This window comes from Duncaniella freteri (assembly GCF_004766125.1).
GTDB lineage: Bacteria > Bacteroidota > Bacteroidia > Bacteroidales > Muribaculaceae > Duncaniella > Duncaniella freteri.
In genome coordinates this window covers 168777-226447 of record NZ_SJSA01000001.1, presented here as the reverse complement: position 1 = coordinate 226447, position 57671 = coordinate 168777, and the positions used below count along the sequence as shown (strand labels likewise).

47 protein-coding genes (2 of these 47 cut by a window edge) are annotated in these 57671 nt (G+C 46.9%); 23 read left to right on the top strand and 24 right to left on the bottom strand.

What is annotated here, in order from left to right:
• Together recQ and EZ315_RS01120 are read left to right on the top strand one after the other, a co-directional pair.
• Nucleotides 1–1739, top strand: the 3' portion of a protein-coding gene (recQ, locus tag EZ315_RS01125) for a DNA helicase RecQ (RefSeq protein WP_135469895.1). The gene continues 409 nt to the left of window position 1, outside the view; only the last 1739 of its 2148 coding nucleotides appear in the window; its start codon lies off the left edge, out of view; it ends in the stop codon at nucleotides 1737–1739.
• A gap of 14 nt (nucleotides 1740–1753) precedes the next feature.
• Nucleotides 1754–2329 carry an NUDIX hydrolase gene (locus EZ315_RS01120; RefSeq protein WP_242452461.1) on the top strand — a complete coding sequence of 192 codons (576 nt, stop codon included), beginning with the start codon at nucleotides 1754–1756 and terminating at the stop codon, nucleotides 2327–2329.
• 3 nt (nucleotides 2330–2332) lie between these two features.
• Here EZ315_RS01120 and EZ315_RS01115 read toward each other — a convergent pair whose 3' ends face one another.
• The 5 genes from EZ315_RS01115 to purB are packed head-to-tail and all read right to left on the bottom strand — an operon-like array spanning nucleotide 2333 to nucleotide 8643.
• Nucleotides 2333–3829 carry a TrkH family potassium uptake protein gene (locus EZ315_RS01115; protein ID WP_135469893.1) on the bottom strand — a complete coding sequence of 499 codons (1497 nt, stop codon included), beginning with the start codon at nucleotides 3827–3829 and terminating at the stop codon, nucleotides 2333–2335.
• Nucleotides 3830–3845: 16 nt separating this feature from the next.
• Nucleotides 3846–5180, bottom strand: a complete 1335-nt coding sequence (gene trkA / locus EZ315_RS01110) for a Trk system potassium transporter TrkA (protein ID WP_135469891.1) — start codon at nucleotides 5178–5180, stop codon at nucleotides 3846–3848.
• On the bottom strand, nucleotides 5177–7114 hold the full coding sequence (gene dxs / locus EZ315_RS01105) for a 1-deoxy-D-xylulose-5-phosphate synthase (RefSeq protein WP_135469889.1): 1938 nt from the start codon (nucleotides 7112–7114) through the stop codon (nucleotides 5177–5179). Before dxs ends, trkA begins: the two co-directional genes overlap by 4 nt.
• Nucleotides 7089–7277, bottom strand: coding sequence for a hypothetical protein (locus EZ315_RS01100; RefSeq protein ID WP_135469888.1), 189 nt, complete (start codon nucleotides 7275–7277; stop codon nucleotides 7089–7091). Before EZ315_RS01100 ends, dxs begins: the two co-directional genes overlap by 26 nt.
• A gap of 22 nt (nucleotides 7278–7299) precedes the next feature.
• Nucleotides 7300–8643, bottom strand: coding sequence for an adenylosuccinate lyase (gene purB, locus EZ315_RS01095; RefSeq protein ID WP_135469886.1), 1344 nt, complete (start codon nucleotides 8641–8643; stop codon nucleotides 7300–7302).
• A gap of 309 nt (nucleotides 8644–8952) precedes the next feature.
• Here purB and EZ315_RS01090 point away from each other — a divergent pair, with 309 nt between their 5' ends.
• From EZ315_RS01090 to EZ315_RS01065, 6 genes are all read left to right on the top strand, one after another.
• Nucleotides 8953–10104, top strand: a complete 1152-nt coding sequence (locus tag EZ315_RS01090; protein ID WP_135469884.1) for an aldose epimerase family protein — start codon at nucleotides 8953–8955, stop codon at nucleotides 10102–10104.
• A 38-nt stretch (nucleotides 10105–10142) separates the two neighbouring features.
• The gene (locus EZ315_RS01085) at nucleotides 10143–11846 is read left to right on the top strand and encodes a sodium:solute symporter (RefSeq protein WP_135469882.1); all 1704 of its coding nucleotides are present in this window, start codon (nucleotides 10143–10145) and stop codon (nucleotides 11844–11846) included.
• Nucleotides 11847–11921: 75 nt separating this feature from the next.
• On the top strand, nucleotides 11922–12593 hold the full coding sequence (locus tag EZ315_RS01080) for an NUDIX hydrolase (RefSeq protein ID WP_135469880.1): 672 nt from the start codon (nucleotides 11922–11924) through the stop codon (nucleotides 12591–12593).
• 8 nt (nucleotides 12594–12601) lie between these two features.
• Complete coding sequence (locus EZ315_RS01075) at nucleotides 12602–13288, top strand: L-ribulose-5-phosphate 4-epimerase (RefSeq protein ID WP_135469878.1); 687 nt, start codon at nucleotides 12602–12604, stop codon at nucleotides 13286–13288.
• A 63-nt stretch (nucleotides 13289–13351) separates the two neighbouring features.
• The gene (araA, locus tag EZ315_RS01070; protein ID WP_161903497.1) at nucleotides 13352–14887 is read left to right on the top strand and encodes an L-arabinose isomerase; all 1536 of its coding nucleotides are present in this window, start codon (nucleotides 13352–13354) and stop codon (nucleotides 14885–14887) included.
• On the top strand, nucleotides 14887–16476 hold the full coding sequence (locus EZ315_RS01065) for a xylulokinase (protein WP_135469875.1): 1590 nt from the start codon (nucleotides 14887–14889) through the stop codon (nucleotides 16474–16476). Before araA ends, EZ315_RS01065 begins: the two co-directional genes overlap by 1 nt.
• A 90-nt stretch (nucleotides 16477–16566) precedes the next feature.
• Here the strand turns inward: EZ315_RS01065 and EZ315_RS01060 are convergent, their stop codons facing one another.
• Complete coding sequence (locus EZ315_RS01060; protein WP_135469873.1) at nucleotides 16567–17118, bottom strand: HdeD family acid-resistance protein; 552 nt, start codon at nucleotides 17116–17118, stop codon at nucleotides 16567–16569.
• Between the two features lie 230 nt (nucleotides 17119–17348).
• The gene (locus EZ315_RS01055) at nucleotides 17349–17933 is read right to left on the bottom strand and encodes a sigma-70 family RNA polymerase sigma factor (protein WP_135469871.1); all 585 of its coding nucleotides are present in this window, start codon (nucleotides 17931–17933) and stop codon (nucleotides 17349–17351) included.
• A 117-nt stretch (nucleotides 17934–18050) separates the two neighbouring features.
• On the opposite strand from EZ315_RS01055, the gene EZ315_RS01050 reads away from it, so the two are divergent.
• The 3 genes from EZ315_RS01050 to EZ315_RS01040 are packed head-to-tail and all read left to right on the top strand — an operon-like array spanning nucleotide 18051 to nucleotide 24323.
• On the top strand, nucleotides 18051–19235 hold the full coding sequence (locus EZ315_RS01050) for a FecR family protein (protein WP_135469869.1): 1185 nt from the start codon (nucleotides 18051–18053) through the stop codon (nucleotides 19233–19235).
• A 40-nt stretch (nucleotides 19236–19275) separates the two neighbouring features.
• Nucleotides 19276–22869 carry a SusC/RagA family TonB-linked outer membrane protein gene (locus EZ315_RS01045; RefSeq protein WP_135469868.1) on the top strand — a complete coding sequence of 1198 codons (3594 nt, stop codon included), beginning with the start codon at nucleotides 19276–19278 and terminating at the stop codon, nucleotides 22867–22869.
• Nucleotides 22870–22889: 20 nt separating this feature from the next.
• The gene (locus EZ315_RS01040; protein ID WP_135469866.1) at nucleotides 22890–24323 is read left to right on the top strand and encodes a RagB/SusD family nutrient uptake outer membrane protein; all 1434 of its coding nucleotides are present in this window, start codon (nucleotides 22890–22892) and stop codon (nucleotides 24321–24323) included.
• An 88-nt stretch (nucleotides 24324–24411) separates the two neighbouring features.
• Here the strand turns inward: EZ315_RS01040 and EZ315_RS01035 are convergent, their stop codons facing one another.
• Nucleotides 24412–27102 carry a 4-alpha-glucanotransferase gene (locus tag EZ315_RS01035; protein WP_135469864.1) on the bottom strand — a complete coding sequence of 897 codons (2691 nt, stop codon included), beginning with the start codon at nucleotides 27100–27102 and terminating at the stop codon, nucleotides 24412–24414.
• 135 nt (nucleotides 27103–27237) lie between these two features.
• Between EZ315_RS01035 and EZ315_RS01030 the strand changes: the two genes are divergently transcribed.
• From EZ315_RS01030 to EZ315_RS01000, 7 genes are read left to right on the top strand one after another with little or no spacing between them, the layout of a single operon-like run.
• On the top strand, nucleotides 27238–28389 hold the full coding sequence (locus tag EZ315_RS01030) for a glycosyltransferase family 4 protein (protein ID WP_135469863.1): 1152 nt from the start codon (nucleotides 27238–27240) through the stop codon (nucleotides 28387–28389).
• Between the two features lie 25 nt (nucleotides 28390–28414).
• Complete coding sequence (locus EZ315_RS01025; RefSeq protein ID WP_135469861.1) at nucleotides 28415–29383, top strand: GDP-mannose 4,6-dehydratase; 969 nt, start codon at nucleotides 28415–28417, stop codon at nucleotides 29381–29383.
• Nucleotides 29356–30183, top strand: a complete 828-nt coding sequence (locus EZ315_RS01020; protein WP_135469859.1) for a glycosyltransferase family 2 protein — start codon at nucleotides 29356–29358, stop codon at nucleotides 30181–30183. Before EZ315_RS01025 ends, EZ315_RS01020 begins: the two co-directional genes overlap by 28 nt.
• Before the next feature lie 4 nt (nucleotides 30184–30187).
• Nucleotides 30188–31213, top strand: coding sequence for a homoserine O-acetyltransferase family protein (locus EZ315_RS01015; RefSeq protein WP_242452460.1), 1026 nt, complete (start codon nucleotides 30188–30190; stop codon nucleotides 31211–31213).
• 43 nt (nucleotides 31214–31256) lie between these two features.
• Entirely contained in the window at nucleotides 31257–32186 is a 930-nt protein-coding gene (locus EZ315_RS01010) for a DMT family transporter (RefSeq protein WP_135469858.1), read from the top strand.
• Nucleotides 32140–32487 carry a CidA/LrgA family protein gene (locus EZ315_RS01005; RefSeq protein ID WP_135469856.1) on the top strand — a complete coding sequence of 116 codons (348 nt, stop codon included), beginning with the start codon at nucleotides 32140–32142 and terminating at the stop codon, nucleotides 32485–32487. Before EZ315_RS01010 ends, EZ315_RS01005 begins: the two co-directional genes overlap by 47 nt.
• Before the next feature lie 9 nt (nucleotides 32488–32496).
• A complete protein-coding gene (locus EZ315_RS01000) occupies nucleotides 32497–33189 on the top strand; it encodes an LrgB family protein (RefSeq protein ID WP_135469854.1) in 693 nt (230 codons plus the stop codon).
• On the opposite strand, the gene EZ315_RS00995 is transcribed toward EZ315_RS01000, so the two are convergent.
• Entirely contained in the window at nucleotides 33143–34495 is a 1353-nt protein-coding gene (locus EZ315_RS00995; protein WP_135469852.1) for a mechanosensitive ion channel family protein, read from the bottom strand. The two genes, EZ315_RS01000 and EZ315_RS00995, sit on opposite strands and share 47 nt — an antisense overlap.
• 81 nt (nucleotides 34496–34576) lie before the next feature.
• Between EZ315_RS00995 and EZ315_RS00990 the strand changes: the two genes are divergently transcribed.
• The gene (locus tag EZ315_RS00990; RefSeq protein ID WP_135469850.1) at nucleotides 34577–35089 is read left to right on the top strand and encodes a hypothetical protein; all 513 of its coding nucleotides are present in this window, start codon (nucleotides 34577–34579) and stop codon (nucleotides 35087–35089) included.
• Between the two features lie 118 nt (nucleotides 35090–35207).
• On the opposite strand, the gene EZ315_RS00985 is transcribed toward EZ315_RS00990, so the two are convergent.
• From EZ315_RS00985 to EZ315_RS00935, 11 genes are all read right to left on the bottom strand, one after another.
• On the bottom strand, nucleotides 35208–36785 hold the full coding sequence (locus EZ315_RS00985) for a PKD-like family lipoprotein (RefSeq protein ID WP_135469849.1): 1578 nt from the start codon (nucleotides 36783–36785) through the stop codon (nucleotides 35208–35210).
• A gap of 22 nt (nucleotides 36786–36807) precedes the next feature.
• A complete protein-coding gene (locus tag EZ315_RS00980; RefSeq protein ID WP_135469847.1) occupies nucleotides 36808–37701 on the bottom strand; it encodes a DUF4843 domain-containing protein in 894 nt (297 codons plus the stop codon).
• 27 nt (nucleotides 37702–37728) lie between these two features.
• On the bottom strand, nucleotides 37729–39276 hold the full coding sequence (locus EZ315_RS00975; protein ID WP_170957417.1) for a RagB/SusD family nutrient uptake outer membrane protein: 1548 nt from the start codon (nucleotides 39274–39276) through the stop codon (nucleotides 37729–37731).
• Nucleotides 39277–39310: 34 nt separating this feature from the next.
• Nucleotides 39311–42280: a SusC/RagA family TonB-linked outer membrane protein gene (locus tag EZ315_RS00970; RefSeq protein ID WP_170957416.1), complete on the bottom strand. Its 2970-nt coding sequence runs from the start codon at nucleotides 42278–42280 to the stop codon at nucleotides 39311–39313.
• A gap of 449 nt (nucleotides 42281–42729) precedes the next feature.
• Nucleotides 42730–43419, bottom strand: coding sequence for a SprT-like domain-containing protein (locus EZ315_RS00965; RefSeq protein WP_135469842.1), 690 nt, complete (start codon nucleotides 43417–43419; stop codon nucleotides 42730–42732).
• Nucleotides 43420–43537: 118 nt separating this feature from the next.
• The gene (locus EZ315_RS00960; RefSeq protein WP_135469839.1) at nucleotides 43538–44983 is read right to left on the bottom strand and encodes a glycoside hydrolase family 57 protein; all 1446 of its coding nucleotides are present in this window, start codon (nucleotides 44981–44983) and stop codon (nucleotides 43538–43540) included.
• Nucleotides 44984–45027: 44 nt separating this feature from the next.
• Nucleotides 45028–46287, bottom strand: coding sequence for a glycosyltransferase (locus tag EZ315_RS00955; protein ID WP_135469836.1), 1260 nt, complete (start codon nucleotides 46285–46287; stop codon nucleotides 45028–45030).
• Nucleotides 46288–46302: 15 nt separating this feature from the next.
• On the bottom strand, nucleotides 46303–48237 hold the full coding sequence (locus tag EZ315_RS00950) for a glycogen debranching enzyme N-terminal domain-containing protein (RefSeq protein WP_135469834.1): 1935 nt from the start codon (nucleotides 48235–48237) through the stop codon (nucleotides 46303–46305).
• 241 nt (nucleotides 48238–48478) lie between these two features.
• Nucleotides 48479–48907 carry a DUF5024 domain-containing protein gene (locus EZ315_RS00945; protein ID WP_135469831.1) on the bottom strand — a complete coding sequence of 143 codons (429 nt, stop codon included), beginning with the start codon at nucleotides 48905–48907 and terminating at the stop codon, nucleotides 48479–48481.
• A 7-nt stretch (nucleotides 48908–48914) separates the two neighbouring features.
• Nucleotides 48915–49463, bottom strand: coding sequence for a hypothetical protein (locus EZ315_RS00940; RefSeq protein WP_135469829.1), 549 nt, complete (start codon nucleotides 49461–49463; stop codon nucleotides 48915–48917).
• A 6-nt stretch (nucleotides 49464–49469) separates the two neighbouring features.
• The gene (locus tag EZ315_RS00935) at nucleotides 49470–49979 is read right to left on the bottom strand and encodes an RNA polymerase sigma factor (protein WP_170957415.1); all 510 of its coding nucleotides are present in this window, start codon (nucleotides 49977–49979) and stop codon (nucleotides 49470–49472) included.
• A 147-nt stretch (nucleotides 49980–50126) separates the two neighbouring features.
• On the opposite strand from EZ315_RS00935, the gene EZ315_RS00930 reads away from it, so the two are divergent.
• A complete protein-coding gene (locus tag EZ315_RS00930) occupies nucleotides 50127–51443 on the top strand; it encodes a hypothetical protein (protein ID WP_135469826.1) in 1317 nt (438 codons plus the stop codon).
• Here EZ315_RS00930 and EZ315_RS00925 read toward each other — a convergent pair.
• The 4 genes from EZ315_RS00925 to fmt form a co-directional block, all read right to left on the bottom strand.
• A complete protein-coding gene (locus EZ315_RS00925) occupies nucleotides 51435–51974 on the bottom strand; it encodes a metal ABC transporter ATP-binding protein (RefSeq protein ID WP_242452554.1) in 540 nt (179 codons plus the stop codon). The genes EZ315_RS00930 and EZ315_RS00925 overlap by 9 nt on opposite strands.
• Nucleotides 51877–52146, bottom strand: coding sequence for an ATP-binding cassette domain-containing protein (locus EZ315_RS16580; protein ID WP_242452575.1), 270 nt, complete (start codon nucleotides 52144–52146; stop codon nucleotides 51877–51879). Before EZ315_RS16580 ends, EZ315_RS00925 begins: the two co-directional genes overlap by 98 nt.
• A 5-nt stretch (nucleotides 52147–52151) precedes the next feature.
• On the bottom strand, nucleotides 52152–53060 hold the full coding sequence (locus EZ315_RS00920) for a metal ABC transporter solute-binding protein, Zn/Mn family (RefSeq protein WP_135469822.1): 909 nt from the start codon (nucleotides 53058–53060) through the stop codon (nucleotides 52152–52154).
• Between the two features lie 414 nt (nucleotides 53061–53474).
• Complete coding sequence (gene fmt / locus EZ315_RS00915) at nucleotides 53475–54437, bottom strand: methionyl-tRNA formyltransferase (RefSeq protein ID WP_135469820.1); 963 nt, start codon at nucleotides 54435–54437, stop codon at nucleotides 53475–53477.
• A 745-nt stretch (nucleotides 54438–55182) separates the two neighbouring features.
• Here fmt and mtgA point away from each other — a divergent pair.
• The 3 genes in view from mtgA to EZ315_RS00900 are tightly spaced (at most 11 nt apart) and all read left to right on the top strand, a layout consistent with a single transcriptional unit that may run on beyond the window.
• A complete protein-coding gene (gene mtgA, locus EZ315_RS00910) occupies nucleotides 55183–55851 on the top strand; it encodes a monofunctional biosynthetic peptidoglycan transglycosylase (protein ID WP_135469818.1) in 669 nt (222 codons plus the stop codon).
• An 11-nt stretch (nucleotides 55852–55862) separates the two neighbouring features.
• The gene (locus EZ315_RS00905) at nucleotides 55863–57371 is read left to right on the top strand and encodes a Y-family DNA polymerase (RefSeq protein WP_135469816.1); all 1509 of its coding nucleotides are present in this window, start codon (nucleotides 55863–55865) and stop codon (nucleotides 57369–57371) included.
• On the top strand, nucleotides 57364–57671 hold the 5' portion of the coding sequence (locus tag EZ315_RS00900; protein WP_135469814.1) for a YolD-like family protein. 145 nt of this gene lie beyond the right edge of the window; the window shows 308 of its 453 coding nt (coding positions 1–308); the start codon lies at nucleotides 57364–57366; its stop codon lies off the right edge, out of view. Before EZ315_RS00905 ends, EZ315_RS00900 begins: the two co-directional genes overlap by 8 nt.

The window sequence follows — 57671 nt, the reverse complement described above, 5'->3', positions numbered from 1 at the left end:
TCAAAATTTCGCTTTTTGCTATAGACGAGGCTCACTGCATATCGCAATGGGGGCATGATTTTCGTCCTGGGTACACGCAGTTGTCGCGTATCAAAGCCCTGTATCCTCATGTGCCTGTCATGGCTCTCACAGCTACAGCCGACAGGTTGACGCGTGATGATATCGCACTCCAGCTTAGGCTTGACAATCCGCAACTCTTCATCGGTTCGTTCGACCGTCCCAATATATCGCTGCGAGTCATGACCAATCCGGGTAAGACACAACGAGTCAATTATATATGTTCGATGATCGACCGATATCGAAGTGATTCAGGCATAGTGTATTGTCTTAGCCGTAAAAGTGCTGAGGAGATGGATAAGCAATTGTCAGGGCGTGGATACCGTTCGGTGGTATATCATGCAGGGCTCTCGGTGACAGAGCGCAATCAGGCTCAGGACAGGTTTATCAACGGAGAGGTTCAGGTGGTGTGTGCCACAGTTGCTTTCGGTATGGGAATCGATAAGAGCAATATCAGATGGGTGGTCCACAACAATATGCCTCGCAATATCGAGAGCTATTATCAGGAGATAGGGCGTGCTGGACGTGATGGCGCAAAGGCTGAAACAGTAATGTTCTATTCATATGCTGACATAGCTACTCTACAGAGTTTTGTGGATGAAAGCGGTCAGCAGGCTCTCAATGCCGAGAAGCTTACCAGAATGAAGGAGTATGCTGAGGCATCATTATGCCGCCGTCGCATTCTGCTCAGCTATTTCAATGAGACTGTCGACCATGACTGCGGTAACTGTGACGTGTGTCTCAACCCTCCTGAACGAATAGACGGCACAGTGATTGTGCTAAAGGCATTGAGTGCCATAGTCCGCATCAACGGTTCGGCTGGTATCACAATGCTTATAGATATATTGCGTGGAGCCACGCGTCAGGAGCTGATACAGAGGGGATATGATAAAATAAAGACATATGGGGCAGGGCGTGATCTTAGTTTCGGCGAATGGAATGCATATATTTCTCAGATGATCCAGCTCGGGCTGATAGACATTGCCTACAATGAGAACAATCATTTGAAAATTACTGCTTACGGTTGCAGAATTCTTGATAGCCGAGGACCGGTAATCTTGGCCAAATACATTCCGATAGAGCGTCGTAGCTCACGCCGTAAGGTTGTGGCTGAGTCTGAAAACATACAGCTGTCACCAGCCGAACGTCTGCTCGAACTTCTTAAGGATGTACGTGAGAAGCTTGCCAAGAAAGAGCAGGTGCCCCCCTATATTATATTTTCTGATAAGGCATTACTTGAAATGGTGCGTACTGAGCCTCTTGACATGGAGGAATTCTCAAGAGTTGAGGGTGTAGGTGAACGTAAGACCGTAAAATACTGGAAGCCATTTGTGACCGCGATACGTAAATTCAAGGGTATCAATGAGAATCTTGGTGCAGGGATGTCACAGGAAGAGACTCTTCTGCTTCTTAATGCCGGATATGATGTAAACGCTATTGCCGAAGCTAAAGGTATCAAGCCCCAGACTGTATATAGTCATCTCTCCGAGCTGATCAATAACGATAAGCTATCGGATTTTTCTTCCATTATCACTCGTGAACAGTATCTGCGCGTGATGGATGTCGCCAAAAAACATCCTGACGATTTCTATGTTCTCCTCGCAGATGAAATGCCTGTTGGATTGCCGCGTGTAGCTGTGGCAATCAGTGATTTTCTTCTTAGAAAGAAAGGTAATTCTTAAAATAAAAGATAGAAATGAAATATACTGACAATCCTGCTGATGACTCCATGAAGTGGCGTGTGATTGATACTGAGTATCTGTCGCGTCGACCGTGGCTTACAGTGCGTCGCGACACTGTAGAATTGCCGAATGGCACTGTCCATCCGGAATATTATGTGATAGAATATCCGAAGTGGATTAATGTCATAGCCATAACTCCTGAAGGAAAATATGTGATGGTGAAACAATATCGTCACGGTCTCGGAGTTGTCGCTACGGAGTTGTGTGCAGGTGTGGTCGAGGAGAATGAGGACCCTTTGGATGGTGCCAGGCGAGAACTTCTTGAGGAGACAGGTTTCGGAGGTGGAGAATGGGAACTCTCAATGGTGATTTCTGCCAATCCTGGCAGTCAGAATAATCTGACGTATTGTTACACGGCCCGAAATGTTGTCCCGGTTGATTCTCAGCACCTCGATAATACCGAGGATATAACCGTATGTCTTTTGAGTGAGGATGAAGTGCGTGAAATGCTTGTTACCGACGATATCAGGCAGTCGCTTATGGCTGCACCATTGTGGAAGCACTTTGCTATGATGAAATCCGGTATATGATGTCTATTTCTTCCAGAAAGTAGGGGTGAACAGGAGCAGTACGGTGAATAGTTCGAGTCGACCTATTAGCATTATAATAGCAAGCACCCACTTTCCTGCATCCGGAATGATTGAGAATGTGCTGCCGTAGCCTGTCACTCCCGCACTCAGCCCTGTGTTGCTTATGCATGTGAAAGCTGAAAAGAACGCATCGATGAGCGGCAATCCCATTGCTGTAAGAATTATGCCCCCGATGAGGATTATGAGCACGTAAAGGCACAGGAATGCGATTACTTTCGACACCGTCTCGTGAGGTATCACCTTACCGTTAACCCTGACAGTAAGTATGTTGTTTGGATGTATGCACCTTTCTACTTCGTTACGGCAATTCTGGAGCATATATATGAGACGGTCGAGTTTCGCACCTCCGCTCGTGGAGCCTGCGCAGGCTCCGAAAAACATTAGCAGGAAAACTATGGATAGTACGAATGTGCCCCATGTGCCGAATTCAGGCACCTCGAAGCCTGTAGAGGAAATCATTGAGACTATCTGGAACAGAGGGTCAAGTGTTATGGACTTCCAGGAGGTTATCTGACCGTTATACCATATTGACAGGGCGAATATCACATAGCAGGCAGCTATGACCCCAAGATAAGTGCGAAATACGTCATTGCCCCATACTGTGCGGAAATCTCTGTGCACGGCTCGGTATATCAATGAGAAACTTACGCCTCCTATAAACATGAAGAATGTTGCAACCACTTCGATATAATCGCTCTTCCATAGACCGAGCCCCTCATCAGAAGTTGCAAAACCTCCTGTTGACATGATGGAGAATGAATAGCACAGGGCATCAAACCCCTCCATCGGACCGATTATAAGAAGAATAAAAAGAATGACTGTCAGTGTTATATATATAAGCCACAGGCTTTTGGCTGTCTGGGATATACGTGGGCGAAGTTTGTCGTGAGTGATGCCCGTGACCTCGGCATTGAACATCTGCATTCCTCCAGAGTGGTTGAGCATTGGTATCACTGCCAAAGTGAAGAGTATGATTCCCATGCCTCCGATCCATTGCATGACTGATCGCCATATGACAGCTCCGTGGCTCAAGTGGGATATGGACTTCATGATTGTGGCTCCTGTGGTGGTGAATCCCGACATAGCCTCGAAGAATGCGTCAGACACGCTCAATGGCTGATTTTCCATAAACATGAAAGGGAGCATTCCAAATGCGGAAAAGAACACCCACACCAATGCTGTGAGAAGGAAGCCTTCACGTTTGCCCATTGATGGTGTGGAAGGATGTATGGTGAAAGCCATAGCCCCTCCTGTAATGGCTGTCACGCCGAATGCTATCAGAAAACATCTCCAGTCATTTTCTCCGTATATCAGACATGTAGTGAGTGGTATCAGTAGAAACACTGATTCTATTATGAGGAGAAGCCCGATGATGCGGAGCAACACCGGGAAGTTGATTGTAGTAAAATACTGATTAAGCTGCCGGACGCGACGACCCATGGGATTTTCAGGTTGATTATGAGAAGAGTTTCTCTACTTTGTGGATTACACCGTCGAGTGTAAAGACTACTACACGGTCGCCGGCTTGAATGGTGGTGTTTCCGCTCACGAGCTGACCTTTGCCGTCGCGTATGAGTCCGGCAATTGTCATATAGCTCGACAGGCGCAGGTCCTTGATGGGTGCGCGAGTGATTTTTGAGCCTTCTTTGGCTACAATTTCCGCAACTTCGGCATCTGCAAGGGCGAGACACTTTGATGTGGATGTGTCTCGGTCGAGAAGCATCTGGAATATTCGTGATGAAGCCAGAAGCTTTTTATTGACTACAGTACCAATATTCAAGCCCTCAGCCTCGGATATGAACTGTAGATTCTCAACTTCAGCAATGGTTTTTTTTACTCCGAACTCCTTGGCTGCCAGACAGGTGAGGATATTGGACTCGCTGCTGTCCGAGATGGCTATGAATGCATCGGCATCAGTGATTCCTGCATCGCTCAGGACATCTGTGTCGCGGGCGTCGGCGTTTATCACCAAGGCATTATGGCATTGCTCCGACAGTTTGAGGCATTTTTCGCGGTCAGGATCAAGTATCTTGAAATTGAATTTGTCGCCTGCCATCTGGCATAGCTGACGTGCTATGCGACTGCCTCCCATTATGATTACGTCATGTATTCGTCGTTCGATCTTGCCACATAAGGGTATGAGATTGTCGACGTGCTCACGGGTAGTCATGAAGTATACTATATCATTGGATAGCAGTTTGTCGTCACCGCGAGGGATGATGGTCTCATGGTTGCGTTTTATTGCTGCTACATGGAAATCGTGTATGGTACGTCCCAGGTCCTTGAGTAGCTTGCCTATCAGCGGGGCACCGTCGCGAAGCTTCACTCCGACAAGTATCAGTTCGCCGTCGTGAAGTTCAAACCAGTGTCTAACCCAGTTGTGCTTTAGAGCTGTGATAATCTCAAGTGCGGCAAGATATTCCGGATATATAAGGTCATCGGTGCCGATAGATGCGAAGAAATTCCGGTTATCGGGATCTTTGAACTCAAAATTATCCACTCGTGCCACAGTCTTTTCTGCACCAAGGCTTCGGGCTATGGCACATGCCACGATATTGCGTGTCTCGAATGGAGTAACGGCTATGAACAGGTCGCATCCTTCCACACCTGCCTGTCGAAGTGTCTTGAATGATGTGGGGCGACCCTGCACTGTGAGCAGATTATAGTTGGAATCGAGTATCGCAAGTTTAGTGCTGTCCTCGTCCACTACAGTTATGTCCTGTTCCTCACGCGAAAGGAGTTTGGCAAGATGTGAGCCCACCTCTCCGCAGCCGGCGATGATTATTTTCATTTAAGGATGCTCTTAATGGTTTTGTAGATACCTTCGGCATCGAATCCGCACAGGTGGTGCAGTTGGTCAGGTGTGCCTTGCGATATGAAACGGTCTGGTACACCCATGCGTATAAGGCGTGGCATAGCTGTCTCTTCGCGTTCTGAGGAATTAAAATAGTCGGCGAGCCATTCGAGTACGGCTGATCCCATGCCTCCGTTGACTGTGCCGTCCTCAATTGTTATGATAGGGCATCTCTTGCGGGCTACTTCGGTGAGTATATCTGAGTCAAGAGGTTTGACGAAACGCATGTCGTAGTGGGCGATGCTCTTTCCTGTATCGTGTTCGGCTTGCTTGATAGCATCGGTTGTGTCATCGGCTACCGTTCCGATAGTGAGGATTGCAAGGTCATTGCCGTCTTTTATTCTCACCCCTTTGCCTATGGTTACGTGTTCGATTGTGCCTGAGAGTTTGTTTTTCGCTCTTCCTCTCGGATATCGGATTGCTATAGGTCCGTCGAGGGTTAGTGATGTGTGCATCAGTCTGCGCAGCTCATCACCGTTGCGCGGCGCAGCTATTGTCATGCCAGGTATTGAGCGAAGATATGCGAGGTCAAAGACTCCATGGTGGGTAGGTCCGTCCTCACCAACGAGTCCAGCACGGTCGATACAGAATGTCACAGGCAATCCTTCTATTGCCACATCATGGATTATATGGCTGTAAGCACGTTGCAGGAATGAGCTATAGATGGCGACAAACGGCTTCATGCCATCTTTGGCGAGTCCGCCTGAGAATGTCACTGCATGTCCCTCAGAGATACCAACATCGAATGTTCTTTCAGGATATTTTTCAGCCAGTTTGTTCATTGATGTTCCTGATGGCATAGCGGCTGTGATGCCTACCACTTCAGGATGCGAGTCGGCGATCTCGACCAGAGTTGAGCCGAAGATGTCCTGATATTTGGGCGGTTTTTCAGGCGACTCCTGGGGGCGTTCTCCGGTGGCGGGGTCGAATATCCCTGGAGCGTGCCATGTGGCAGGGTCCTTTTCAGCAGGCAGAAATCCTTTACCCTTTGTGGTGCGCAGATGAAGAATTCTGGGCCCCTTGAAGTCCTTGATGTCGTTTAGCACTTTCACCACAGTGGCGACATCGTTGCCGTCAAACGGTCCGAAATAACGTATGTTCAGTCCCTCGAATATGTTTTGCTCATGGTTGATAAGCGACTTGAGGCTATTGTTGAAACGCGTGATGCGGCCTTTGCCGATGTCTGTTATAAGATTGTATTTCCTTAGGATACCTGCCAGGCTGTAGCGCAGGTCGTTATATCCTTTCGATGATGTGAGATGCGCCAGGTATGAGTTGAGTGAGCCTACATTCCTGTCAATCGACATGTCATTATCGTTGAGGATTATAAGCAGATCGGAATTGGAATTGGCTGCGTTGTTGAGCCCTTCGAATGCCAGTCCGCCGCTTATTGAGGCATCACCTATCACGGCAACGACATTGCGGTGAGGCTCATCCTTGTGTACAGATGCTGCGACTGCCATGCCGAGCCCTGCTGATATTGAGTTGGAGGCATGACCTGCTGTGAATGTGTCATACTCACTTTCTTTGGGAGAGGGGAAGCCTGACAGTCCGCCGAGTGTGCGGTTGGTGCTGAATGCATCTCTGCGTCCTGTCAGGAGCTTATGGCAATAAGCTTGGTGTCCGACATCCCATACGATCCGGTCATAAGGGGTGTTGAACACGTAATGGAGAGCCACGGTCAGTTCCACAGCTCCCATTGATGAGGCAAAATGCCCAGGGTGAGAAGAGAGTGAATTTATGAGGAACGAGCGTAACTCGGCGCACACCTGTGGTAGCCTTTCGGCAGGCAGCTTGCGCAGATCCGCAGGGGAGTCGATTGTGTCGAGCAGTGGGGTGGTGGCGTCAACGTTCGTCTTTTCCTTTTCCATTCTTAATATATTTCTTATACAATGGTGCCCACACGACTGTACCTGATGCCACTATTACGAAGAGCACCCACAGAGTGAAAGGCTGTGACGCTATCACCATATAGCAAAGCAACAGCCATAGGGCAGCAAGGAATATGAAGCGGATTTTATGTTGTGTGGACATTTTGTTTTATATTGGAAGAATCTCAATATCCTGTGTAGGAATGCGGGGAAAGTTTGCGAAGTTCGTCTTTAATTTCGGGGCTCACGTTCAGGGTCTCGATGAATTCGGCAATGCTTTCGGCTGTTACGTGGGTGTTGGTGCGGGTGAGTGCCTTTAGGGTCTCATATGGTTTGGGATAGCCTTCGCGACGCAGCACAGTCTGTATTGCTTCTGCAACGACACTCCATGTGTTGTCAAGATCGGTATCTATGGCTTCACGGTTGAGAAGGAGCTTCCCGAGTCCTTTCATGGTGGAAGCTATGGCTATAAGTGTATTAGCCAAAGGCACTCCGATATTGCGCAGCACTGTGGAGTCAGTAAGGTCGCGTTGCAGACGTGACACTGGCAGTTTGCCTGCAAGGTGCTTGAACAGTGCGTTGGCTATGCCGATATTGCCCTCGGAGTTCTCGAAATCAATGGGATTGACCTTGTGAGGCATTGCTGATGAACCAACTTCGCCTTCCTTGATTTTCTGCTTGAAGTACTCCATTGAGATGTACATCCACATGTCGCGGTCAAGGTCGAGTATGATATCGTTGATACGTGCAAGTGCATCGAAAAGTGCTGCGAGATTATCGTAGTTTGATATCTGTGTGGTGTATTCTTCACGCTCTATTCCGAGTCGTTCGCTTAGGAATCTTGCGCCGAAATCTCTCCAGTCGATACCTGGGAATGCACATAGATGGGCATTGAAGTTACCTGTGGCTCCTCCGAATTTGCCGCTGATTTTCACGGCGTCGAGCATTTCCAACTGACGGCGCAGACGGTAGCTGAACACGCGTATTTCTTTGCCAAGTCGGGTAGGTGAGGCCGGCTGTCCGTGGGTTTTGGCAAGCATGGGGATCTCATACCACTCGTCGGCGCGAGCTTCAAGATGGTTGATCATTTCGATGAGTTGCGGACGGTATGTGTCGCGTATGGCATCGGCAATCGACATCGGCACTGCGGTATTGTTGATATCCTGCGATGTGAGTCCGAAATGAATGAATTCCTTGTAGGACTCCAAGCCGAGCGCATCGAAACGTTCTTTCAGGAAATATTCTACTGCTTTGACGTCATGATTGGTTACGCTTTCGATCTCCTTGATGCGAGCGGCGTCATTGACTGTGAAATTCTTATAGATATCTCGCAGCGATACGAACACGTCATGATTCACTGTAGCGAGCGGGCCCAAAGGTATCTCGCAGAGGGCTATAAAATATTCTATCTCTACCTTTACGCGATAACGTATCAGGGCATATTCCGAAAAGTATTCATCAAGGCGTTCGCATTTGTTGCGATAGCGACCGTCGACAGGGGAAATGGCTGTAAGCTCGGTAAGATTCATTGTGTGCTGCGTGTTATTTTATGAATATTTTTTGCAAAGTTAATAAAAAGTAGTGACATAGAGCGAGTCGGAAAACAAATGTTGGGTTATATGGACTGTTTTTGTCTTGCTAATGCTGTATAATTTGGAAAAATATAATGTATATGTTATAAAACATATGAATTGTTTTGTGGACTCAGGCAATAAGTCGTAACTTTGGTGCGTCCAATAAGTGTAGCTTTTACACTTATTGTTTTGGGGTTGCTCCCGGAATGATAAAGATCAGAATCTAATCACATTATATATCAATAAAAAACAGACAACTTGACCATGAAGAAGCATAGTCTTATGGCAATTGCAACTGTCGCAACAATGGCGATGGTATCCTGCACGGGTAAGCAGAAGGTATCCGAAACTCTGATTGCAGGTCTTAGTCCTGAAAAGTTTGCTGCTGAGGTTGACGGCAAGCCCACTGCTCTGTACTCCGTAAAGAGCAGTGACGGAATGGAAGCGGCGATTACTAATTATGGTGGCCGTATAGTGGCACTTCAGGTGCCTGACAGAAATGGAGAGATGCGCGATGTAGTGCTCGGCTTCGATAGCATACAGGCTTATCTGCCCGAGAATAACCAGACTGATTTCGGAGCAGCGATCGGGCGTTACGCCAATCGTATAGACCATGGTCGTATAGTAATCGACGGAGATTCGATCCAGCTTCCGGTAAATAATTTCGGGCATACACTCCATGGTGGTCCCACTGGATGGCAGTATCAGGTGTATTCCGCAGAGCAGCCCAATGATTCAACTCTTGTTCTCTCGATCGATTCACCTGACGGGGACAATGGTTTCCCTGGAAACGTGAAGGCTACTGTGACTTATACAGCTCTTCCTGGAAACAAACTTGATATAGCATATTCAGCCACTACCGATAGGGCTACGGTCATAAATATGACCAATCATTCTTATTTCAATCTGTCGGGCGATCCTATGAAACCTATTACGGATCATACATTGTATGTGTATGCATCCAATTTCACACCTGTTGACTCTACCTATATGACCACTGGTGAGATTCTGCCTGTTGAGGGTACCCCCATGGATTTCACCACTCCGCGTTCAGTCGGTGAGCAGATCGACAACTTCGAGTTTGTGCAGCTTAAGAACGGTAATGGATATGACCACAACTGGGTGCTCGATTCCAAAGGTGATATGGACAAGATCGCTGCCACACTTTATTCTCCTGAAAGCGGTATCGGACTGAGCATCTACACTGACGAACCCGGCATACAGGTGTATTCAGGCAACTTCCTCGACGGCACAGTGACCGGCAAGGGTGGAAAGGTGTACAATCAGCGCACCGGTATTGCTCTTGAGACTCAGCATTACCCCGATTCACCCAATAAGGCTGAATGGCCTTCGGTGCTCCTTCGTCCGGGTGACACATATAAGAGCAACACAACATTGTCATTTTTTGCATTATAATTCATTTATCTTTTAATTAACCTTAATACTATAAAGTAATGACCTCACTTGACTGGATTGTCATTGCTATCTTCTTCCTCGCCCTTATCGGTATAATTGTATGGGTGATGAAGCAGAAGCAAAACAACGCCGCCGACTATTTTCTTGGTGGCAAGGACGCTACATGGATTGCCATAGGTGCGTCAATATTCGCTTCCAATATTGGTTCAGAACATCTCATCGGACTTGCCGGCTCAGGAGCTTCATCCGGTATGGCGATGGCTCACTGGGAGATCCAGGGCTGGATGATTCTTCTTCTCGGATGGGTGTTCGTTCCTTTCTATACCCGCTCGATGGTGTATACAATGCCTGAGTTCCTTGAACGTCGTTTCAATCCTCAGTCACGTACCATTCTTGCTACGATCTCGCTTATCAGCTATGTGCTCACCAAGGTGGCTGTCACTGTTTACGCCGGAGGTCTCGTGTTCCAGCAGGTGTTCGGAATCGAGGAACTTTGGGGTATTGACTTCTTCTGGATCGCAGCTATAGGTCTGGTGCTTCTTACCGCGCTCTATACTATATTCGGTGGCATGAAATCGGTGCTGTACACCTCTGTGTTGCAGACTCCCATTCTGTTGCTCGGTTCACTTATCATTCTTGTTCTCGGACTCAAGGAACTTGGCGGCTGGGACGAGATGATGCGTATATGCTCAAGTGTCAAGGTTAATGAGTATGGCGACACTATGGTCAACCTCATACGTGACAACAATGACTCCCAGTATCCTTGGCTCGGTGCTCTCATCGGCTCTGCCGTGATCGGTTTCTGGTACTGGTGTACCGACCAGTTCATCGTGCAGCGTGTTCTGTCGGGCAAGGATGAAAAGGAAGCTCGCCGCGGTACCATTTTCGGTGCTTATCTTAAGCTCCTTCCTGTGTTCCTGTTCCTTATTCCAGGCATGATCGCTTTTGCAATACATCAGAATGCTATTGCAGCCGGCGGTGAGGGTTTCCTTCCGATGCTTGCTAATGGAAATGTCAACTCTGACGCTGCTTTCCCCACCCTTGTTGCCAAACTTCTTCCGGCAGGAGTCAAAGGTCTTATAGTCTGTGGTATCCTTGCTGCCCTCATGTCATCTTTGGCATCACTTTTCAACTCATCGGCGGCTCTGTTCACTATCGACTTCTATCAGCGTTATCGTCCTGATACCGACCCGAAGAAACTCGTTCGCATCGGTCAGATCGCTACTGTGGTCATCGTTATTCTCGGCATCCTCTGGATACCTGTGATGCGTTCGGTTGGCGATGTGCTCTATCTGTATCTTCAGGATGTTCAGTCGGTGCTCGCTCCCGGTATCGCAGCAGCATTCCTCATTGGCATTCTGTGGAAGCGTGCTTCCGCCCAGGGTGGTATGTGGGCGTTGCTTTCAGGCCTTATCATCGGACTTACACGTCTTGGATCAAAGGTATATTACAGCAATGCAGGTGTTGAGCCCGGTGTTGACGGAAGCCTATTCCAGTACGTATTCTATGATTGCAACTGGCTGTTCTTCTGTGGATGGATGCTCGTGTTCTGCCTCGCGGTCGGAGTGATTGTATCCCTCTTCACCAAAGCTCCGGAACCTGAGAAGATTCAGGGTCTGGTGTTTGGGACCTCTACTCCTGAGCAGATTGCCGCTACTCGTGCCAGCTGGAACAAGTGGGATGTCGTTCATACAATGATTATCCTTGGTATCACAGTGGCGTTCTATATTTACTTCTGGTAATACACTATCATAAGCATGCGCGATTCTGAGGCTGATTTGATAGCCTCAGAATCGGGTTTGCGAGAATTGAGAGATATGTACTATAGCGAAAATCCTCGGTTCTTTGTGGCCGTAGATTGCATAATATTCGGTCTGGTTGAGGGTAAGCTCTGTCTGCTTCTGACCAAACGAAAGTTCGAGCCTGAAAAGGGCAAATGGTCTGTCATGGGCGGATTTGTGCAGGAAATGGAGAGTGCCGATGATGCTGCACGGCGAGTGCTAAATCAGCTTACGGGCCTACAGGACGTGTATATGGAGCAAGTCCGGGCTTTCGGAGACGTTGATCGAGATCCGGGTGAACGAGTGATTTCACTTGCATACTTTGCGATGCTTGGTCCGGAAGAGTTTGACGTCGATCTCCTTGCTGAGCACAATGCCGTGTGGGTTCCTATTGATGAGATACCACCTCTTGGTTTTGACCATCCACAGATGGTGCAATGTACTCTCCAATTGTTGAGGCGTAAGTTCTCTACAGAACCTATAGGTTTCAATCTTCTGCCGGAATACTTTACTTTGTCGCAGCTTCAGACTCTGTATGAAACAATCTTAGGCTCTCCGATTGACAAACGTAACTTCCGGAAAAAGGTTGCAGAGATTGATTGCATTACAAAGACTGACATGATTGACAAGACCGGGTCTCGCAGAGGGGCTTCGTTGTATCGTTTTGACTTGGCGAAGTTCAGCTCCGAATCAAAATTTAAAATCTGATAATAACTATGCTTGAAGAACTTAAAGAAAAAGTATATCGTGCCAATATTGACCTTGTGAAGCATGGACTTGTGATCTTCACTTGGGGAAATGTATCCGGTATTGACCGTGAGAAAGGACTTATGGTCATAAAGCCCAGCGGGGTTGACTATGATGTCATGACTCCCGATGATATGGTTGTGATTGATATTAGGACAGGTGAAAAGGTCGAGGGCAAATTAAAGCCTTCGTCCGACACTCCTACCCATCTTGCGCTCTACCGTGCATGGCCCGAAATCGGCGGTGTTGTCCACACTCATTCTACTTATGCCACAGCATGGTCACAGGCTGGCATTGATCTGCCGAATATAGGCACCACTCATGCCGACTATTTCCATAAGGCTATCCCTTGCACTCCAGATATGACAGAGCCGGAGGTGACCAACGATTATGAGCTGGAGACAGGCAATGTGATCATAAAGCGTTTCGAGGATATGAACCCTATGCACACTCCTGGGGTGCTTGTCAAGAATCATGGACCGTTTTCATGGGGCAAGGACCCTCACGATGCGGTGCATAATGCAGTTGTGATGGAGCAGGTTGCAAAAATGGCGTTCATTGCATACCAGGTAAATCCGGGATTGACAATGAATCCTCTTCTCATTGAGAAGCACTATCTTCGCAAGCATGGTCCCGGTGCTTACTACGGACAGTGATAACAGCGTCCTTTACTCAGAAAAATTTTTAGAAATCAAATTACCGAATAAATAATTAAAACTATGTACGAAAATTACGAAATATGGTGGGTCACAGGTGCCCAGCTCCTCTATGGTGGCGATGCTGTCGTTGCCGTTGATTCTCACTCAAAAGAAATGGTGGATGGTCTTAACAATTCAGGCAACCTACCTATAAAGGTTGTCTATAAGGGCACCGCCAATTCTTCTCGTGAGGTAGAGGACATCATGAAGGCTGCAAATAACGATTCTCGTTGTGTAGGTATCATCACATGGATGCACACTTTCTCTCCTGCCAAGATGTGGATTCATGGTCTGAAGGTGCTTTCCAAGCCTCTGCTCCATCTCCATACCCAGTACAATGCCGAGATACCATGGGATACCATGGATATGGATTTCATGAATCTGAATCAGAGTGCTCACGGCGACCGTGAGTTCGGACATATATGTGCACGTATGCGTGTGCGCCGCAAAGTCGTCACAGGTTATTGGAAGGATGCCGACACTCAGAAACGCATTGCCGTATGGCAGCGCGTGTGTGCAGCGTGGGCTGATTCCCAGGACATGCTCATTCTCCGATTCGGCGATCAGATGAACAATGTCGCTGTTACTGACGGTGACAAGGTTGAGGCCGAGGTACGTATGGGCTATCATGTCGACTATATGCCTTTCAGCGAAGTGATGCCTTATTTCGATGCTGTAAAGGATGAGGATGTGGATGCTCTTGTGGCTGAATATTTCAGACTTTATACTCACGATGAGAAACTTGAGGACAAGTCGACTGTTGAGTACAAGAAAGTATGGAACTCAGCTAAGGCGGAACTTACCCTCCGTGCAGTGCTTAAGGCTAAGGGTGCGAAGGGATTCACCACTAACTTTGATGACCTCGGTGATGCTGATGTAGAGAACACCGGTCGTGGCTTCGATCAGATACCCGGCCTTGCATCACAGCGTCTTATGGCTGAGGGTTACGGATTCGGCGCAGAGGGTGACTGGAAGTCGGCTGCTCTCTATCGTACTCTTTGGGTTATGGGACAGGGTATGCCCGGCGGCTGTTCTTTCCTTGAGGACTATACACTTAATTTTGACGGTAAGCAGAGCTCTATTCTTCAGGCTCATATGCTTGAGGTATGTCCGCTTATTGCAGAGGAGAAACCGCGTCTTGAGGTTCACTTCCTTGGAATCGGATATCGCAAGAGCCTTACCGCGCGTCTTGTGTTCACTTCCAAGCCTGAAAAGGGTGTGACAGCTACTGTCGTAGATATGGGTAACCGTTTCCGTCTCATTGTCAACGATGTTGAATGCATCAAATCCAAGCCTCTTCCCAAGCTTCCCGTAGCATCGGCTCTTTGGATTCCTATGCCCAGTTTTGAGGTTGGTGCTACAGCATGGATTCTCGCCGGCGGCACTCACCATTCATGCTTCTCCTACGACATCACTCCCGAATATTGGGAGGATTATGCTGAGATCGCAGGCATTGAGATGGTGCATATTGACAAGGACACCACTATCGAAGGTTTCAAGCAGACTCTCCGCATGGGTGAAGTATACTATATGCTCAACAAATCCCTCTATCTCTAATGGACGCAAAGACCACTATAGAGCATGGCAAAGCCATATTGGGTATAGAGTTCGGCTCTACCCGAATCAAGGCTGTGCTCGTCGATGAGGACAACCGTCCGATAGCCCAGGGTGTCCATGACTGGGAGAACCAGCTCGTTGACGGCCTGTGGACCTACAGCACTGAGGCAATATGGTATGGACTTCAGGACTGTTATGCACATCTGCGTGAGAACGTACGTGCAGAGTACGATGTGGAGATTGAGTCGCTTGCTGCTATCGGTATAAGTGCTATGATGCACGGTTACATGCCTTTCAACGAGCGTGCCGAGATACTTGTACCGTTCCGCACATGGCGTAACACCAATACCGGGCGAGCAGCCGAGGAGTTATCCAAACTGTTTGTGTTCAATGTGCCCCTGCGTTGGAGCATCTCCCATCTTTATCAGGCGATTCTTGATAAGGAGACACATGTCAAGGACATAACTTATCTCACCACTCTTGCCGGATATATACATTGGCAGCTTACAGGAGAGAAAGTGCTCGGCATAGGAGATGCATCCGGCATGCTGCCGATAGACTCCGAAACTATGAATTATTCAGCAGGAATGATCAGTAAGTTCGATGCTCTTGTGGCTCCTGAATCGTTCCCATGGAAGCTTGAGGACATTCTTCCCAGAGTGCTCGTGGCTGGTGCCGATGCCGGTTACCTAACCGCGGAGGGTGCTCGCCGGCTGGATGTGTCGGGTCATCTCAAGTCTGGGGCACCCTTCTGCCCGCCTGAAGGGGATGCGGGTACGGGAATGGTTGCTACCAATGCTGTGCTTAAGCGCACGGGCAACGTTTCGGCCGGGACATCTTCATTCTCGATGATTGTCCTTGAGAAAGAGCTGTCCAAACCATACGAGGTTATTGATATGGTGACCACACCTGACGGATATCCTGTGGCGATGGTACATTGCAACAATTGCACATCAGATCTCAATGCTTGGGTCAATCTTTTCAAGGAGTATCAGCAGTTGCTCGGTGTGCCTGTGGATATGAACGAGGTGTTCGGCAAGCTTTACAATAACGCTCTCACAGGTGATCCTGATTGCGGAGGTCTGCTCTCGTATAATTATTTCTCGGGAGAGCCTGTCACCGGACTTAACGAAGGTCGTCCATTGTTTGTCCGTTCTGCCACTGATAAATTCTCTCTTGCCAACTTTATGCGTGCCAACCTTTATGCATCGGTTGCCGTATTGAAGATAGGTAATGATATCCTCTTCAATGAGGAGCATGTGCAAGTGGACCGTATCACCGGCCATGGTGGTCTTTTCAAGACTCCCGGTGTGGGGCAGAGGGTTCTTGCTGCGGCACTTAATTCACCGATATCCGTTATGGAGACTGCCGGCGAAGGTGGTGCCTGGGGCATAGCCCTGCTTGCGGCATTCGTTGTAAACAATCGTAAAGGTCAATCACTTCCCGAATGGCTTAACGATTGTGTGTTCCTTGGTAATGCAGGCACAGAGATCGCCCCGTTGCGTGAGGATGTTGAAGGATTCAACAAGTATATCGAGACTTATAAGCGCGGTCTTGCCATAGAAAAGGCTGCTGTCGAAGCAAAATAACCATCGGTAAAAGACTGTCAAATAGATAAGGTGTATCAAATTTCATAGATTTGATACACCTTATTGTTTATTATATTAATCGGAATAGGTTTATCTCTGATCGGGTTTTATGTCGTATGACAGCATTGCGAGAGAGAATCCCCAGTATATGAATGCGAGTGATGTGAGGAAGCTTGTCATTGCCATGTCCTGTACCCAGCCTGCTTCAATGAAGAAGAAGCCTATGAGCATTAGCAACATACCGTTGATGAGCTGTAGCCACCAGTATCGGCGACCGCTCTGTTTGACTGCTGCACATAGAGCGCTGATACCCCAGAATATAAATATGAATGCAAGGAAATAGGGGAACACAGCCTCGGAAATCACAACGCTTCGTACCATCATAAAGCCTATGAACATGTCAATGATACCGCCGGCGAGCCACCATCCCCAGCCTCGTCCCGCATGTGGACCTGATGCCTGTAAAAGTTGAACGACACCTATCACAATGAGAAGCCAACCAAAGAGCTGGGATGCTACGGCATATCCTACGACTGGCCAGAACCAATAGGCAAAGCCACAAATTACCATAAGTATACCTGCCAGGAGAACAACCCACCAATATCGGGATTCTCCCATGAATTTTGAGAATAATGCTTTCATAACTGCTTGTATTATAGTTGAAATTTTTAGAGATAGTGTTATTTCCGAATTCGGAATAATCCGTTTCTGATTGATATGGGATTGATTCCGTTTTCAGAATTATAACACTTGAATTGCTAAATTTGTTGAAAATCTTCTACTTAAATTTGAGCAAGTTTCATAAGAGGCTTGTCCGGATTGAAATTGTGGTTGACAGCCTTGAGGTGATATTACAAGCAGTCGGATATGTTTTATCCTGCGATGTTGGCGATATTAGTCGATATGAGAAGCAGTATGGACTTTTCGTCAAAGATGCCTCCGAGCCGATTATGAAGATGGGTTATAAGTGCGGCCTTTCGCTTCTTTACAGTGATTTCGGCAATTCCGAGTATTTTTGCTATCTCAGCATTTTTCAGGCCGGCATCAAAGCTCAGTTCAAATATCTTGCGGAACTTCTCAGGCAGAGACTCTATTGCATCGAAGAGCATCTCATGTATCTCATGCTCTATCAAGGCGTATGAGCAGTCGTCCTGGATGTCTGCTTTCTCAGATTTTGCAATATATGTGAGGTGTCGGCTGCTTTTGCGAAGTATGGCTATGGCATTGTTGCGTATGCATGTAAGCAGGAATGCTCTCCACGTGCTCCCCGACTCAAATTCTTCTCTTTTCATATAGGCAGTGATCACACTTTCCTGCACACAGTCCTCAGCCATATATGCAAACTCATCGCCGAGTATATGCATTGCATACAGCATCATGCCCGGGTACATCATGTCATAAAAAGGTGTGATGTTGCCCGATGCGAAGTCGTGGAATATATTATCGTAATCAGCCATTATTTGTTGACAAAGTTATACTTTTTTTGTCGCAGAGGCAATTTTTATTAAAAAAACGTATAAATATCGTATACTTTTTTCAGTTGAACGCTATCTTATAGTAGAATTAATATAAACATGGAGCGAATAAGTATACTGATATACCGTCACATCATAGGGGCACTTACTCCTGAGGAGAAAGCGGAATTGGATGAATGGACGGCTCGCAGTCGCGAGAATGAAAAATTTGTAAAGCGGGTGACATCTCCAGATGAGCTGCAACGCTGGCGTGAACGCCGGAACGTCATAAACACTGAGCGTCCGGCACATGATATGCGTCTGCGTATTGATAGCCTTATGGCAGATGACCGTCGCTACAGGATGCGCCGCAAGCTTACATCTTATATAACAGGTGTTGCTGCATCTTTGTTATTGATAACAGGAGTGTCGTTATTCCTCCTGCTGGATGACACTCCATCCCAGGATTCTTCTTCAATGAATATATCGGGAGTGAAGCAGTCCAGGCTTGATGATATACATTACGGCTCAACGAAGGCTGTGCTGACTCTCTCAAACGGCAGCACTGTATCATTCTCGGATACCACACTTAGTTATCCTGATGCTTCGGATTCCGGATTGCACCGGTATGTATCGGAAAACAATGCAGTGGAGGAACTTAATCTGAGCGTGCCCAAGGGCGGAGAATTCAAGATTACTCTTGAGGATTCTACGGAGGTATGGCTCAACGCTGACAGTAGGCTTATATATCCGTCTGTATTCGGTGTCTGTGAGCGTCGTGTAAAGGTGTCGGGGGAAGCTTATTTTTCTGTGCATCATGAGGAAGACCGACCATTCTATGTGGATACTAACGATCAGACGATCAGAGTGTATGGCACAACGTTCAATGTGCGCAATTATCCTGACGACAATCTTGCTTATATCACGCTTGAGACAGGTTCTATAGCTTTGTCTCGTCCCGGAGTGGTCCATGGCGGAGAGGTGGTGATGTCACCGGGGCATCATGCCACTTACGACAAGGATTCCGAACGGATGTCGATGACAGTGGTCGACCCTGCGGTGATATCAAGTTGGAGACATGGAAAATTTGTGTTTGAGAATCAGCCGTTGAGATGCATTATGCGCGATCTCAGCCGATGGTACGATTTCGATTATGAATTTGCGGATAGTGATATTGAGGAAATAATCTTTCTTGGAAGCATACCTCGTTATTCGGATTTCACAATAGCTGTATCTATAATAGAGAAGTGTTCCGACTTGCGTATATCCATACGTGATGGCAAGGTATATATTCAGAGAAAATAACAATAGAAAAATCATATAAATCAAAATCAATTTTTACACAATGAAAAAAGTACTATTAGTCCTATTTTTAGCCATTATGCTGCTTGTGCCGCTTGATGGTTATGCACGAACGTACAGTGCTGTCTTTGAGAAGGCTTCTCCCGAAGAGGTGATCAATACGCTCAAACGTGAGACCGGCCTTGACTTTGTGTGCACCAAGGAGCTGCTTAACAGTGCCAAGTCGCCAGTCACATGTAACTTTACCGGCTTGACTCTCGATCAGTTGCTCAATCGTGTGCTGTCGGTGAATATGCTTCTCGGTTACGAGGTTGTAGACAATACTGTTGTGGTCAAACGCCCTGATGCCGGTGCTGACTATGTGCAGGGTGAGATCAAGGGTGTCGTATACGATGAAGATGAGAACGAGCCCCTTGCAGGAGCTACAATCATCATTGACGGCACTGACAATATTGCTGTCACAGATATCGATGGCCGTTTCTCATTCAAGGATATCCGGGCTCTGAATCCTGTGGTGTCAGCTTCGTTTGTAGGAATGAAGCCGGCTTCAATCAAGGTCACGCCCAAGAATCAGAATGCCTTGAGATTCGAGTTAAAGACCCATGTCACTATGATGAGCGAGGTGGTCGTGACCGGCTATCAGGAGGTCAGAAAGGAGAAGATGACAGGAGCCGCCACCACAATATCTGCTGATAAGCTTGACCAGCGTTTCTCTACCAATGTTCTTGACAATCTTGAGGGGCGTGTGGCAGGTCTGTCTACTTATGGAGGCAAGCCTATTATCAGAGGTATGGGCACGTTCCAGGGTGCCACTTCACCTTTGCTTGTTGTTGACGGTGTGCCTGTCGAGTCATCATTGTCGTCGTTTGATCCGTTCTCATCTTCCGACCTGTCAGCGACAGATGCAGCTGCGGGTGCGCTTGCCGATCTCAATCCTTATGATATTGAAAGTGTCAACGTGCTGAAGGATGCTGCCGCGGCTGCTATTTACGGAGCACGTGCCGCCAACGGTATCATAGTCATTACCACTAAGAATGCTAAGAAAAAGGATAAGATCGACATTGATTTTTCAGCTAATCTTACGGTATATGAGAATCGCAATGTAGATTATGCCGATAATTTCTACATGACTCCTGAACAGCAGGTAGATGCAGAAAGCAATTTCTATGAGTATTATCTCATGAGCGGTCAGGATCCAAATGCTCAGAACACCATATGGAACCGTATAAATCGTGGCGATTCAGGTGTGTCGCCTATCCGTTATGGATATTATCAGCTCTCCAAGGGAGAGATCACTCGTGAAGAGCTTGACTCACGTCTTTCTGAGCTTAAGAAGAATAATTTTGCCAAGGAATATGCCGATGATGTGTACAGCCGTCAGGTGGTGCAGCAGTACAATCTGGCACTGCGCAGCAGTTCTGACAAGGCACGCAATAATGTCACTGTGAATTATAAGCATGACAATGCAGGCATGATAGAGCATGACACCGATTGGTTCAATCTTGCCTACAAAGGGAACTTCGATCTTGCCAAGTGGATTACTGCCACTGTCAGCTTCAACGGCATATACACAACCAAGAAGGAGGCGGGTATGGATCTTTCTGCCGATTATACCAATATATGGTCACTTCCTGCATATATGCCTTACAGGAACAGTGACGGCTCATATCGTCCTCTCTATTACTCATATTCAGGTAATGAATACTGGAATGAGAAGGGCACTGAGGGCTTCCATGATCTCGGGGTGATTGTAAGTGACGAGCTGCGCAACAACTCACGCCTCACCAAGCGCACACACATGCGTTATCATGCTGACCTTCTCTTCCGTGTGATTGAAGGGCTTACGCTGAACACTCAGTTTGTCTACGAGGTGGAGAGCCAGAATGCTTCATGGCATGCCACAGAGCAGAGCCATGCATCGCGCACGATCCGTAATGCATATACGATATATGAAGACAATGGGAAGATCGCTTATCTGACACCTCGTTCCGGCGGTATGCTCCGTACCACACAGACCGATGGAAATTACTGGACTGCACGAGGTCAGGCTAATTTTTCACGCACATTCTTTGATAAGCATGACATTGCTGCTATAGCAGGTCTTGAATTCCGACAGACTAAGCTTAAAGGCACAAAATCTCTTGCTCTCGGTTATGATGACCAGCTTCAGAGCAGTGCGACAAACACTGTCGATTTCAATGTCCTTGCCAATGACTGGCGTGAGAACCCTTACTATATGACTGAGTTGTGGGGTTTCCCTTCGGCTTCTGCGGCACTTCCCTATATCTATGACGGTATGGGAGTCATCGTCGAGCAGCGTCACCGTTACGCTTCAGGCTATGCCAACCTCACTTACACCTACGATGAGCGTTACAACGTGTTCGGTTCATATCGAAAGGATTATGCTGATGTCTATGGACTGAATGCCAAGTTCCGCGGTCAGCCTTTGTGGTCGGTAGGAGCAGGATGGAATATTCATCGTGAGAATTTCATGTATGATCTCACCTGGGTAAATTTCCTGAAATTCCGTTTCAGTTATGGTGCTACAGGCAACATTTATCAGGGTGCCACAAGCTATATGACAGCAACCTCGACCGATCTTAACGACTATACCGGTCTGCCGATGGGAGTCGTGACAAGTCCTGCCAATCCAAATCTCCGATGGGAAGAGAACCGTACCACCAACGTGGGTCTTGACTACAGTTTCCTGAACTATCGTATGCGCGGATCGCTTGATTTCTATAATAAGGATGGAAAAAACATATTCAACAACCGTGTGCTTGATCCGACTACAGGATTTACATCAATGGTAGCAAATGTGGCATCCATACGCAACCGTGGTGTCGAGCTAAGCCTTGCCTATGACTGGTTTGTGCCCGGTAAACGCAATAATTTCTCCTGGACAACTGAAATGACATTCTCCTACAATCAGAACGAGGTGATGAAGGTTCACAATCCGGCTGCTACGGCATCGGCATTATTGTCTACACCATATCGTGAAGGGTATCCGGTGAATGCTCTTTGGTCATATAGGTTTGCCGGTATCAGTGACCAGGAAGGGCAGGAGGGCTACACAATGTGGTATGATGAGAATGGCGAGGCCCAGCGCAGTGTCAGCAGCCGTTCAACTGATGTGCTTGAATTCTCCGGTCAGACCGATCCTAAGACCATCATAGGTCTCAACAACTCATTGCGATGGAACGGTCTGAGTCTTAACGTGCTTATGACTTATTGCGGAGGACATATGATGAGGGCTCTTCCTGAGTATGAACAGACCTATTCACTCCTGATGGGCTATGCGCCGGTAAGGTCCTATTTCCTTGATGCCTGGACTCCGGAGAACCCTACCTCTCATCCCGGCTTCGGACAATATGCTGCTGAGAGTCCCGCAAGCGAGGCGGCTGATTCTGATATATCAGTGCATCACGCCGATTTCATCAAGATACGTAATGTGGTGTTGGGTTATGATTTCCCGGTTTCGTTAGTGCGCCGTCTCGGTGTCAATCATCTTGCTCTCCGATTCCAGGTCGACAATCCGGGCGCACTGTGGACACGCAATAATATCGGTGTGGACCCGGAGACACTCGGTGTGCGTAACCGTACGTCCTACGTGTTCGGTCTTAATATCAACCTTTAAAAATACAGGCTATATTACATATGAAAAAGATTATATATTCTCTCTTCATCGGTACACTCGGGCTGACCTCATGTTCCGATTTTACCGACATCAAGCCCAAGGGGTCCAATCTTCTGCAAAGCGTCACTGATCTTGAGATGCTTCTCAATTACGAATTTCAGGGTATAAAGGCCACTCAGCAACAGCTCCTATGCGGAGACCTTTACCCACAGGAGATGATACCTACGGTGATCAACCGTCCCAATATGACTCTTACCAAGATATTCACCACATGGGATGAGTCAGCCCATGCCAAGGAGCAGTTGGATCTGACAGCCAGCGACGCTCACTACACCAAGTTCTATGAGGTGATAGGCAAGATAGCTAATCCAGTACTGCTCAATATAGATAAAGCCGATGGTGACGATGCCTTGCGTCAACAGGTCAAATGTGAGGCTCTTGTGTTGCGGGCATATTTTCATTATCTGGTGGTACAGAAGTTTGCCAAGGCTTATGATCCTGCCTATGCATCCACCACTATGGCAATACCTTATCTCAAAGAGACCCAGGATCTTTTGGCGACCATACCTCAGCTTACTCTTGAGCAGGTATATACCAATATCCTTACCGATATTTATGAGGCTATCAGCCTGGGAGGTCTCACTGAGGAGCCTGTCAATCAGATGAGAGTGGGGCTTCCTTTCGCCTATGCGGTAAAGGCTATGGCACTGATGTCAATGCAGCGTTATGATGATGCTGCTGATGCCGCCAATGCCTCTCTCGCTCTTAAGTCAACTATCAGCAATTACAATGATTATGTGAGGGACACCCCGAGCCCGGTTATGCCAAGTTTTGTGAATCAGGCTATACATCGTCCGTTTATGGATTGCGAGGAGGATATTTTTGTCACTCGTGATATTCTGGGGCAGATGGGTATTTCGGATGAGGCATGGGCTCGTTTTGAAGACGGTCACATCTGTCGTGACCGACTTTTCAGCGGTGATATGCTGATACCGGGGCGTAAGCTCGGAGAAGCATATTTCGGGATGGATATAAATTTCTCCTATGATAATGATTCAAAATGGAATACATTCGGACTCAAGACCTCTCAGATGCGTCTGATACTTGCGGAGTGCGAACTTCTGAAAGGTAATATCGACAATGCCATGGAGCAGCTCGACATGATACGCATCAACCGTATAATACCGGAGAAGTATGTGTCGCTCAAGGGGACTGTGACTTCTCGTGAAGAGGCTGTCAGACATCTGAAACAGACCTCGCACGGAGAGAATATCTATACTTACTTCAACTTTGTAACACGCAAGCGTTGGAACCGCATGGATGATTTCAAAGAGACACTTACGCGTACTGTGGGCGATAAGACTTTTACACTTTCGCCTGAATCAGATATGTGGATCTTCCCATTCCCCCAGAATGTTATTTCGCTCAATCCGTCATTACAGCAGAACTATTGACCGGTAAGTGATTAAAAACAGGAGAACCATAGCGCGATATCTTATGTGCGCTATGGTTCTCTTGTCTTTTTAGCTGCTATTGGAGTTGTTATCTTCCTGAAGAATGGATCATGTCACGGATACGGTTGTTTAACTCTTTCTCGGCGTTGAGTTGTTCGAGAGTGAGATGCATGCGGTATCGCCAGTAATGTCGTGGATTTGCCGGGATATTTATGAGCTCCTCGCGAGGATCTTGACGGCGCACCAGTCCGTCGGTCGACAGCCAGTCCTGTAAAGGAAGTATGCACAGCATGGATGGAGATTCAAGATGCATTCTCACAATCTTCTCGCATATCCACGGTTCGGCATATTCAGGAGCCTCGCCAGGTTCGCGGAGCACTTCGTTGAAGTACTTCTGAGTTGCGGCGCGGTCCGCTTCCCACCAACGGCGTATTCCATCCATATCATGTGATGATGTGGTGCATACGGAGTTGTAAGGATAGTTCCATGTGTTGCCGAATGGAGTCGTAGGGTCCTTGGGCATACGCTGTATTTCAAGCACAAGTATCTGGAGTGCGCTCATGACTGCGGGGACACATGCAGGTATCATACCCAAGTCCTCGGCACACACGAGCATATCGGTGGCATCAATGAGCGGTGGCATCTTCCACATGGCTTTATCATACCAGAATTCGTTGTGGCGACGATAGAAGAAATCGTTGTAAAGGCGATTGAAACACCATTTCTCATAATCGTTAAGACAGCGGTACTGGTAGGTGAATTGAGCGGATATGCGTGGATGATACTTGCCCTTCTCGTAAGAGTCCTCGATGAACAGCACATCATCGATAAGTCCCATAAGAGCCTGGCATATGCGATTGTTCTTTTCCCTGTCGTCACTGTCAGCAGCAAGAGCTGCGAAATGATCGGCGACTTTACGTTGTGTATCGAATTCCTCTTTGAGCCGATATTTGCCGTATCCTTCCGGTATGAGGTAGCGGTCACGGCATTCTTCGGTCCACTCTCCGAAGAAATCATTTAACATCCATTCGAGGATGAGAGGCTTGGTGTGACGTTCGGTATCGATCCAGAAGTCATAACTGTTGCGCATCTCATCGGGCGAGAAAGGCAGGGCACGGTTGAATACACCGAGCAGTCCGTGTACGGCATCCATGGGTATCTCCCATATACGGAAGAATCCGAGCACATGGTCTATGCGGTAAGCGTCGAAGTATTCTGCCATCTTGCGGAAACGAGCCTTCCACCAGGCGAATCCGTCCTTTGACATCTCTTCCCAGTTGTAGGTTGGCAGTCCCCAGTTCTGACCGAGCACTGAAAAGTCGTCCGGTGGGGCACCTGCCTGGCAGTCAAGATTGAATAGGCGTGGCGATATCCAGGCATCGACGCTTGTGCGTGATATGCCGATAGGTATGTCGCCCTTGATGGCTACACCGTTGGCACGTGCGTAATCGTGCACCATGCGCATCTGACGGTCCAGATGGTATTGTATGTAGTATACGTAGTTTATGTCATAGGTATGTGCATCGATGAAGTCTTTCACTTTGGCTTCATCGTATACGGCATATTCTCCCCATTTGCTCATGTCGGGGGTGCCGTTGAGATCACGTAACACACAGAATGCTGCATATGGAGTGAGCCAGGAGGCGTTACGACTCAGGAATTCCCGGAATTCAGGGGTTGACATATCGTCATTGCCGTTCTGTGCATAAAGTTCGCGTGTGAACTGTATCTTCGCCTTGTTCACACGTTCGTAGTCGATTTCCGGAAGCTTGTTGAGCTCACGCCCGAGTTCGTCGAAGTAACGCTGACGCTCTTTGTCGTTGAGACGTCCCATCACGCTCAGACGCAGGAACATCGGGTGGAGAGCGAAAGTAGAATTGGCGTTGTAGGGGTAGGAGTCGGTCCACGTGTGGGTCATCGTGGTGTCGTTGATGGGGAGTACCTGCACGAAATTCTGATGAGTCTGCACTGCCCAGTCCACCATCTTCTTTATATCCATAAAGTCTCCTACACCGAAATCCTCGTCGCTGCGTAATGAGAACACAGGTATGGCAACGCCTGCTCCGCGCCATGCGTTCTTGGAGTTGACAAGCCGCTGTCCGGCATCTATTACAGAGATGTTTTCATCTATGGCAGGCAGATGGAATGTGCGGTTGTCGCGTCCTTCCCAAGCCACGATATCACCTGTGGCTTTTTTGATTATTAGAAACTTATAATCCGAGCCATTCTTTATACCGGACAGAGGTATATTGATTTTCCATGTTGGATATTCGGCATCACTCATCCGTGCGGCTTTCGATGTGTCCCACGATCCGAGGGCCTCATCTTCTCCGCTGACAGCTACAGCCTCGTCGGCATTGACCATCGGGGCATCGACAGCCAGTGTCAGGTATCCCGGCTCAGCCTCTACAAGTTTGTCGTGCTCGCCGCGATAGTTGATACAATCGGTAAATGCGCTTGAGTAATAGGGCTTGTCCCAGGGCTGATCCTGCCATCGGTCTATGATCCTGATGTTTTTTGTGTCGGGACGGCGTTCGAAGCGATGAGCACGACCCCATTCGCGTCTCACTGTACCATTGTCATGACGCACTATGTAGCTGTATGTGACAAGATAAAGAGAATCCGGTAGCTCTATAGCCGCAGTCCAAGTATCCCCATCGGAAAGTGTCATGGGGATGGCTTTGTCAATATCACCTCCGCCAAAAGCCTCCTGAGCACCTGTGATGAATAGGTTCTCACCCCATTCGGTGTGGTAATTGACTTGAAAGAAAAGTTTCATAAGTATGATATGGTATGAAAAATAATATATTGTGCAAAGTTTAATTGGATAATAAAAGCACAGCAAAGATAGTGTTTTCCTGCAAAAACGCCAATACAAAACTAATATTTTAAAATACACGTATATTCAAAAAAAATGATTACATTTGTAGAAAATTTTGCAGAGATAATCGATTGGTTTTGCTTTGATATTATTAGCCTCATAATGAACATACTTTACGATTACCAAACTTTCCTCAACCAGCGTTTTGGAGGGATATCTCGATATTTTGCCGAACTGATGACTCGTCTGCCTGATGGTTTCAGGTTTAAGAATCCGGTTATGTTGTCGTCTAATGTCTACCTTTCATCGGTTCCTGGGATGAGGTTGGCTTGTATGAGCGTACCGCATTTTCTTAAGCGAGGTAGAAAAGCATATAAGATAAATAGATTTCTTTCACGGAGAGCTCTTGATGGTGGTAAGTATGATGTGTTTCATCCTACATACTATGATCCTTATTTTCTGAGAAATGTCAAGCGTCCGTATGTGATGACCGTTTATGACATGATTCATGAGAGGTTTCCGGAAATGTTTCCTGAACAGGACCATACCAGTGAACTTAAGCGTATTACGGTCACTAAGGCTGATAAAATTATAGCCATAAGTCATTGGACTAAAAAGGATCTTATTGAGATTTATGGTTTGCCTGAAGATAAGATTGAGGTTATACATCTTGGTCAGAGTATAGATACGACCAATGAGCAGCCAGTGGAGGGTTTGCCTGAATCATACATATTATTTGTGGGGAATCGTGGTGCCTATAAGAATTTCGAACGGTTTGCCCGAGCTTTTGCCAGGATACACCGCAATCATCCGGATGTAAAGCTGGTATGTACAGGAGGTCTTTTTTCTGAGTCAGAGATGGCGTTTTTGAAGGATCTGTCCATCGATTCGTGTATACATCATTATTTTGTTTCAGAGGCTCAGCTTGTTTATCTTTATCGTCATGCATTGTGCTTTGTCTTTCCGTCACTGTATGAAGGATTCGGGATTCCGATTCTTGAAGCGTATGCCGCTGACTGTCCTTTGGTTCTCAGCAATACGAGTTGTTTCCCTGAAGTGGCACATGATGGTGGTATTTATTTTGATCCGTATGATGTTGACAGTATCACGGAAGCCATCGAACGTGTTGTCACAGATGTTCATTTAAGGTCGGAATTGGTGAATAAAGGCAGAAAAGTGCTCGACATGTATTCTTGGGACAAAATGGCTATTGAAACAGCTAAAGTCTATGAAAGCTTAAAATAGTTTATTATTAAATACTATTTTACATATGGATAAATTTCTTATAACCGGATGCTCTGGCTTTGTAGCACGGCATTTTCTGGATTATCTTGAGGATAATAAGATAAGATGTGAGGTGCTTGGTCTTGATCTGGACGCATTTCAGGCTCATCGTTATTTTAAGTATGTCGATATGAGGAGTGAATGTGTCGATTTACTTAAAAAAGAGGAGATAGAGAGGGTTATATTTGATTTTCAACCGAAATATATACTGCATCTTGCTTCGTTCAGTTCTGTTGCATTCAGTTGGAAGAATCCAACTATAAGTTTCAAGAATAATGTCAACATATTCCTCAATCTTCTTGAGGTAATAAGGGAGTATGGACTTAATACAAGGGTGCTTTCGATTGGTTCATCTGAGGAATACGGTAATGTACTGCCTGAGGAGACACCTCTTACCGAGGAATCCCCATTGCGACCATTGTCACCTTATGCTGTTGCAAGGGTGGCTCAGGAGATGCTGTCAAAGCTTTATGCCGATTCATTTGGGATTGACATTGTGATCACGCGTTCGTTCAATCATATAGGTCCTGGTCAGAGAGATGTGTTTGTTGTGCCGTCATTTATACGTAAGATGCTCGATGCTAAGTTGGCAGGGCAGGCAGATATGACTATGCTTACAGGAAATCTTGATATTGTAAGGGATTTTCTTGATGTCCGGGATGTGGTAAAGGCTTACTACCTGCTTTTGAAAAAAGGAAAGAAAGGGGAGGTGTATAATATCTGTTCAGGTAATCCCACTAAGCTTCAGGAGATAATATCTATAGCAAGTGAGATTATTGATATTGATGTGCACACTGAGATGTCAGCATCGCTTGTTCGCCCAAACGATAATCCTTTGATTTTAGGTGATAATAGCAAACTGAAAAGTCATACAGGCTGGTCAGCCGGATATACTTTGAAGCAAAGTATAGAAGATATAATTGAATATTGGCGAAATATACTTTCAGAGGATTGATGATGCTTGGCGAGAATAATAAGGTTACGGTTGTGACCGTATGCTATAATGCTGCAACAGTAATTGAGGAGACAATTCTTTCGGTCCTTTCACAGGATTATCAGTCAATGGAGTATATCGTCATTGACGGTGGGTCCACTGATGGGACTGTAGATATAATAAAGAAGTATTCCGACAGGATCGCTTACTGGGTATCAGAGCCTGACGGTGGCATATATTATGCGATGAACAAGGCTGTTGAGCATGCTACCGGCGATTATGTCAATTTTATGAATGCCGGTGATACGTTTTTTGATTCAAATGTTCTTAAAGATATATTCTATCGCAAGTTATATACAGAAGATGTTATATATGGAAGCAATCTGTGCCGTTATAGCGGAGGATATAAGTCGCATCATCCGGCAGGATTTGAGGTCTTAGATAAGGCTATGCCGTTTTGCCATCAGAGTTCGTTTACTCGCACAGATGTGTTGCGAGCCTATCCGTTTGATACTGACTACAGACGAGTGGCAGACTATGTTTTTTTTCGTCGACTGTATGAGCGCGGTGGGTCGTTCAGGCGTGTAGATAAATATATATGTGTGTATGATGAGTATGGAATTTCATCAAATATAACCCTTGATTATTATTTTGAACTATGTAGGGCTTTTGGATGGAAGGCAAGTATGAAAGAATATTTGAAGTACTGCATGTTTAATAGAATGAAAAGTCTACGTTATTGTAGACTTAGATTTTTAATCTCTTCTTATCAGAAGCCTGGAAAATATCAGTTACATCCGAAAGGGTTCAAGCAGATGTAATTTAATGAATAGACAACTTATGGTTAAGTATTATGATCATCCTGAGCCGTTCCGTCTGGAATTTGGTGGAGAGATTAAAAATCTGCGCATAGCCTATCACACTTATGGATCGCTTAATGAAAGGTGCGACAATGTGGTGTGGGTGTGCCATGCGCTTACAGCCAACAGTGATGTTCAGGACTGGTGGCCGCACACGGTAGAGGAGGGGATGTTTCTTGATCCTTCACGCTATTTTATAGTGTGTGCCAATTTTATAGGCTCACCTTACGGCACGACTTGCCCATTGAGTGAGAATCCCGATACAGGGCAGCCGTACTATGCCGATTTTCCATGCTACACCATTCGCGATATTGTCAATGCTCATCGATTGCTTGCCGATGCATTGGGGATAGGTGTGGTTCACACTCTTGTCGGGTGTTCGGTAGGTGGATTTCAGGCTGTGGAGTGGGCAGTGATGGAACCTGAGCGTTTTGAGCGTCTTGCACTTATGGCTACTGACGGGATCGCTACCCCATGGACCATCGCTATTGACGAGTCGCAGCGTATGTGCATTGAGGCTGACTCTACTTATGGTGAACCGCGTCCTGATGCAGGAGCCGCCGGGCTTGCTGCCGCACGTGCCATAGGCCTGTTAAGCTATCGCGGTCCTTCGGGCTATAATCTCACCCAATGTGACTCGGAAGAGTTTCCTGCCAAGCGCAGGGCGGTGACCTATCAGCGTTATCAGGGGGAGAAGCTTGTGAAGCGTTTTGATGCATATTCCTATCATGCAATTCTTGACTCGTTTGATTCTCATGATGTGGGCAGAGGACGTGGCGGCATGTATGCGGCATTGTCCAATATCAAGGCTCGGACTCTTGTGATAGGGCTGACTACCGATATTGTGTTCCCTCCTACGGACATGATCGCGCTTGCTGCCCGCATTCCTAAAGCAAAGTATGCCGAGATACATTCTCCATTCGGTCATGACGGATTTCTTGTAGAATATCTTCAGCTCAATGCGTTGATGAAGCCGTTTATGGAGCAGTGATGATTCATAGTGTTTCCGAAAGGTTGCAATTAAAGTAAAAAATATGAAAGGTACAACTAAAGGTTATATTCTCGGAGCGGTTGCTGCCATAAGCTATGGCACAAATCCGCTTTTTGCAGTCCCTTTATATGAGATGGGGCTCACTGTAGGTTCGGTGCTGTTTTATCGTTATGTGCTCGCCACATTGATTCTTGGGCTCGTGATGCTTAAGCGTGGCGATAGTTTCAGGCTTGCTCCTCGACAGATACCGTTGATGTTCATTCAGGGTGTATTGTTTGCGTTGTCGTCAGTAGGTCTTTTTGAGGCGTACAATTATATGGATGTAGGACTTGCATCCACGATGTTGTTTGTGGAGCCTGTCATTATCGCATTGATACTGTGGATATTCTATAGGCAGAGGATTTCTCTTGCCACGTTTATAGCCATTCTGATATCCATTGCAGGAGTGGTGTGTCTTGCCAATCCTGGTCCTGGAGCTCATGTGACCGGTATCGGAATGGTTCTGGTGGTGCTTTCGGCATTGAGCTATTCGATATACATGGTACTGATCAATAAGACGAGTCTAAGGAGCCTTGCTGGTCCTACGTTGACATTCTATTCCTTGCTTTTTGGTATTACGGTATTTATAGTTCAGCTCAAGGGTTTGTCGCAGTTGCAGGGTGTTCCTGCCAATCCGCTCGGGCTTGCCTGCATGGCGGGAATTTCAGTGTTCCCCACCATCGTGTCGATTCTGACTGTGGCTGTGGCAGTGCAGCTTATCGGGTCGGTGCCTGTGTCCATTCTCGGTGCTTTGGAGCCGGTGACAGGAGTGGTGATAGGAGTGTTTGTGTTCAGTGAGTTGCTCACATTGAAGGCCGTTGCAGGTATAGTGCTGATTCTTGCAGCTGTGTTCGTATTGGTATCAAGCCCAACAAAATTATTCAGTCATGGTAAAGCAATGTTCCGTCATATTCGGCTGTCTCGCGGTAGGTGAGTTCATAGTATGGCTCACGGGGATTTCCATTCCGGGAAGTATCCTTGGCATGTTGCTGCTCACAGCTCTTCTTGAGAAGAAAGTTATCAAGGTCGAGGATGTGGGTCCGATGTGTCGGTTCCTGGTGTCTAATATGGGATTTTTCTTTGTCCCTCCAGGTGTCGCGCTTATGCTTTATTTTGATATTATAGCCGATTCATGGCTTGCAATAACCGTAGCTACTGTGGTGAGCACTGCGCTTGTGCTTCTTGTCACAGGGCGGGTCCATCAGTATTTCCGTCATGCAGTTCATAGAAAGTGATATTCCGTCATGCAGTTCATAGAAAGTGATATTTTTCTCGTTGCGTTGACCTTTATGGTCTATTACGGCGCAGGCCGTTTGCGCGACTTTACCGGTATCTCCGCCCTTCATCCGGTGCTTGTTTCTGTGGCGGTGCTCATAGGGTTCCTTGAGATAACAGGGATAAGTTATGAGCAGTATTCTCGTCCGGGTTCGATGATAGAATTTTGGCTTAAGCCCGCCATAGTTGCTCTCGGACTACCGCTTTATACTCAACTGCGCACCATACGCAAGCAGCTTGTGCCGATATTCATGTGTGAACTTGCAGGATGTGTTGTAGGGATAGTATCGGTGGTGCTTATTGCTCAATGGATGGGCGCGTCGCGAGAGGTGATCATCTCGCTTGCTCCAAAGTCGGTGACCAATGCCATCGCCATAGAGATAACCGGGCATCTTGGCGGAATTCCATCGCTGACGGCATCCATCGTGGTGCTTGTGGGGCTGCTTGGAGCCGTGGTGGGGCTCAAAGTGTTGAGTTTCGGAAATATCAGCAGTCCTGTAGCTCAGGGCATCAGTATGGGCACCGCAGCCCATGTCATCGGCACAAGCCGTGTAAATCAGCTTTCGGAGCGTTATGGGGCATATGCCACAGTGGGGCTTATTCTGAACGGTGTTCTTACTTCTGTGCTTGCCGGTCCTCTTCTTGAGATTCTTGGGGTGTAGATGCTGCTTGATTCAGGACTTCCGGATCAGGGATGGTGTCGATGGAGAGCACATCAGCTCCCGATGTGTCGTTGAACAGTCTGAGTCCGAACTCAGGAGCTGTGACTGCTATGTGCTCGAAAAGCGCACTCTGTATAGCCTCATATGCGGTCCATGCCGTGGTGGATGTGAAGCACCATACCTGTAGTGGTATGCCGTACTCTGTTGGGGCAAGCAGGCGTACAAGTATCTGATTGGATGAAGATATGGAAGGATTGTTGAGCAGCCATTCACACAGGTAGGCACGATAAAGTCCGAGGTTAGTCTCAATAGTGCCGTTGACCGTGGCTGTGCCAGGGTCGAAGATAGTTTCCTTCGATGTCTCAAGTTTTTCGATATACGATTTGAGGATAGGGAAGCGCACTATTATCGTATTCAGGAATTCCGGGGTGGCTTGCGTGATCGTGTATATGTCGACAAGTATTGACCGTGCGATCTGACGCACACCGCTCTGGCTCATTCCCCGCCAGTTCTGGAACGAGCCGGAAACAAGGGTATAGGGCGGAAGGGTGACAATGGTGTTGTCCCAGTTGCGAACCTTTACTGCTGTAAGCGACACATCGGTCACTATGCCGTTGGCTATGGTCGAGGGTACTACTATCCAGTCTCCTACATGCAACATGTCATTTTGGGAGAGCTGTAGTCCGGCTACCAGTCCGAGGATACTGTCCTTGAACACAAGCATCAGCACAGCCGCGAAAGCACCAAGTCCGGTGAGCAGTGCCACTGGTGACCTGTTGACAAGAATGGCTACGCATACAATAACGGTTATCACCCATAGTATCCCTATTATAGTGTCGAGAATCCCTCTGAGTGGGAGGTTTCGGGTGTTGCGTTTTTCTTCAAGACGAGCCCACGTGAATGAGGAGACTGAGCATATTGCCATGCACACTACTATAGAGGTGTATATGAGTAGCCCGCGCATTATTATAGTATTGATTATGGAGTGTCCGGTAAATGCAAAAGGCAGTAGCCCGAGTATGACAAGAGGAGGGATGATGCGACAGCAATGGACTATCACATGTTTCTGCACCAGTTCTTGTGCCAGTTCGGGCCGACGTACTTTCACCCATTTGCGCACAATCATCCTCACGAGATTCCCTATCGCCCAGCCTATGAAAAGGGCGGCGATCACGATGATGGCGGTATACAGGAACTCTTCCGTGACACGGTCTTTTTCCAGACCGAACCAGTTAAGGAACCGATGGATGTGAGAAAGGAGCCATTGTGCCACTTTGTGGGAAGGAATGATATCGGCGGTAAGCATAATCAAAATGTTAAAACGTGTACATGATTAACGTTTCAATCCCTGATGGGGTTTGCGCTCTCCGCCATAATTGCTAAATTTGTGTCTTTCAACAAGAATATTATGCTGCTTGCCTCGATATTGCAATCCGTCGAATTCTATGTTATAGCTGTCACAATAGCTGCGATGGTGGTGGCTTTATGTGGAAAGCGTGCCGCTCCTGGACCGGTGAGGGAGATTCTTCTGTCAGGTGTGATCTCAAGAGAAAAGGTATGTGATGGCACGCATCTGGTGGAGCCGGCTATTGAGTTTATATGTTTTGATGATGGTTCTGTAGTGTTAAGGCGTCACGGATTGACTGATGTAACAGACCGTGGGGCAGTGAGCCTTGCTATAGAGCTTAAGGGATTTGATGTTGTGATACGCGAACGTATTGTAAGCGGTCGTGAGGATGGTATGCCTGTCGATACAGCATCGTTCATACTTGATTTCATGGCTCCGGAACACTACTTCATCACCTATCGTTCCGAACTGCCGTCAGGGGCTGTGGTCATGGCATCATCTCTCACTCTCCACAACCGTCCAGGTATACATGTCACCAAAAGGTTGATATAGGTTCTGACCATCTTATATAAAAATATCCCGGAAGCTAATGCATTCCGGGACAAAAACTGTACTGGCATACCGAATGGCGGATTATGCTGTATGTCTGATTAAAAGAACAATCCGTTGATTAGTAATTAAACCATTCAATATCCTTGATTTTTAGTCGAGTGGGCCACTGGTCGCGCTCTCGTAGCTTGATCTCAGTAATATTCGGATTGGTGTTTACATCATATTTATATATCATGCCTTTATCACTGTCGCTCCAGGTAGCTACAATAAGCTGGTCGGACTTATGTCCGGACTGGTATTCTGTTTCTAAGAATGTGATTTCGCTATCCAAAGCTGTCTTGATCAGCTTTTGGCTTCCGATATTATAATCATATTGATATATGGTGTTTCCTATTGCATAAAACAACGAATAGCGTGCCGGTGAGAAACACATGAATTTACCGTTCTCGATGCCCTCAGCTATATTCTTGTCGACGGGGAACAGGTTCTTGTTCTTGTTTCTATCCATGGTGTATATGAACAGATCGCCGTTATTGCTGTCCTTGACAAGAAGATATATCAGACCTGAGGAGCTGTATCCCGATTCTCCATATACAAGTTTTCTGTTCTCCTTTTTGAAATCAAATGACCAGGCATCGTTTGGTTTGTCTTCAATTTCAACGGATTTCTCCACATTACCGAAATTGATAGAGAATGTCACTAATTTGTCACTGTCGGTATCGTAGATATAGGCCGTTGCAGAATAGTTGGATAATGCCGGGATATTAAAGAATATGTCAGGATAGAATTTAAAGAGGGGGGATGTCGCTGTGTTGGAATATCTGTTGGCAGGTAGTGCATAGTACTCCAGTCCCATAAAGCTGTTGGCAAAGATCGCGTCCTCGGTCATGTACATCCTTAGTCGGTTGCTGAGATTGGATGACATGTTGTAGCCTCCTTTCGGGAATACATCCACAGGACGGATGGGCCGCTTAATGTCGTATTGGCAATCAATCTTTCCAAGTGCGCTGAAGGTTGAGGCTATTGTGAATTTATCACCTATATTCATCAGGTATGTCTCATCCTCAGTCATCATGTAGAACTTTATGGCATCGGATGTCTCCGGGTCTTTGTTGTAGTGTGTGCCTGAATAAAATAATTTACGCGGAGATGTGAGATTGAGCTGTGAATTATCGAATACATCCTCGATCATTACTGTGTCACGATTGATAGGCATGGAGAGCATGTCCAGACCGATTGTGGATGACCCATTGACTCCGCCATACAAGAGAAATCCTTTGGAGTTGGGGCTGGATACAGTCAGCGGTATGCTGAACGTAGACTCGATTCCTGTATTTTTCTCTGATACAGTGTATATGATGCTGTAGCTTCCGGATTCTATATCTACGTGCCAGTTGAGATCCTTTTCATGTCCGATGACTTTATGGGTGTGAGGAGCTCCATTGTTTGAAGTTACTCCGCCGTTGCATATGTGCCATTTGAATTCGTAGTTGTCGAGTTGTTCGCCTGACAATGATCCTGTGACTTTAGGCTTGATGACAAGATCGTCAAGTTGTGACAGTACGTTGTAACGTTCCTCAACCTCATCGATTGACACCTCATTGAGTTCAGTGTACTCATAGTTGCCTTTGTCCTCGACACATGATGTTGCTGCCAAGGCAATTGCGACCACAGGTAGAATATATTTTGTTATCATATTTGTCGATATTTATACGATTTTAGTTTTTGTCTACAAGATCCTCCGGACGTGCTCCGTCAGACCACGGACAGGTTTTTACCCACATCATAGAGCCGTCTTCGTCGATAACCCAGTGTTCGCGTCCGAGTTCATACTGCTTTACCAGATAAGATGCAGTGGTCTGCTTTATTATGTTGAGGCGGTCCATAGGCATCTTTTGGGGATTTTCCCATTCAAGGATACCCCATCCGTATGGTTTGCATAACTCCAGGATCAGTTTATATTTTTTCTTTGAGAATGTGCCCAGGTAATGTATATGCCCAGGTACAGAGGGCCATTGATCAGGCTGTGTCAGCTCAGCTGTGATATAAAGATTATGTACTGAAGGATCGGAGTTCTTGCCATATTCGGGATCATTGTCTCCGGAGTCTCTGAGTGGCATATTTCCGATACCTTTTTGTCCGAATGGGAGTGTGAAATGTTCGCCGGGTATGAGTCTGAACTGTACTCGATATCCCTGCTCAAGCATTCGTTCGGTCTTGTGGACCTTTACCTCCATGAATGTTGTGTTCTCGCCCGGAAGGATCGAGAGATTGGGATTGATGAGTTCAAATTCTTCTCCCTCTATTGCATCGGTACTGTCGGCAACTACTTCTATACGGAAAGGTCGTTCATAGTCCTTTAGATAACCGGTCGTTTCGATCTTTATGCGTAAAAGGCTGTCGGATTCAAGAATCTTGTTAAAGTTGACCAATGTATAGTTCTTGTGGGTGAGGCGTTTGAGTATTATCCAGCTTTCGTGAGCCGCACCTAAGTGCTGCTGGTCAAAGAATATCGCATCGACTCCGCTATAGTTTTCGATCTCATGTTTGCTACAGCTGCTCATTGCAATCAATGCAGCTATGGGCACCATTAGGAATCTTAAAATCTTCATAGTGAATTATATAGAGGTGTAAATTTATTATAGATTTGAAATATTTCTTTCTTCAATTTCCGAGTCAGGCAATGGCAATGTATAGTTGCTTAACTGCATATTATATTTGCCATCAATGGATGTGCCGGAGATGATTTCGGTCATGGCACGACGTTTGTAGAAGTAGAATAACTGTCCTTCGCCAATCACTTCACGAGCCATCTCATATGTTATCGCTCTGTCGATATCAGTGTCGGCGGGGAGGTCTCGGCAGTTGCGGTGCAGACGTAGAGTATTGATTAGTTCAAGAGCTTCAGTTGTGTTTGGTGAACTCTCAGCCGCAATCAGGTACATTTCGCTCAGGCGTATGAGCGGAACCATGAAACGATAGGTGGTGACAGTGCCGGTTGAATTGTTTATGGCATCCTTGGTGAATTCATCATATTTATTGAACACGAGTGTGGGCAGAGCTTCTCCCCATGGACCGGCGGCTTCGATTTCCTCATCGGTTGGGTCTATGGTTGACCACATTTTCCTGCGATAGTCGCCGAGATCATCATAGAAAGTGGCTACTTTGGAGTTGCTTGAGAGGCTCGACCCGACAAATGTGAGTCGGTTTGCGAGGGTCAGTGTTGATATGAAGTTGGCGCGTAGCACATTGTCGACTCTTTTGGAGTTGTAGAGTGAGAATATTACTTCTGAAGAGAACAGGTAGTCGTTCTTTCCTTCTGCGTCAATCTGGCTTAGGGTCACCCAGGGGAATACCTCAAGATCTTCGGTGGTTACTTTGTCAATGACATTGGTCTTGGCATATTTGTATGCTTCGGTTTTGTCGCCTTTCCACAGATAAGCACGAGCGAGCATCGCCTCTACCGCATAGTAGTTGAGGCGGAGCTGTCGGAATGATGTGTCGTAGGTCGATACGCCGTCGTCATTGGTCAGAATGTTGCCTACACCTTCCGTGATGATCGGGTCATACTGTGACAGCAATGACTCTGCTTCTTTCAGGTCATTGATGATTTTTCCGAGTACTTCACTGGCAGGGAGGAGGGGTTGTATGACGCGTTGTGATGATTCCTGATATGGGATGCATACCTGGTCGGGTGATGTGCTGTATATGGGTCCGAACAGGCGTAACAGGTCGAAATGAAGGAAGGCTCTGAGGGCGAATGCTTCTCCGCGTATGATGCCTCTCTGTTTTTCATTCAGGACATCTCCTGTCTCGGTGTGTTCTATCACCACGTTTGTGTTAGCGATAAGGTTATACAGTGTCTGCCAGATGTTTTCGATGGATGTCTTTATTGAAGGATCGTTATATTTGTATCCGGCATAAAGTCGTTTGGAATGACTGTTGTTTTCGGTCACGTTGTAGTATTGTGCCATTACATCAATTGCTCCTGTTGACAGCTGATTGCTGTATAGGCCGTTCATGCCGATATATATTCCGTTGAGAGCGGTGCAATAGCCTTTGTAGTCGCTAAACATGGTTTTTTCCATCACTTTGTCCTCCATATCTACTCTGAGCCAGTCGTTGCATGATGACATTCCGGCTCCGAGCACAGCGGTGATGGCTATGGGTAATATATTGAATTTCATTTTCATGATTGATATTGTTAAGATTATGACGAAATTAGAAGCCCAGTCCGATGGAAAGAGAGAATGAACGCTGGAACGGGTAGTCGATGCCGCGCTCTTCTTTGATGTTGGATATGCGGAATATGTCGTTCATGTAAGCACGGATGTCGATTGATGTCATACCCATTGTGCGCAGGAACGGCCATTGAGTGGTGCGGTATCCTATGTTGATGGATGAGCATTCGATAGTGTGTTCAGTGGCAATGAATCGACTGCTGGCATGAGATACACTGTGGTCATCGATGCGCTTGTATTTGGCTATGTCACCTGGCTTTTTCCATCGGTCGGTGAGGGCACGGCGGTCTTGGTTCTGTTTGATCTGGTCTTTGCCTATGTTCTCGACTTTATCCATAAGTGTGGAAAGGACAACGTCTCCACCTGTACGGTAGGTGAATGCTGCTCCGAAAGAGAAGCCTTTATATAGGAGCGAAGTGCTGAATGATCCGGTAAATTTGGGGTTGGTGTCTCCTACCAGGACTTCATCCTCGGGGTCCCATTCAAATGTGTAAGTGCCGTCCTTGCGTATGAACACCTCGTTGCCTGTTGCCGGGTCGATGCCTGCCGAACGCACTGCATAGAGTCCGGTGGTGCTTGCACCGTCGTACATTCGTGTGAGAGCCTTGCTGAGATTTCTTCCTTCAGTCTTTCCTGCTTCATCCTTTCCGTCCTTGTTGTATTTTTCAAGAGTCTTACCGATATTGTAGTAGTCGGTGGTGTTGTGGTTGAGGTTTGCACTTACGTACCAGTTGAGGTCGCCTTTGCGTAATATGTAATATGTGGCAGCCACAGAGACTGAACGGTTGTCGGTGCCTCCGATATTCATGGGAGCAGTGGTTGTGCCGGTCGAACTCGGGAGCTGAATTCTCACGAGCATGGGATTTGACTTGCGTATCTGATAGTCAATATTGAACGACAGTTTGTTCTCGAACATGGTGGTGGTCAAACCGATATTATATGTCTTTGTTTTCTGCCATTCGAGCCAGTTGTTGCCCCATTGGCTGACAAGTGCTGAAAGACCGAATGGATTGATGTATTCGTTGGTGTAGTTGTATATGCTTGATGCGAGTTTGGCGTCATAGTTCTGGTTGCCAGGGTTACCATACGAGGCATGCAGTTTGAGGTATGAGATGTACTTGTTGTTATGGAACCATTTCTCATTGTGGACGTTCCATCCTAAACCCACCGACCAGGTATTGGTGAACGGATCATCTATACCAAACTGTGATGCTCCGTTGCGCGACAGGTTGAAATCGAGCAGGTAGCGCATTGCGTAGGCATAGTTCAAGTTGGCATAGAAGCTGACACTGCGGCTCTTTGTATCGGCTGACGATGGTTTGCCACCTTCGGGATATCCTACCGAGAAGTTGGGGTTGGAGAACTTGTCGGACAGGTAGCCTTTGGCTGAGAATGTACTGTTCTTGGATGAGTTTTGTGAGAATTGCATACCACCAACAGCATTGAATGTATGGTCACCCCAAAATGCGCCATATGTTGCATTGATCCTGCCGTTATAGCTTGTACTGGTGGTGTTTCCTTCAGTGTATTGTCCTCGGTCCAGCTCGGATTTTGTAGCCTGGCTGGTCTCATTCGGTGATATGAATCTCTCAGTGTTGAGTTTATTCAGGCTATATTGGAAACTGCCGCGCAGGCGCAGTTGATTAGTGGCTCGCCATTCGAACTGGAAGTTGTCAGTAATGCCTGTATTGGAGCTTTTATTGAAGCTGTTCTGTATGAAGTCCCATAATGGATTCCATATCGGAGTGGCACCGAGACCTTCACTGAATACGTATTTGGGAATCTCTCCGTTTTCATTGTATTTTGTGTAGAAAGGGTTCATTCGGGCAAAGTTGCTGAATGATACGGTTTCGTTGTTGGCAGTAGTGTTGTTGATCGTTGTCTGATTAGTGAAATTAAAATTCTCCACGCGATAAGAAAGAGTGATGTTGCCGTTGATCACTTCTCGGTCAGAATTTTTCATGACACCTTGTGTTTTTCCGTAGGAGAGTCCGGCACCATAGCGGAATGCAGAATCTCCACCATCAATATATACATTGTGGTTTTGGGTGAATGCTGTGCGCAGAGGTTCGTTCATCCAGTATGTGTCACGACCTGACTCAACAAGGCGGAGACGTTCAAAGTATCTGCTTCGCTGGTATTCTTCTATTGGGAGTCCGTTCTCATCAAGACCTTTGTCGCCGTCATATTCGCCGGAAAGGAGCTCATATCTTAGTTTGTCATTGGCGTCCATGAGATTGTAGTCACTGAGGTCAGCCCATCCCACCTGTATTGATCCGTTGTATGTGAGGCGCAGACGTCCTGCCGATGGTTTCTTTGTCTCAACTACGATAACACCATTTGCTGCTTTGGAGCCGTATATAGCCGTTGCTGAGGCATCTTTTAATACAGAGATGCTTTCTACACGGTCCATATTGAGGTCGCTGATAGTCTGTAGTGTTGATTCGAATCCGTCAAGAATGAATAGAGGCTGGTTGGGGTCAGTCTCATATTCGGCAGATAGTGCCTGTACGTTCATTTTGCCGTTAATGGATATGTCGGCAAGTTGGTTCGGGTTGGAGCCGAACTGAGTGTTGTCGGTCATCACGATCGACGGGTCGAGTATGGCAAGACTTTTAAGAATGCCCTGTGGGGCTATAGCTTTGAGGTCATCGCCACGGAATGTGGAGACTGATCCTGTAAAGCTCTCGATATTACGTGTATATATGCCGTTCACAACGGTTTCACCAAGGGTGGTTGCGTCGTTCTCAAGACGTACTGTCACCTTGTTGCCGGCTGTGGCACGTATTTCCTGAGGCTTCATGCCCACATATGTGAATTTTAGCCTGGCTTTAGGTTCGCTATAGTTGAATATGAAGTTTCCGTCTACATCAGTGGCTGTGCCTATAGCTTTTTTCCCTACAACAATGACTGACACTCCGGGTAGTGGTTCTCCTTCTTCGTCAATCACGACACCGCGGTACACATTGTTTTTTGTGCTTTCTGCTGTTGTAACTGTCTGTGCATCAATGAGGTTTACCCCCCCATATACAGGCATATAACAGCTAAAGATGCTGCAAACCGCATTCCGATTTTACTCATGCTTGTGATTTTTTGGATTGGTTTATAATGTGTTGAAAATTGGCTAAATATGGTTCATATGTTAGACACTGCGATTACACGATTTGGTATCTGTATTGCAAATTAATGAATAAAAAATGTAAAAAACAAGAAAATGTTGTAAAAAGTTTGAATAGTATGAATTTTTTGGAATAAAAATCTGTTAAAACATCCGACAGCGGAAAGAAAAAAATGATTTTAGGTAAAAAGTGTCAATACGACACTTATTGGTTTGCGCCTTATATTAGAATATGTTATAAGTATTGACCACTGGAATGTATTGAGTATTGGTTGAATGTTCTATTTGGCATAAGCAAGTGTGTCGGCATGTATTGTGAGGAGGCGTGCTCCGCAGAGGTGTGGCATTAGGTCGGAATGGGTGGTCGCGTGATAACGTAGGGTGGCTGATGTCGGATATCGGTTGAAATACGGATCATTGTGTAGGTATAATTCGATCCGGTCTATTTCTGGGGAGCGACTTACATGGTTGCAGTATGCTATGACTTTTTGAGCATTCCTTGGCAGCACTTTTATTCCGATTTTTTTTGTGGGACTATTGAAATGCATCACGGCTATTATATGCCATATCGGGCGAGAGATAGCCTCTGATTTTTCTTCTGGGGTGATTCGGTGTGAGATGGTTATGTTCCTGCCGTATGAAGCATTTATTCCGTTCATTATTGACCGGAATATCGGGCCATGCGGGGTGCGGTCAGGAAGGTGGTTGTAGTGGATGAAATAGTGTATCATCTCATGGATTATGGTGTCGTCGATTGTTCTTTGCGGAAGGCTGATACGTGTGCTTATGCGTAGTTCGAAATCGTAATATTCACGACTTCCGTCAGGCAATGTGCGTATCTTGGAGACAAATTGCCCAAGAAAGGTCCTGGCGTCACTCAGTTTTATCGGGATGCGTGGGAGATGTCCGCCGAACATCTGGCTGTTGTATTCGTCAAACCGTTTTTCAATATACTCAATGGTCGGTCGCATGGGTGTCGGTTGGGATGATGGTATCACATAAGCAGTCTTAAATTCATGGAACCATAAGGGTATCAGATATGCCCTTATGGTTCCATGAATTTAAGACTGATGTCCTGTAAATAGTGGGTTATTCAGCTTTTTTCTTTGCTGTAGCTTTCTTTGCAGTTACTTTCTTGGGCTCAGTCTCTTTTTTTGTTTTTGAGGCTGTTTTTCTCGTCTTGGGCGCAGCGGGTTTCTCGGTCTCTTTTTCGCGGAGCAGGTGTTCCTCGTTAAAGTGCTCGATATTCTTGCGCATTGATTCTGCTTCCTTGTTGAGTGTCTCAATCTCGCGCTCCTGATTGCGTATGGTGGTCAGGAGCGAGGAGAGTTCTTCGTTGTCGATGCTCATGGGGTACTGGGCTTCTACGCGAACAATGAAGTCGGCAAGCACATTCATGTAGTTGGTGAATGCATCGAATGGTGTGTCATATGGCGAGAATTGCGAATGTACCGAACCGTCATGCATGTTTTTTGTAGACATGTAGAAGAAATGATCGGCAGCCTGGAGATAATACCAGTCCTGTTTCAGACGGCGGTCCTCGCATAGACGCACGCGCTCACTTACGCTGTAGAGTTTATCGAAAGCTTCTTTCTGAAGTTTGTTTCCAAGCCATGCGCTGGTATCGCGTGCTTCGTCAGCCCAGCTGATGGGGTGGAGCACCGGCAGAGAGTCCACAGCCTTGAGCTTGCTTACTGCTGTAGAAGGGGTCCAGAATTCGATGCCCTTTTCAGCAGCGAAGCGCGGGAGGGCTTCAAGGAACTGGAATATTCCTGTCTCGCGTGGCTGGAAGTCACCGAACACTTCAAGATTCATGAACAGGTTGATGATCTGTTGGTCCTCCGGAGTCGATGCTATCCATGAGATGTATTTGTCGGCAGTCAGAGGATATTCGTCCCAGGATGTGTTGGCGAAGCGGTCGGAGATGTCGCTTGAGAACTTGTCGTTCTTCAGCATGATTTTCAGTTTCGGGGCTGATGCCGCTGAATATACATAGTTGGGAGACTTCCATCCAAGTATGTGCTTGGCTCCTTCGGTGATCACGCCTTTATAGCCCATCTCAAGTATCTGAGGGGCGAGATCGTCGCAATATATCAGCTCGGTGTTGCGTAACACTTTAGGCGACTGTCCGAAAAGCTCTTTGATTTTGTCGTCATGAACTTTTACCTGATTGGCAAACTCTTCAGGATCAGCGAGTGATGCGAGTGAGTGGGCATAGGTCTCGGCGAGAAATTCCACACATCCTGTGGCTGCGAGTTTCTTGAGTAAGTCAATGAATTCGGGCACGTATAGCTCGAATTGTTCGAGTGCTGTGCCGGTGATTGAGATTGCGCATTTGAATGCTCCTTTGGTGGTCTCAATCATCTTGAGCAGGCTTTGGGCTGCCGGTATATAGCTGCGCTCGGCTATGCGGGTGATGATATCGTCGTTGGCGAAGTCATCATAGTAATAGTGGTCGTTGCCTATGTCGAAGAAACGGTATCTCTTCAGACGGAATGGCTGGTGAATCTGAAAATAGAAGCAGATAGCTTTCATATATGGTTGGGTGTTTGTTATTTAAATGTTTCGGGATAGGTGCATCATCGACCGAGCACCTTGTTGTATATATCTATCACTTTCCTTCCTGCCTTATCCCAGGTGATCTGGTTGACTTCGTTGAGTCCGTCCTCTCGAAGCTGGGTGTACATTGCCGGATATGTGACGATAGAGTTGATGGCGTCAGCCATTGCGTCGATATCCCAATAGTCGGTCTTGATGACGTTTGTGAGGATTTCGGCACATCCGCTCTGTTTGGAGATGATGGATGGCACTCCCATCTGCATGGCCTCAAGGGGTGATATGCCGAAAGGTTCTGACACTGATGGCATCACATATACATCGGATGCTTTTAACATTTCGTACACCTGGCTTCCTCTCTGGAATCCTGGGAAATGGAAGCGGTCGGATATTCCTCGCTCAGCAGCAAGGAGTATCATCTTGTTCATCATATCGCCACTTCCTGCCATCACGAATCGGACGTTAGGATTGTTCTTGAGCACCTTTGCAGCAGCTTCCACGAAATATTCCGGACCTTTCTGCATGGTGATGCGACCGAGGAACGTTACCACCTTGTCCTTCGATTTGTGTTCCGGCACATTGAGCTGCTCGGGGGTAAGAGGTGTCACGGCATTGTGAACGGTCGTTACCTTTGCCGGGTCGATGCCGTAGTTGTGAATCACAGTGTCGCGGGTAAGATTGCTTACCGTTATGATGTGGTCGGCATAGTTCATGCCGTCCTTCTCGATGCCGAAAACGGTGGGATTGGGTTTCCCTCGTGAACGGTCAAATTCTGTGGCATGGACGTGGATCACAAGCGGCTTGCCCGATACCTGCTTGGCATGGATTCCGGCGGGATATGTGAGCCAGTCGTGAGAGTGGATCACGTCATAGTCGATGGTGCGGGCTATGACTCCTGCACATATGGAGTAGTTGTTGATCTCTTCTACAAGGTTGTCGGGGTAGCGGCCTGAGAATTCGATGCATCCCAGATCGTTGGTGCGCATATAGTTGAAGTCGGCGTAGATGTGGTCACGCAGACGGAAGTAGAAATCCGGGTCCATGACGTTGCCGATGCGTCCCTGTACATATTCACGGTTGACGTCGCGCCAGCATATGGGCACTTGCGACATTCCGATAATATTGGCGAAGTGACGCTCCTCGTCACCGTGGGGCTTGGGTATGACAAAGGTGATATCCATGTCGCCACACTCCCACATGCCCTTAGTGAGACCGTAGCTGGCGGTGCCGAGACCGCCGAGGATGTGAGGTGGAAATTCCCACCCGAACATTAATGCTTTCATGTGTGTGAGAGTGGTTTAGTCCATTATGAATTTTTTGAGAGTGGTGAGCGTGCGCAACACTTCTGCCACATTGGTCACATGGCTTATGGCACCGCGTCCTACGTATGGAGGATTGGCGTCATAGAGCTGGGAGAGTGATCCGATACAGCCTTGAGTCATCTCGTCCTCAAAGCCGATGAGCATACGGTCGATATAGCTTACGCCACTCATGCCAAACACTTTGAGGTATGCATCGGAATAGAATCCGATGAGCCATGGACGGGACGGTCCGTTGTGCAGGGCTATCTCGCGGTCTTCAGGCGAACCGAGGTAGTTGGGGCGATAGCCGAAGCTTTTTGGAGATAAGGTGCGCAGTCCTTTTGGAGTGAGGAGCTCACGTGTCACAATGTCGAGAATACGCTTGCGCTGACGGCGGTCAAGCGGGCTGTAGTCGAGTCCGATAGCGATAGCCATGTTGGGACGGACTGACGGATCGGCATATGTGCCGTTTACATAGTCGTACAGATATCCGTAGTCGTTGAGAAATGTGTGGACAAATGGTTCTGCCATCTTGTCGGCTGCTGCCTGATACTTGGCTTGCTCGTCACCTTGGGTGAGTCGTGTGGCGAAGATGAGAGCATTGTACCACAATGCGTTGAATTCAACAAGGTATCCTGTGCGAGGAATGATTGGACGCCCTCCAAGTGAGGCATTCATCCACGACATAGGCTTTACGGTGCCGTCGGTGCTCACCATTCCGTTGTCGGAGTCTATGTGCAGGAGCGGATGCTTGTTGGCAAGTATATAGTCGAGTATCGCACGGATGTCGCTGAGATATTTTGCTGAAGCTTCTTCGCGAGAATAGGCCTTGGCGTATTGCTGTAGAGCCCACACAGCCCATAAAGGGTTGTCAGGAAGGTCGATCCCCATGATGCGCCGGTCAAGTTCGCCGGTTTTCATGAAATTGCGGAGAGCCTTGAGCGCTGTCGACATGATTTTCTCGAAATCCTCGCGGTGATTGATGGCGATAGTGGCTCCGGGGAGTGCCATAAATGTGTTGCGGGCGAGAGTTTTCCCCCATGGATAGCCTGACAGCAGATACATGCTTTCATGATCCTTGAGGTAGCATTGCTTGACTGCGTTCTTAAGGCAGTTGAAGAATGAGGTGCGGCATGTGCGCTGTGCGATCTCTTTTTCGTACATTCTGGCAAGTGATCGTGGGGATACTTCGCTTAGCCCGGCTGAGAAGATGATGCTTTCTCCTTTCTTGATGGGAACCTCGAAGTATCCGGGCACCCAAAGGTCCTCGGTGTATGGCACACCGCGTTCAAGGTCCTTGACATATTCGAAGCCATTGTACCAGTGCGGATCATAGGTCCATGACGGCTTATGGGAGAACTGCATGAACAGGCGCGGATAGCCTTTATACAGGCATGCCGACACTCCATTGTCGATTTCCGGTATCTCTGTGTTGAGTGTGTCGTTTGCTATGCACAGTTCGTTTGCTTCACGGAATGCAAGCACAGGGCGGAAACGCAGGGTGGTGGCTGAGTGTGCCTCTACAAGTGTGTAACGTATGAGAATGCGGTTCTCATTGGAGATGAAGATCTTTTCTTTGGTCAGAATCACTCCGCCCACGCGATATGTGGTCCGTGGTACGCTCTCACAGTCAAATTCTCTTATATACTTGTGTCCGTTGGGGCTCATGACACCACCGCTGTAGCGATGCAGCCCTAAGTTGAAAGGGGCCCCATGCTGGTACACTGTCTCGTCGAGTGATGACAACATCACATGCCACGAATTGCCCATTTCAGGAATAGGCACTACAAGCAATCCGTGCTGTTTGCGGGTGTTGCAGTCAACTATCGTTGTGCAGTGATATGCTCCAGCTTGATTAGTGCGAAGCATCTCCTTGGGTAAGGATTGCTCCAGGTTAATCATGAGGTTCTTATCAAATTTAAGATAGCTCATTTATATTTATGGATTTATAATTAGTTTCAGTTAGAATTATGATTATGGTCTGTATACATTCGATGAGGCGAGAAAAGATTAAGAAGAGAGGTGGTTTTGGTTTTTAAATTCACGAATTTATGACTTTTTGGTGACAGATGCAAATTATAGTGCGTATTTCTGCAAATGTTTATAAAAACAGTCCGGGAGCTATGTTTTAAAACATAGCTCCCGGACTGTTTTGTGGATTTTATGTGATGGATTATTGTCTTCGTTGCTGGTTGCGATTGCGTTTTGGATCGGTATATGAGGTCTCGACTGAAAGGGTCCAGCGTTTCCCTCCTTCCTGAATCAGAGAGTAGCGTGAGAAGTTGCCTTTGTTGTCGTTGAAATCTATGCAGTACACAGCAGAATTTCTTTCATTGTTTGCCTGGTAGTTCACAGCATTGGGGCGTTCTTTTTTTATTGCTGAGATTAGGCGTTTGGCAAGTTTTGCGTCCGAGAACACTATGAGGCGGGTTGATCTGACCACTTTTCGCGTTCTTGGGTCGCGCTTTTCGCGATACATGACATTGCTCACCTGATTGCTGTCCTCAATTGACTCTACGATATTGGATATAGAGCCTTGGGCATAGGAAGCAATAGGTGCGAGGAGACAGAGAATGAGTGATATGAAGAGGGTACGTGTCATGGTGAGGTCAATATTTTAGGGTTGTTTCTACGATGTTGCGCACATTGGGGTTGTCCATGTCAAGATCGGATGTCATAGATGTGTTGAACCGTTCGTCGAAGCTGTCGAATTCGTTGTTGAATGATGCCAGACGCATCTCGATTTTACGTTCTGCCAATTCTATTTCCGGAAGTACTATTTCAAGGTCGGTGATCTTTTCTCCGTCCCGTATTATGTAGCTGCCGGAGTAGGCATAGGCATCATCGTATCGGTGTGATCGCATGCTGAGACCGACTGTGATAAGAATGGCGATGACGGCGGCAGCTCCTGCCCATTGCCATAGTTTGAGTGGAAGGACGCGGATGGGTGGATTATATGATTTACGGTTGGTCTCCTTATTGTCAGATTGACGTATCGAGTCGTACCATCCGAACATGCGCCGGTACTTCTCCGCTTCCGGCGGCAGGTGCCGCTGTGAGAAGTAGGCATATAGTGCGCGCTCTTCATCCATGCTTGTCTCGGCATTGAGGAAGCGGTCAACCCACTCGTTATAGTTATTGTCAGTTATGTTGTTCATGTTTTGTCAGATATCCTGTTGTAAAAATAATTCTTTTATGTGATTTCGTGCGCGAGATAGTGCAACTCTGATTGCCCCAGGTGTCGAGCCTGTTACATTTGCGATGTCATCTATATCCATCTCTTCGATGTGCCTCATCCTTATGAGGGCTTGTTGGGCTGACGGAAGAGATGCCATTATATGTGTGAGTCGGTTCTCGGCCTCGGTGGCTTCGAGCGATTCATCTGGGGATGGGCCGCTGTCGGGGGAGTCATAGTCGTCGAGGCTCACGTGATATCCGCTCTTTTCACTTCTCAGCAGATCTATCGCACGGTTGCGTGCGATTGTCATGGCGAGTGCCTCTATGCTTCGGTATGAATCCAGACGGTCGCGTTGGGTCCAAAGCTTTAAAAGGGTGTCCTGAGCCACATCGTCAGGAAAACCCGTATCGGTGTTGTCAGGAGCAAGCCTGCGGGTCATTCTGATGATGCTTTCCCTTATTGAAGGTGCTATCGCTTCAAACTCTTTTCGGTTCATTCTATTATATAGACGGATGATCATGTGAAATGTTACACGTTTTCAACAGATTTTTTTACAAAAATTAAATGAGTGACAACATTTTTTCAGTTCCGGTTGTTGCTATTTCATAAAAACTTTTGAAAATAATTTAAAAATCCTGACATTATGAGACAAATACAACGTCAGCTTTTAGTGCTTGGTGCCAGCCTTGCAGCTCTTGGTGTTTCGGCATCATCTCCGTCATCGCGTCAAGAGATGAGGGATTCGCTTGTCGCTGACCATCACATTATGGTAATAGGGGGTGAGGATCGCGAAACGCTCAAGCGAGATTCCATCCGTTCCATGATCGAGAACTTCTATTATGACCAGTTCAAGAATTATCAGGACCCTGCCGCGCCTTATTTCCTTTTTATGAGCCATGATGCAAACATGGCAATGGGTGTGGGAGGAGTAGTCAGGATGAGGGCATATTATGATCCCGGCAATTCGATGCCCGGAGCCGCGTTCACTCCTTACAATGTGCCTATGGGTGACACGCCGCTTAATCGCAATCATTTCGGAACTACTCCTTCAGGTACATCCCTTTTTTTGCGTGTGTTGGGTAGAAACACTAAGGTGGGCTCGTATCAGTTGTACATTCAGGCAAAATTCAATGGATATGAAGGGCGTGACTTCAAGCTCAGCAAGGCTTATGCAACTTTGAATGACTGGACTGTTGGATATGCTACATCTACTTTTTCTGACGGTTCGGCGATAGCACCTACTGTCGATGCCAACGGTTCCACCATGAGCATGGATTTTTCAGCTCTGCTTGTCAGATGGATGCATACATTCAAGAAGTCAGGTATAACCGTAGCGGCTTCTGTGGAGACACCGCAACAGGCAATCCAGACTGATGAAAATGTGGCATCTCGTTCCAATACATTCCCTAATCTTGCTGCCATGGTGCAGTATGAGTGGGCAAGTGAGCAGCATGTTCGTCTGTCGGCTATAACCCGGGTGCTTCCTTACAGGGATCTCGTTAACGGCACCAATCACTCTCCTATGGGTTTTGGGCTACAGTTGTCAGCTGTGGGAAATCCTGTGGCTCCATTGACTCTTTATGCTATCGGTAATATAGGTCGTTCCTATTCCAATGTGGGTGGTGATTTTCTGATGGGGCAGTATGACCTTGTGGAGAATCTTGATGCTCCCGGCAGGCTTCGCACAGTGCCGAGCTGGAGCTATTTTTTAGGAGCCAGTTATCATTTCTCTCACAAGCTTATGGCTTCGGTGACTTTTGGTCAGGCCCGCAATATGACGTCCGCGCCTCGTGAGGCTGACGGATATAAATATGGGCTTTATGGCGCAGCCAATGTGTTCTATTATTTTACGCCGCGTATAAGTGTAGGCGCAGAAGCTAATTTCGGCCGCAGGCAGAATTTTGACGGAAATCACGCATGGGCACGCCGCATAGGGGCTATGTGTCAGTTCTCATTCTGATTGTGCTTGGCAATCGTCACAGTCGTAATGGACGTGATGATGGGACGAATGACACTCGTGAAGTGTATGGTCTATTATCAGATGTCGGTTTGCCATCCCGGCAATAGTCGACATCTCATGCGACACGAGCAGTATGGTGGTCGATTCTGAGAGCTGTGCCACAAGGTCATATATGTACTGTTCAAATATTTTATCGACATAGCTGAGCGGCTCATCAAGTACGAGCACTCTCGGGTGGGATATTATGGCTCTGCCAAGTAAGGCGCGTTGCTGTTGTCCTCCGGAGAGTGCTCCGATGCTTTTTGAGGTATGTTGTTCCAGCCCCATGAGCCTTACGGTATCGGCAATACGTTTTTTTGCATCTTCTTTTCTTATGCTGTCGCCAAGCAGTCCGGATGCGATTACCTCCTCTACGGTTATGGGAAACCGTGAGTCAATCATGTTTTTCTGTGGCAGGTAGCCTAATGAAAGATTTTTTATAGGTGCCCCATCGTGCATATATGTGACTGTGCCTGCTGTGGGTTTTAGCAATTTCAGTATGATGCGGAGCAGTGTGGTTTTTTCCGCCACCGTTAGGTCCTGTTATAGCTATGAAATCACCCTGATGCACATCGAAATTTATGTTATCCAGCACCGTGCGGTTGTCCCAGCGTTGAGATATGTCGCGGAGCGATATTATGGTTTCAGGCTGAATGGTAGTCATGGTAATCAATGTGCGGCAGATGCCTCGTGTCTTACAGTCGGAGCTTCAGCTATAGCATCGGCAATTTTAAGGAGTTCATTCTCCCAATTATACGTCATTGGGTTGATGGTGACTTCGTGGGCATCCAGTTCCGAGTTTATGGCTGACACCTGGCGGCTGTCGAAATCTTTCTGGAAGAAAAATATAGAAGCTCCGCGTTTGCGTGCAGTATCGATGGATTCCTTGAGGTCGGCTATGGAGCTTTCTTTATGCTCGGAACCTCCGACTACTACCTGGTTGAGTCCGTAATCGCGTGCGAAATAGCTTAGTGACGGATGCCATACAATGAAAGAATCTCCCTTGTGTGGAGCGAGTCGAGCTGTTATCTCATTGTCGATAGAGTCGAGCCGCGCCGCGAAGTTGTCATAGTTTCGACGGTAATATGCCTTGTTGGACGGATCTATTTTCTCCATTGCGGCAAGCATGTTGCGTGCGATTATTTTGGCGTTTTTGACTGACGACCATGTGTGAGGATCCACGACCGTATGGCTGTGGCCGCCATGAGAATGGGTTCCGAGTATGGGGATGACACCTTCTGATGTGTCAAATATGGGTAGATCGGGATTTGCCTCGCTTATCTTGTCGATTATAGCCGCCTCAAATCCGATATTACCTATCCTAAGGTATCCGAGTGAGTTGCCAAGATTGAACATATGTGTCACGGACGGATCGTATGTCTCAGGGTTTGCGCCTTCGGTAAGGAGGCTTCTCACCTGCACACGGTCTCCTGTGATCTGTTCAAGCATATAACGCTGTGGCTCTATGCTTACAGTGACAATGCGTTGTTCAGCAGGTCCGCCGGCACATCCTGTGGCGATCCATGCTGCTGTTATTATCGCTATTATCAATGAGAATATGTAATTATGGGATTTCATTTGGACTGCTTTGAGGAGGGGTTATATATTATTACCAATTGGAGAGAATATTGTTGATCGTGTGTTGTAAATTTTTTGCAAATGTAAGCAAATTTTAGCAGATATCCTATATCTTCATAATAAAATTTTAAGTATTTGTATATTTATGGTTAAATAAGGTTAACGCAACGCTGCTTTTAGATATAAAAATTTGTAGTTTGTAAAACTCTCCCTAACTTTGCATCAGTTTTTCATGGTATTAGATTTAAGGTAAGAAGATTATTCGTCGGGATGACGGATAATTTTTTTGTATATATACCGCACAAAATATATGCGCCATAATCATCGGATATGTATGATGATTATGGCGCGCTTGATATGGTGGTTATGGTGTTGGCGATATTATCGTCGCAGGTCGATGTCGGATATTCTTGATTATTTGAATTTTGGGTCGGACAGGTGTGCTCCACGTAGGTATTCGGCTGTTGTCACGCGTCGTTTGCCGGGAGCCTGGAGTGATAATATCTCTATTTTGCATGTGCCGGTTCCCACTGTGAGCCTGTCCCCATCGATGGATATTTCTCCGGGAGAGGATGGGGCAGAGCCGTTCAGTATCTGAGTCTCGAAAATCTTTATTGCGCCGACCTCTTTGCTGTCTGAGATGAGAGTGCTCCATGCAGCCGGGTAAGGGGAGAGTCCTCTCACATGGTTATGAATCTTCTCGGCTGGTTCGTTCCAATGGATCTCGCAGTCCTCTTTGAATATTTTGGGTGCCGGAGTCGGTTCGGTGTCGCCTGTGAGTTGGTCCTGTGGTATGGTGGTGAGTGTGCCTGACACAATGGCATCGATGGTCTCGACTGTGAGCCGTGCGCCAAGATGCATCAGACGGTCGTGTACGTCACCAACATTGTCGGTCGGAAATATGTCTACGCGTTCTTGTTGGATTATGTCGCCGGTGTCGATTTCGTGTTTCAGGAAGAACGTGGTGACGCCGGTCTCTGTGTCCCCATTCATTACAGCCCTGTTGATAGGTGCGGCTCCTCTGTAGCGAGGGAGGAGGGACGCGTGAAGGTTGAAAGTCCCCATCGGAGGCATGGACCATACTATTTCCGGAAGCATGCGGAAAGCTATCACAACAAACAGGTCGGCTTTCAGGGCTTGCAGTTCGTCAATGAAGACCTGATCCTTTAGTCTTACAGGTTGCATCACCTTGATTCCGTGCTTGATGGCGCATTCCTTTACCGGAGACTGGTACATCTTATGTCCTCTGCCTGCTGGTTTGTCAGGCATTGTCACGACGCCGACAACGTTGTAACCGTTATTTATAATAGCCTCAAGGCTTTCCACGGCAAACTCTGGAGTGCCGAGAAACACAATGCGGAGATCTTTCTTTGTCATTTTGCAGCAGTTGTTTTATCAGGCAAAATTAATAAAACCCGGTCACTCCTGCAACTTCTGAGGTTTATGCTTAATTTGAAGAGTTGTTTTTGCCTCCTTCCCACCATAATAGCCAAAGCAGTCCTCCCCAAAACAGGATATCAGCTCCTATGAGCATAATGTTGGTGAATATGTTGGGTGAGTCGAAGCAGAATATAAAGCTGAAAAAGAATGATATAATAATCAAAACGGATACGAACGTTTTGCCTTTGTGTTCCATAGTCAATGTTTTTGTGAAATTGGTTCGTAATTTAAGGTACAATAGTCTTATATTTATATTGTCAATCCGGTATAAGTCTGACACATAGCTTGTCAGCGAAACGGTGGCTGATATCTGCTTTTCTCGTGTCATATCTATGTGTAGGTGGTATGTGGTATAATGTTGATGAATTGATGCTCGCAAATATCGCAATAATAATTGAGAAAATATGTAATGTAGCTCCTGTTTTTCTCATATTTTTTAAGTTTAACATTCTATAGGACTTTATTTGACAGCGTTTTGCGGGAGTGAGATGTTCCGGACCAGATGAAAAAGGTTTGTTGTCGCTTGTATGAATCATCGGAAAAAAGTAATTTTGTATAAAACCGGATACTTGTGACTGTGCAGTAGTGTTCAGAAAATAAGTCTCGTTCCAATGTATGTTTCTGTTGCATGTTTTATATATTGATGTACAGTTGTATCACGGTGGTTATAAAGTAGATTGCTATGATAAAAAGGGTCCGCAAGTTCGTGATATGGCTGATGATATTCTTCTTTGGCAGCACAGTGTTATCGGTGGTGGTATTCCGTTATGTCCCGGTTTTTGTGACACCGCTTATGGTGATAAGGGCTTTGAGTCCTGAAGGTACCGAGAGGCAGATGGAGCGTGAACGTCACTGGCATCATCACTGGGTGAGCGGTGATGACATCTCTCCATGGATGTCAAAGGCTGTAGTTGCCTCGGAGGATGCCAATTTCTACAGTCATTCCGGATTTGATTTCAAGGAGATCAGGAAGGCGATTGATGAAAACCGTAATGGTAAACGGCAGAGGGGTGCGAGCACAATATCTCAACAGACAGCTAAAAATGTGTTCCTATGGCCGGGTCACAGTTGGTTGCGCAAGGGGCTTGAAGCATATTTTACAGTTCTTATAGAGCTTTTCTGGTCTAAGGACCGTATTATGGAGGTGTATCTCAACAGTATAGAGATGGGTGCTGGTATATACGGTGTAGAGGCGGCTGCACGTTATTATTTCAATACATCCGCTTCCAAGTTATCCAAGCGTCAGAGCATACTTATAGCTGTGAGCCTTCCTGCTCCTCTAAGGTTTGATCCAGCTAACCCTTCGAGATACATACAACGCCGGGTCCGTACAATAAGCAAATATATTTGATAGTTAATGAGATGGAGCAGCAGCGACAGTATATAGCCATTGACCTGAAGTCGTTCTATGCTTCGGTGGAGTGTGTCGAAAGGGGGCTTGACCCTCTCGACACCAATATGGTTGTGGCTGATGCGAGCCGCACCGAAAAGACCATCTGCCTGGCTGTGTCGCCATCACTTAAGTCCTATGGGCTTGGTGGAAGACCGCGCCTGTTTGAAGTGGAGCAGCGTCTGCGCGATGTCAATAATCAGCGACGGTGGTCGTCCCCTTTGCGGAGTCTTACCAGGATATCTCATTTCAAGCATGAGCTTGATTCGGATTCATCCCTGGAAGTGGGTTACCTCATAGCAAAGCCCAGAATGGCTTATTATATCGAGTACAGCACACGTGTCTATAGGGTGTATCTACGATATATAGCACCTGAAGATATCCATGTATATTCTATTGATGAGGTTTTCATTGATGCGACATCCTATCTTGGCTCCTACAAGCTTTCTGCCCATGAGCTCGCCAGAAATATCATATTGGATGTGCTGCGTGAGACTGGTATCACTGCGACAGCCGGTATCGGGACAAATCTGTATCTCTGTAAGGTAGCGATGGATATTGTGGCGAAAAAGATGAGTCCTGACAAGGATGGGATGCGGATAGCTGAGCTTGATGAGGCGAGCTATCGCCGCCAACTTTGGGAGCATGAGCCGTTGACTGATTTTTGGCGGGTGGGGCGCGGCATATTGAAACGACTTGTGCCTTATGGTATCCGTACCATGGGTGATATTGCACGCTGTTCCATTAACAATGAGGCTCTTCTGTATAAGCTTTTCGGAGTCAATGCCGAACTGTTGATTGACCATGCCTGGGGATGGGAGCCTGTGACTATGGATCTTGTAAAAGCATATCGTCCGGAGTCGCACTCGATGTGCAGCGGTCAGGTCCTTTCCTGTGCATATACATTTGAAAAGGCGCGTGTGGTGGTGCAGGAGATGGCTGACGGTGTCGCACTCGATCTGCTTGAGAAGAGTCTTGTTGCTGACCAGCTGATTCTTGAGGTGGGATATGACGTGGAGTCATTGTCTGACCCTGAGATATCTTCGCAATATCATGGCAAGATATCGGTAGACCATTATGGCAGGATGGTGCCTGCTCATGCACATGGCACAGCCAATCTCAAGCGGTTCACTTCGTCGTCACGTATTATATCTGATGCGGTTGTCGAGCTGTTTGACCGGACGGTAAACCCTGTCTTGCTGATTCGCCGTATCACGCTTTCAGTCAATCATGTCATACATGAGTCAGATGTAATGTCACATAGGAAGCCGGTTCAGCTTGACCTATTTACTGATTACGAGGCATTGCGTGTCCGAGCAGAGATAGAGGAGTCCATGTTACGCAAGGAAAGACGCCTACAGGAGACGATTCTCAACATCAAGAAGTCGTTCGGTAAAAATTCGATATTAAAAGGTTTGAATTTTGCCGATGGAGCCACTCAGCGAACACGTAACCGACTGATAGGAGGGCATCATGAGTAGCAGATATGACGATATAATCAATCTCCCACATCACGTGTCGGCGACACGCAGTCCTATGCCGCTGGCTAATCGTGCAGCGCAGTTTGCCCCTTTTGCTGCCTTGACTGGTCATGAGGATGCTATAAGGGAGACTGCTCGTCTGACTGGTGGCAGGATTGAGCTTTCTGCCGACGAGCAGGATCGGCTGACGCGTAGGCTCCGTCATGCACTCAATATTGATGGCGCGAAAATCACTGTCGGTTATTTCTGCCCGGATCTTGCCAAGGATGGCGGGGAATATGTTACTGTTTCCGGATGGAT

What these genes read in the sequence shown, in the direction of transcription:
- EZ315_RS00975 (WP_170957417.1), bottom strand. Translation starts at nt 39,276, where the DNA reads ATGAAATTCAATATATTACCCATAGCCATCACCGCTGTGCTCGGAGCC.
- EZ315_RS00955 (WP_135469836.1), bottom strand. Translation starts at nt 46,287, where the DNA reads ATGAAAGCATTAATGTTCGGGTGGGAATTTCCACCTCACATCCTCGGC.
- EZ315_RS01090 (WP_135469884.1), top strand. Translation starts at nt 8,953, where the DNA reads ATGAAGAAGCATAGTCTTATGGCAATTGCAACTGTCGCAACAATGGCG.
- EZ315_RS00960 (WP_135469839.1), bottom strand. Translation starts at nt 44,983, where the DNA reads ATGAAAGCTATCTGCTTCTATTTTCAGATTCACCAGCCATTCCGTCTG.
- EZ315_RS01010 (WP_135469858.1), top strand. Translation starts at nt 31,257, where the DNA reads ATGAAAGGTACAACTAAAGGTTATATTCTCGGAGCGGTTGCTGCCATA.
- EZ315_RS00980 (WP_135469847.1), bottom strand. Translation starts at nt 37,701, where the DNA reads ATGAAGATTTTAAGATTCCTAATGGTGCCCATAGCTGCATTGATTGCA.
- EZ315_RS01040 (WP_135469866.1), top strand. Translation starts at nt 22,890, where the DNA reads ATGAAAAAGATTATATATTCTCTCTTCATCGGTACACTCGGGCTGACC.
- EZ315_RS01050 (WP_135469869.1), top strand. Translation starts at nt 18,051, where the DNA reads ATGGAGCGAATAAGTATACTGATATACCGTCACATCATAGGGGCACTT.
- EZ315_RS01060 (WP_135469873.1), bottom strand. Translation starts at nt 17,118, where the DNA reads ATGAAAGCATTATTCTCAAAATTCATGGGAGAATCCCGATATTGGTGG.
- EZ315_RS01115 (WP_135469893.1), bottom strand. Translation starts at nt 3,829, where the DNA reads ATGGGTCGTCGCGTCCGGCAGCTTAATCAGTATTTTACTACAATCAAC.
- EZ315_RS00945 (WP_135469831.1), bottom strand. Translation starts at nt 48,907, where the DNA reads ATGACACGTACCCTCTTCATATCACTCATTCTCTGTCTCCTCGCACCT.
- EZ315_RS01015 (WP_242452460.1), top strand. Translation starts at nt 30,188, where the DNA reads ATGAATAGACAACTTATGGTTAAGTATTATGATCATCCTGAGCCGTTC.
- EZ315_RS01000 (WP_135469854.1), top strand. Translation starts at nt 32,497, where the DNA reads ATGCAGTTCATAGAAAGTGATATTTTTCTCGTTGCGTTGACCTTTATG.
- EZ315_RS01035 (WP_135469864.1), bottom strand. Translation starts at nt 27,102, where the DNA reads ATGAAACTTTTCTTTCAAGTCAATTACCACACCGAATGGGGTGAGAAC.
- EZ315_RS00905 (WP_135469816.1), top strand. Translation starts at nt 55,863, where the DNA reads ATGGAGCAGCAGCGACAGTATATAGCCATTGACCTGAAGTCGTTCTAT.
- fmt (WP_135469820.1), bottom strand. Translation starts at nt 54,437, where the DNA reads ATGACAAAGAAAGATCTCCGCATTGTGTTTCTCGGCACTCCAGAGTTT.
- EZ315_RS01085 (WP_135469882.1), top strand. Translation starts at nt 10,143, where the DNA reads ATGACCTCACTTGACTGGATTGTCATTGCTATCTTCTTCCTCGCCCTT.
- EZ315_RS00995 (WP_135469852.1), bottom strand. Translation starts at nt 34,495, where the DNA reads ATGCTTACCGCCGATATCATTCCTTCCCACAAAGTGGCACAATGGCTC.
- EZ315_RS01025 (WP_135469861.1), top strand. Translation starts at nt 28,415, where the DNA reads ATGGATAAATTTCTTATAACCGGATGCTCTGGCTTTGTAGCACGGCAT.
- EZ315_RS01045 (WP_135469868.1), top strand. Translation starts at nt 19,276, where the DNA reads ATGAAAAAAGTACTATTAGTCCTATTTTTAGCCATTATGCTGCTTGTG.
- EZ315_RS01100 (WP_135469888.1), bottom strand. Translation starts at nt 7,277, where the DNA reads ATGTCCACACAACATAAAATCCGCTTCATATTCCTTGCTGCCCTATGG.
- EZ315_RS00985 (WP_135469849.1), bottom strand. Translation starts at nt 36,785, where the DNA reads ATGATAACAAAATATATTCTACCTGTGGTCGCAATTGCCTTGGCAGCA.
- EZ315_RS00920 (WP_135469822.1), bottom strand. Translation starts at nt 53,060, where the DNA reads ATGAAATCCCATAATTACATATTCTCATTGATAATAGCGATAATAACA.
- EZ315_RS01005 (WP_135469856.1), top strand. Translation starts at nt 32,140, where the DNA reads ATGGTAAAGCAATGTTCCGTCATATTCGGCTGTCTCGCGGTAGGTGAG.
- dxs (WP_135469889.1), bottom strand. Translation starts at nt 7,114, where the DNA reads ATGGAAAAGGAAAAGACGAACGTTGACGCCACCACCCCACTGCTCGAC.
- EZ315_RS01065 (WP_135469875.1), top strand. Translation starts at nt 14,887, where the DNA reads ATGGACGCAAAGACCACTATAGAGCATGGCAAAGCCATATTGGGTATA.
- mtgA (WP_135469818.1), top strand. Translation starts at nt 55,183, where the DNA reads ATGATAAAAAGGGTCCGCAAGTTCGTGATATGGCTGATGATATTCTTC.
- EZ315_RS00930 (WP_135469826.1), top strand. Translation starts at nt 50,127, where the DNA reads ATGAGACAAATACAACGTCAGCTTTTAGTGCTTGGTGCCAGCCTTGCA.
- EZ315_RS00940 (WP_135469829.1), bottom strand. Translation starts at nt 49,463, where the DNA reads ATGAACAACATAACTGACAATAACTATAACGAGTGGGTTGACCGCTTC.
- EZ315_RS01075 (WP_135469878.1), top strand. Translation starts at nt 12,602, where the DNA reads ATGCTTGAAGAACTTAAAGAAAAAGTATATCGTGCCAATATTGACCTT.
- EZ315_RS00950 (WP_135469834.1), bottom strand. Translation starts at nt 48,237, where the DNA reads ATGAGCTATCTTAAATTTGATAAGAACCTCATGATTAACCTGGAGCAA.
- EZ315_RS16580 (WP_242452575.1), bottom strand. Translation starts at nt 52,146, where the DNA reads ATGACTACCATTCAGCCTGAAACCATAATATCGCTCCGCGACATATCT.
- EZ315_RS01080 (WP_135469880.1), top strand. Translation starts at nt 11,922, where the DNA reads ATGTACTATAGCGAAAATCCTCGGTTCTTTGTGGCCGTAGATTGCATA.
- EZ315_RS00965 (WP_135469842.1), bottom strand. Translation starts at nt 43,419, where the DNA reads ATGCGACCGACCATTGAGTATATTGAAAAACGGTTTGACGAATACAAC.
- araA (WP_161903497.1), top strand. Translation starts at nt 13,352, where the DNA reads ATGTACGAAAATTACGAAATATGGTGGGTCACAGGTGCCCAGCTCCTC.
- trkA (WP_135469891.1), bottom strand. Translation starts at nt 5,180, where the DNA reads ATGAAAATAATCATCGCCGGCTGCGGAGAGGTGGGCTCACATCTTGCC.
- EZ315_RS01055 (WP_135469871.1), bottom strand. Translation starts at nt 17,933, where the DNA reads ATGGCTGATTACGATAATATATTCCACGACTTCGCATCGGGCAACATC.
- purB (WP_135469886.1), bottom strand. Translation starts at nt 8,643, where the DNA reads ATGAATCTTACCGAGCTTACAGCCATTTCCCCTGTCGACGGTCGCTAT.
- EZ315_RS00935 (WP_170957415.1), bottom strand. Translation starts at nt 49,979, where the DNA reads ATGAACCGAAAAGAGTTTGAAGCGATAGCACCTTCAATAAGGGAAAGC.
- EZ315_RS01120 (WP_242452461.1), top strand. Translation starts at nt 1,754, where the DNA reads ATGAAATATACTGACAATCCTGCTGATGACTCCATGAAGTGGCGTGTG.
- EZ315_RS01030 (WP_135469863.1), top strand. Translation starts at nt 27,238, where the DNA reads ATGATTACATTTGTAGAAAATTTTGCAGAGATAATCGATTGGTTTTGC.